General features: G+C 65.9%; 48 protein-coding genes and 1 pseudogene (1 of these 49 running past the window's edge). 28 read left to right on the top strand and 21 right to left on the bottom strand.

All coding sequences use genetic code 11. From position 1 onward, the window contains the following. Window positions 1-2 precede the first annotated feature (2 nt). From guaA to Q8Q80_RS13165, 8 genes are all read left to right on the top strand, one after another. Entirely contained in the window at window positions 3-1,595 is a 1,593-nt protein-coding gene (gene guaA / locus Q8Q80_RS13130) for a glutamine-hydrolyzing GMP synthase (RefSeq protein WP_305633339.1), read from the top strand. 525 nt (window positions 1,596-2,120) lie between these two features. Further along, window positions 2,121-3,218: a hypothetical protein gene (locus Q8Q80_RS13135; protein WP_305633340.1), complete on the top strand. Its 1,098-nt coding sequence runs from the start codon at window positions 2,121-2,123 to the stop codon at window positions 3,216-3,218. Beyond that, complete coding sequence (locus Q8Q80_RS13140) at window positions 3,218-4,114, top strand: antitoxin (RefSeq protein ID WP_305633341.1); 897 nt, start codon at window positions 3,218-3,220, stop codon at window positions 4,112-4,114. The genes Q8Q80_RS13135 and Q8Q80_RS13140 overlap by 1 nt, the downstream gene beginning before the upstream one ends. 185 nt (window positions 4,115-4,299) lie before the next feature. Further along, window positions 4,300-4,749 carry an SIR2 family protein gene (locus tag Q8Q80_RS13145; RefSeq protein ID WP_305633342.1) on the top strand — a complete coding sequence of 150 codons (450 nt, stop codon included), beginning with the start codon at window positions 4,300-4,302 and terminating at the stop codon, window positions 4,747-4,749. Window positions 4,750-4,814: 65 nt separating this feature from the next. Beyond that, entirely contained in the window at window positions 4,815-5,597 is a 783-nt protein-coding gene (locus Q8Q80_RS13150) for a 3-hydroxybutyrate dehydrogenase (protein ID WP_305633343.1), read from the top strand. A 372-nt stretch (window positions 5,598-5,969) separates the two neighbouring features. Beyond that, the gene (locus tag Q8Q80_RS13155) at window positions 5,970-6,302 is read left to right on the top strand and encodes a helix-turn-helix transcriptional regulator (RefSeq protein ID WP_305633344.1); all 333 of its coding nucleotides are present in this window, start codon (window positions 5,970-5,972) and stop codon (window positions 6,300-6,302) included. Continuing rightward, window positions 6,292-7,554, top strand: coding sequence for a type II toxin-antitoxin system HipA family toxin (locus Q8Q80_RS13160; RefSeq protein ID WP_305633345.1), 1,263 nt, complete (start codon window positions 6,292-6,294; stop codon window positions 7,552-7,554). The genes Q8Q80_RS13155 and Q8Q80_RS13160 overlap by 11 nt, the downstream gene beginning before the upstream one ends. A gap of 342 nt (window positions 7,555-7,896) precedes the next feature. Next, the gene (locus Q8Q80_RS13165; RefSeq protein WP_305633346.1) at window positions 7,897-9,063 is read left to right on the top strand and encodes a hypothetical protein; all 1,167 of its coding nucleotides are present in this window, start codon (window positions 7,897-7,899) and stop codon (window positions 9,061-9,063) included. A gap of 138 nt (window positions 9,064-9,201) precedes the next feature. Here Q8Q80_RS13165 and Q8Q80_RS13170 read toward each other — a convergent pair whose 3' ends face one another. Further along, window positions 9,202-10,212, bottom strand: a complete 1,011-nt coding sequence (locus Q8Q80_RS13170) for a PEP-CTERM sorting domain-containing protein (RefSeq protein WP_305633347.1) — start codon at window positions 10,210-10,212, stop codon at window positions 9,202-9,204. Window positions 10,213-10,597: 385 nt separating this feature from the next. Between Q8Q80_RS13170 and Q8Q80_RS13175 the strand changes: the two genes are divergently transcribed. The 6 genes from Q8Q80_RS13175 (at window position 10,598) to Q8Q80_RS13200 (ending at window position 22,867) form a co-directional block, all read left to right on the top strand. Next, a complete protein-coding gene (locus Q8Q80_RS13175) occupies window positions 10,598-11,695 on the top strand; it encodes a two-component system response regulator (RefSeq protein WP_305633348.1) in 1,098 nt (365 codons plus the stop codon). Next, entirely contained in the window at window positions 11,679-14,975 is a 3,297-nt protein-coding gene (locus Q8Q80_RS13180; RefSeq protein WP_305633349.1) for a PAS domain S-box protein, read from the top strand. Before Q8Q80_RS13175 ends, Q8Q80_RS13180 begins: the two co-directional genes overlap by 17 nt. Before the next feature lie 98 nt (window positions 14,976-15,073). Continuing rightward, complete coding sequence (locus tag Q8Q80_RS13185) at window positions 15,074-16,057, top strand: ABC transporter substrate-binding protein (RefSeq protein ID WP_305633350.1); 984 nt, start codon at window positions 15,074-15,076, stop codon at window positions 16,055-16,057. Then, entirely contained in the window at window positions 16,054-19,086 is a 3,033-nt protein-coding gene (locus tag Q8Q80_RS13190) for a PAS domain S-box protein (RefSeq protein WP_305633351.1), read from the top strand. The genes Q8Q80_RS13185 and Q8Q80_RS13190 overlap by 4 nt, the downstream gene beginning before the upstream one ends. Continuing rightward, on the top strand, window positions 19,083-19,526 hold the full coding sequence (locus tag Q8Q80_RS13195; RefSeq protein ID WP_305633352.1) for a response regulator: 444 nt from the start codon (window positions 19,083-19,085) through the stop codon (window positions 19,524-19,526). The genes Q8Q80_RS13190 and Q8Q80_RS13195 overlap by 4 nt, the downstream gene beginning before the upstream one ends. Continuing rightward, window positions 19,526-22,867: an EAL domain-containing protein gene (locus Q8Q80_RS13200; RefSeq protein ID WP_305633353.1), complete on the top strand. Its 3,342-nt coding sequence runs from the start codon at window positions 19,526-19,528 to the stop codon at window positions 22,865-22,867. The genes Q8Q80_RS13195 and Q8Q80_RS13200 overlap by 1 nt, the downstream gene beginning before the upstream one ends. A gap of 793 nt (window positions 22,868-23,660) precedes the next feature. On the opposite strand, the gene nth is transcribed toward Q8Q80_RS13200, so the two are convergent. The 13 genes and pseudogenes from nth to Q8Q80_RS19835 all read right to left on the bottom strand — a co-directional run. Then, complete coding sequence (gene nth / locus Q8Q80_RS13205; RefSeq protein ID WP_305633354.1) at window positions 23,661-24,320, bottom strand: endonuclease III; 660 nt, start codon at window positions 24,318-24,320, stop codon at window positions 23,661-23,663. Beyond that, the gene (rsxE, locus tag Q8Q80_RS13210) at window positions 24,320-25,012 is read right to left on the bottom strand and encodes an electron transport complex subunit RsxE (RefSeq protein ID WP_305633355.1); all 693 of its coding nucleotides are present in this window, start codon (window positions 25,010-25,012) and stop codon (window positions 24,320-24,322) included. Before rsxE ends, nth begins: the two co-directional genes overlap by 1 nt. Before the next feature lie 207 nt (window positions 25,013-25,219). Then, the gene (gene rsxG / locus Q8Q80_RS13215; protein ID WP_305633356.1) at window positions 25,220-25,981 is read right to left on the bottom strand and encodes an electron transport complex subunit RsxG; all 762 of its coding nucleotides are present in this window, start codon (window positions 25,979-25,981) and stop codon (window positions 25,220-25,222) included. After that, window positions 25,978-26,994, bottom strand: coding sequence for an RnfABCDGE type electron transport complex subunit D (locus Q8Q80_RS13220; protein WP_305633357.1), 1,017 nt, complete (start codon window positions 26,992-26,994; stop codon window positions 25,978-25,980). The genes rsxG and Q8Q80_RS13220 overlap by 4 nt, the downstream gene beginning before the upstream one ends. A gap of 97 nt (window positions 26,995-27,091) precedes the next feature. After that, window positions 27,092-28,765, bottom strand: a complete 1,674-nt coding sequence (gene rsxC / locus Q8Q80_RS13225; RefSeq protein WP_305633358.1) for an electron transport complex subunit RsxC — start codon at window positions 28,763-28,765, stop codon at window positions 27,092-27,094. A gap of 1 nt (window position 28,766) precedes the next feature. Further along, window positions 28,767-29,345: an electron transport complex subunit RsxB gene (gene rsxB / locus Q8Q80_RS13230; protein ID WP_305633359.1), complete on the bottom strand. Its 579-nt coding sequence runs from the start codon at window positions 29,343-29,345 to the stop codon at window positions 28,767-28,769. Further along, window positions 29,342-29,920, bottom strand: coding sequence for an electron transport complex subunit RsxA (gene rsxA / locus Q8Q80_RS13235; protein ID WP_069040029.1), 579 nt, complete (start codon window positions 29,918-29,920; stop codon window positions 29,342-29,344). The genes rsxB and rsxA overlap by 4 nt, the downstream gene beginning before the upstream one ends. A gap of 150 nt (window positions 29,921-30,070) precedes the next feature. Next, on the bottom strand, window positions 30,071-30,253 hold the full coding sequence (locus tag Q8Q80_RS13240; RefSeq protein ID WP_305633360.1) for a hypothetical protein: 183 nt from the start codon (window positions 30,251-30,253) through the stop codon (window positions 30,071-30,073). Between the two features lie 14 nt (window positions 30,254-30,267). Further along, complete coding sequence (locus Q8Q80_RS13245) at window positions 30,268-30,681, bottom strand: YidB family protein (RefSeq protein ID WP_305633361.1); 414 nt, start codon at window positions 30,679-30,681, stop codon at window positions 30,268-30,270. A 91-nt stretch (window positions 30,682-30,772) separates the two neighbouring features. Next, window positions 30,773-31,159 (bottom strand): DUF488 domain-containing protein, encoded by a 387-nt coding sequence (locus Q8Q80_RS13250; protein ID WP_305633362.1) that lies wholly within the window; start codon window positions 31,157-31,159, stop codon window positions 30,773-30,775. Window positions 31,160-31,166: 7 nt separating this feature from the next. Beyond that, window positions 31,167-32,006, bottom strand: a complete 840-nt coding sequence (locus tag Q8Q80_RS13255) for an enoyl-CoA hydratase/isomerase family protein (RefSeq protein ID WP_305633363.1) — start codon at window positions 32,004-32,006, stop codon at window positions 31,167-31,169. A 96-nt stretch (window positions 32,007-32,102) separates the two neighbouring features. Then, the gene (locus tag Q8Q80_RS13260) at window positions 32,103-32,864 is read right to left on the bottom strand and encodes an ATP-binding protein (RefSeq protein ID WP_305633364.1); all 762 of its coding nucleotides are present in this window, start codon (window positions 32,862-32,864) and stop codon (window positions 32,103-32,105) included. A gap of 58 nt (window positions 32,865-32,922) precedes the next feature. Next, a pseudogene (locus tag Q8Q80_RS19835) lies at window positions 32,923-33,294 on the bottom strand (transporter substrate-binding domain-containing protein); the annotation flags it as partial. A gap of 325 nt (window positions 33,295-33,619) precedes the next feature. Between Q8Q80_RS19835 and Q8Q80_RS13265 the strand changes: the two are divergent. Continuing rightward, window positions 33,620-35,797, top strand: a complete 2,178-nt coding sequence (locus Q8Q80_RS13265) for a bifunctional diguanylate cyclase/phosphodiesterase (RefSeq protein ID WP_305633365.1) — start codon at window positions 33,620-33,622, stop codon at window positions 35,795-35,797. A 58-nt stretch (window positions 35,798-35,855) separates the two neighbouring features. Here the strand turns inward: Q8Q80_RS13265 and Q8Q80_RS13270 are convergent, their stop codons facing one another. Then, on the bottom strand, window positions 35,856-36,113 hold the full coding sequence (locus Q8Q80_RS13270; protein WP_305633366.1) for a hypothetical protein: 258 nt from the start codon (window positions 36,111-36,113) through the stop codon (window positions 35,856-35,858). Window positions 36,114-36,299: 186 nt separating this feature from the next. Between Q8Q80_RS13270 and Q8Q80_RS13275 the strand changes: the two genes are divergently transcribed. The 3 genes from Q8Q80_RS13275 (at window position 36,300) to cfa (ending at window position 40,423) form a co-directional block, all read left to right on the top strand. Next, window positions 36,300-36,830 (top strand): hypothetical protein, encoded by a 531-nt coding sequence (locus Q8Q80_RS13275; protein ID WP_305633367.1) that lies wholly within the window; start codon window positions 36,300-36,302, stop codon window positions 36,828-36,830. A gap of 387 nt (window positions 36,831-37,217) precedes the next feature. Further along, a complete protein-coding gene (locus tag Q8Q80_RS13280; protein ID WP_305633368.1) occupies window positions 37,218-39,149 on the top strand; it encodes an ATP-dependent DNA helicase in 1,932 nt (643 codons plus the stop codon). Between the two features lie 116 nt (window positions 39,150-39,265). Then, window positions 39,266-40,423: a cyclopropane fatty acyl phospholipid synthase gene (gene cfa, locus Q8Q80_RS13285; protein WP_305633369.1), complete on the top strand. Its 1,158-nt coding sequence runs from the start codon at window positions 39,266-39,268 to the stop codon at window positions 40,421-40,423. Between the two features lie 9 nt (window positions 40,424-40,432). Here the strand turns inward: cfa and Q8Q80_RS13290 are convergent, their stop codons facing one another. Then, a complete protein-coding gene (locus Q8Q80_RS13290) occupies window positions 40,433-40,840 on the bottom strand; it encodes a hypothetical protein (RefSeq protein ID WP_305633370.1) in 408 nt (135 codons plus the stop codon). A 295-nt stretch (window positions 40,841-41,135) separates the two neighbouring features. Here Q8Q80_RS13290 and Q8Q80_RS13295 point away from each other — a divergent pair, with 295 nt between their 5' ends. The 5 genes from Q8Q80_RS13295 to Q8Q80_RS13315 all read left to right on the top strand — a co-directional run bounded on the left by Q8Q80_RS13295 (window position 41,136) and on the right by Q8Q80_RS13315 (window position 46,282). Then, entirely contained in the window at window positions 41,136-41,345 is a 210-nt protein-coding gene (locus tag Q8Q80_RS13295; protein WP_305633371.1) for a hypothetical protein, read from the top strand. 24 nt (window positions 41,346-41,369) lie between these two features. After that, window positions 41,370-42,458 (top strand): hypothetical protein, encoded by a 1,089-nt coding sequence (locus Q8Q80_RS13300; RefSeq protein ID WP_305633372.1) that lies wholly within the window; start codon window positions 41,370-41,372, stop codon window positions 42,456-42,458. A 71-nt stretch (window positions 42,459-42,529) separates the two neighbouring features. Beyond that, window positions 42,530-43,063, top strand: a complete 534-nt coding sequence (locus tag Q8Q80_RS13305; protein ID WP_305633373.1) for a DUF2007 domain-containing protein — start codon at window positions 42,530-42,532, stop codon at window positions 43,061-43,063. Then, window positions 43,064-45,436 (top strand): penicillin-binding protein 1C, encoded by a 2,373-nt coding sequence (gene pbpC, locus Q8Q80_RS13310; RefSeq protein ID WP_305633374.1) that lies wholly within the window; start codon window positions 43,064-43,066, stop codon window positions 45,434-45,436. 570 nt (window positions 45,437-46,006) lie between these two features. After that, the gene (locus tag Q8Q80_RS13315) at window positions 46,007-46,282 is read left to right on the top strand and encodes a cupin domain-containing protein (RefSeq protein WP_305611320.1); all 276 of its coding nucleotides are present in this window, start codon (window positions 46,007-46,009) and stop codon (window positions 46,280-46,282) included. Between the two features lie 143 nt (window positions 46,283-46,425). Here the strand turns inward: Q8Q80_RS13315 and Q8Q80_RS13320 are convergent, their stop codons facing one another. The 4 genes from Q8Q80_RS13320 to rlmM form a co-directional block, all read right to left on the bottom strand. Then, window positions 46,426-47,262 (bottom strand): ABC transporter substrate-binding protein, encoded by an 837-nt coding sequence (locus Q8Q80_RS13320; protein WP_305633375.1) that lies wholly within the window; start codon window positions 47,260-47,262, stop codon window positions 46,426-46,428. A 257-nt stretch (window positions 47,263-47,519) separates the two neighbouring features. Further along, window positions 47,520-49,277 (bottom strand): PQQ-dependent methanol/ethanol family dehydrogenase, encoded by a 1,758-nt coding sequence (locus Q8Q80_RS13325; protein WP_305633376.1) that lies wholly within the window; start codon window positions 49,275-49,277, stop codon window positions 47,520-47,522. A 560-nt stretch (window positions 49,278-49,837) separates the two neighbouring features. After that, window positions 49,838-51,325: a DEAD/DEAH box helicase gene (locus Q8Q80_RS13330; RefSeq protein ID WP_305633377.1), complete on the bottom strand. Its 1,488-nt coding sequence runs from the start codon at window positions 51,323-51,325 to the stop codon at window positions 49,838-49,840. 386 nt (window positions 51,326-51,711) lie between these two features. Then, window positions 51,712-52,812, bottom strand: coding sequence for a 23S rRNA (cytidine(2498)-2'-O)-methyltransferase RlmM (rlmM, locus tag Q8Q80_RS13335; protein ID WP_305633378.1), 1,101 nt, complete (start codon window positions 52,810-52,812; stop codon window positions 51,712-51,714). Window positions 52,813-52,898: 86 nt separating this feature from the next. Here rlmM and Q8Q80_RS13340 point away from each other — a divergent pair, with 86 nt between their 5' ends. From Q8Q80_RS13340 to ugpQ, 4 genes are read left to right on the top strand one after another with little or no spacing between them, the layout of a single operon-like run. Beyond that, window positions 52,899-53,981, top strand: coding sequence for an aldo/keto reductase (locus tag Q8Q80_RS13340; protein ID WP_305633379.1), 1,083 nt, complete (start codon window positions 52,899-52,901; stop codon window positions 53,979-53,981). 38 nt (window positions 53,982-54,019) lie between these two features. Next, complete coding sequence (locus Q8Q80_RS13345; protein ID WP_305633380.1) at window positions 54,020-55,402, top strand: extracellular solute-binding protein; 1,383 nt, start codon at window positions 54,020-54,022, stop codon at window positions 55,400-55,402. Further along, complete coding sequence (locus tag Q8Q80_RS13350) at window positions 55,372-55,608, top strand: hypothetical protein (protein WP_305633381.1); 237 nt, start codon at window positions 55,372-55,374, stop codon at window positions 55,606-55,608. The genes Q8Q80_RS13345 and Q8Q80_RS13350 overlap by 31 nt, the downstream gene beginning before the upstream one ends. A gap of 10 nt (window positions 55,609-55,618) precedes the next feature. Next, a complete protein-coding gene (gene ugpQ, locus Q8Q80_RS13355; RefSeq protein WP_305633382.1) occupies window positions 55,619-56,365 on the top strand; it encodes a glycerophosphodiester phosphodiesterase in 747 nt (248 codons plus the stop codon). 213 nt (window positions 56,366-56,578) lie between these two features. On the opposite strand, the gene Q8Q80_RS13360 is transcribed toward ugpQ, so the two are convergent. Further along, on the bottom strand, window positions 56,579-57,427 hold the full coding sequence (locus tag Q8Q80_RS13360) for an ABC transporter substrate-binding protein (RefSeq protein WP_305633383.1): 849 nt from the start codon (window positions 57,425-57,427) through the stop codon (window positions 56,579-56,581). Window positions 57,428-57,598: 171 nt separating this feature from the next. Here Q8Q80_RS13360 and Q8Q80_RS13365 point away from each other — a divergent pair, with 171 nt between their 5' ends. Then, on the top strand, window positions 57,599-57,671 hold the 5' end (the start) of the coding sequence (locus Q8Q80_RS13365) for a histidine kinase (protein WP_305633384.1). It continues 1,343 nt past the right edge of the window; 73 of the gene's 1,416 nt are visible here — the first part of the coding sequence; its start codon is at window positions 57,599-57,601; its stop codon lies beyond the right edge, outside the window.

A 57,671-nucleotide genomic window follows, 5' to 3' on the forward strand; every position in this document is an offset into this window, starting at 1 on the left:
AGATCCTCATCCTCGATTTCGGCTCCCAGGTCACCCAGCTCATCGCACGCCGTGTACGCGAAGCGCACGTGTATTGCGAAATCCACCCGGCCGACGTCAGCGACGACTTCGTGCGCGGCTTCGGCGCGCAGGGCGTCATCCAGACCGGCAGCCACATGTCGGCCTGGGAGGAAGAAACCGACCGCGCGCCGCAGGCGGTGGTCGAACTGGGTGTGCCGGTGCTGGGCATCTGCTACGGCATGCAGACCATGGCGCAGCAGCTGGGCGGGCGCGTCGAGGCGGGCACGGTGCGCGAATTCGGCTACGCCGAAGTGCGCGCGCGCGGCCACACGAAGTTGCTCGACAGCATCGAGGATTTCCGCACCGAGCAGGGCCACGGCATGCTCAAGGTGTGGATGAGCCACGGCGACAAGGTGACCGAGCTGCCGCCCGGCTTCAAGCTGATGGCGTCGACCGACAGCTGCCCGATCGCCGGCATGGCCGACGAGGCGCGCCGCTTCTATGGCGTGCAGTTCCACCCCGAAGTGACGCACACCGCGCGCGGCGCCGACATCCTGCGCAAATTCGTCCTTGACGTCTGCGGCTGCGCCGCCGACTGGATCATGGGCGACTACATCGAAGAGGCGGTTGCACGCATCCGTGAACAGGTCGGCGACGAGGAGGTCATCCTCGGTCTGTCCGGCGGCGTCGATTCATCGGTCGCCGCCGCGCTGATCCACCGCGCCATTGGCGACCAGCTCACCTGCGTGTTCGTCGATCACGGCCTGCTGCGCCTGAACGAGGGGCAAATGGTGATGGACATGTTCGTCGGCCGGCTGCATGCGAGGGTGATCCACGTCGATGCGTCCGACCAGTTCCTCGGTCACCTGAAGGGCGTCAGCGATCCGGAAGCCAAGCGCAAGATCATCGGCCGCGAATTCGTCGAGGTGTTCAAGGCCGAGGCGGCGAAACTGAAAGCGGGCGGCGACGGCCACAAGGGCGCGTCCTTCCTCGCCCAGGGCACCATCTACCCGGACGTGATCGAGTCCGGCGGCGCCAAGAGCAAGAAGGCGACGGTGATCAAGTCGCACCACAACGTCGGCGGTCTGCCGGAAAAGCTCGGCCTCAAGCTGCTCGAGCCGCTGCGCGAACTGTTCAAGGACGAAGTGCGCGAACTGGGCGTCGCCCTCGGCCTGCCGCGCGACATGGTGTATCGCCACCCCTTCCCCGGCCCGGGCCTGGGCGTGCGCATCCTCGGCGAAATCCACCGCGAGTACGCCGACCTGCTGCGCCGCGCCGACGCCATCTTCATCGAAGAACTGCGCAACACCATCGACCCGGCCAGCGGCAAGAGCTGGTACGACCTCACCAGCCAGGCTTTCGCCGTGTTCCTGCCGGTGAAGTCGGTCGGCGTCATGGGCGACGGCCGCACCTACGAGTGGGTCGTGGCCTTGCGCGCCGTGCAGACGCAGGACTTCATGACCGCCCATTGGGCCGAACTGCCGCACAGCCTGCTCGGTCGCACCAGCAACCGCATCATCAACGAGGTGCGCGGCATCAATCGGGTGGTGTATGACATATCGGGTAAGCCGCCGGCGACGATCGAGTGGGAGTGACGGGTGCTTGATTTCCTATATTAATCAATAGCTTTTCGATATCCGTCAACGTTGATGCGTGCGACGTCAATGACTTATTCATAATCACTAAGTCGTTGAGCGCTATGCGCTGTCGTACACAAGCCCGGCTCTAAAACGAGAGTTCCGGTGATAGCAGCGAATTCTGTTGAAGGTAGTTTTGACGGCGAAATTCCCCCGGTAGATTGCCGACGATTTTTTACCGACATTGCCGTGAGTGGGACTCGTCTAGCGTAGGGTAGGGCGCGCAGACCTTCACGACTCGGTAGGTAGAAGGGCACAGCAAGCCAGCCCATCCCGCCACGCCCCGTTGCCGGATTGGCAAGCGGAGCGCGCAGCACGACAGCGCGACCCGGCCATGCCGGGTGACGCTTTGGGAAGTCCAAGCGCTCCGACATGGTCTCGTAGAGCGGCAGCGCTATATTCACTGCGCAGTAAATATTGTCGAAACGCCGAATCTTCACTAAGATCGGCTTATTTACTGCACAGTAAAAAACCGCTAGACCCATGATACTCGAGTCTTCTCTGACCGAACGGCAGCTGATCACGCAGTTTCTCGATGCCCTCCGAGAGCTGCCGGAGGTGCATGCAGACCTGGATCATTTGGAGCCTATCGGTTCGACCGCCGATCGCGGGTATGACGCGCAGATCGACCTGCAGGTAGCGGGCAAGTCCTTCATCCTGCTGGTGGAGGCCAAGAAGGCCGTGTATCCGCGAGACGTTCGGCAGGTGATCTGGCAGCTCCGAGAGGCCCGCTACGGCCGGCTCAGGGGGCACGGCAAGGAATCACTGTCACTACTGGTCGCCGAGTCCATCTCCCCCGGCGCCAAGGAACTGCTCAGAGATGAGCACGTCGGGTACTACGACAGCGGCGGCAGCATGTATTTGCCTGCGCCGGGGGCCTACTTCTACATCGACAAGCCTCCGCCCAAGACCCTCGCAAAGTCGGTTCGATCCCTGTTTTCCGGGCGACGCGCGCAAGTGCTTCATGCCGTGCTGGCCCAACATCAGGACTGGTTCGGCGTAAAGGAACTGGCCAAACGGGCAATGGTGTCACCTGCCACAGCCTCCCAGGTGCTGACGGAGCTTGAGCGTTTCGACTGGCTGGTGTCGCGCGGGCAAGGGCCGAGCAAGGAACGCCATCTTCGCGAGCCCGCAGCTCTGCTGGATGCTTGGGTGAAGCAACTCGCATCGATCCGCCCCCCGAACCTTCGTCGCTATTACGTGCCGGCCACTAAAGCAGACCAGTTGCTGGATCGGGTCGGCGAAGTCTTCGACGCCCATGAAGCCGGATACGCGATCAGTCACGAAGCCGCGGCACAGCGCTATTCCCCATTCCTCTCCGGCGTTTCCCAGGTGCGCGCCCGGCTGCTGAGCGGCTCCAACGCCGATGCGGCCATCGGTGAACTGGGCGCACGTGTGGTCGACGAAGGCGCCAACCTCGCCATCATCGAAGCTAAGTCGCCCGGCGACTTGCTCTTTCGCGAACGAGTCGGCGGCATGTGGCTGGCCAGCCCGGTACAGGTCTATCTCGATCTGCTGCGCGGTGAAGGCCGCTCCAAGGAAATGGCCGAGCATCTACGCAAGGAAAGGATCGGCTTCTGATGGCCAAACCCGCAACGCTCGACGGCTACAGCGACCAGTACACGCTCGATTGCGAACGCGTCCTCGTGACGTTGCTGCGCGGACTGGGGCCGTGGAAGGACTCGGTCTACCTGGTCGGTGGCCTCACCCCGAGGTACCTGGTCGCCGCTCGACCGCCCGCGGTCCCAGCGCATGCGGGCACCCTCGATGTCGACATCGTGATCGACCTGCAGATCCTCGCTGACACTGAGGCGTATCACACGCTGGAGGACAACCTCAAGAAGATGGGCTTCGAGCGTGCCGAAAATGACGCCGGTAAGAAGCTCTCCTGGCGTTGGCAAGCCCGCACCGAACACGGTGCACTTATGGTGTTGGAGTTGCTCGCAGATGCACCTGATATCGCCGGCGGCAAGGTGCAGCCGCTGCTGACCGAAGGCACGATCTCGGCGTTGAACATCCCGCATTCGTCGATTGTCTTTGACCTCCATCAGGTCACCGAGATCCATGCCGAACTGCTGGGCGGCAACGGCGTGGCAACCGAGAAGGTCAAGCACGCCAACCTGGTCAGTTTTACGTGCTTGAAGTCGTTTGCGTTCGATCAGCGCTTCGAGCGCAAGGATGCGCATGACCTGATCTATTGCATCGAGCACGCACCCGAAGGGTTGGACGCGGCGGCCGCAGCTTTTCGTCAGGAGGTTGCAGGCAAACACAGTGCCGTGGTCGAAGCCTCGCTGGCGACCCTGCGCAGCCGCTTCGCGGGCGACGAAAAGACCGAGGGCTATCGAAAGGACGGCCCAGTATCGGTAGCCAAGTTCGAGCTGGGTGAGGGCGATGAGCCGGAGCAGCGTGAGGCGAGGGCGTTGCGGCAGCGGCAGGCGAGCGATGTGATTGAGCAACTCCTTGCTCGAATCGGATAAACGATCAAGTAGAAGAACGCATAAGAGGGGTAGCTCATGACAGTCAGCATCCACAATTCCGATCAATACATGGCCAGTCTGCGGCAGATCATTGCCCAGGGGCGGAAACGGATTGGCTTGCTGGTCGGAGCGGGGCACCAGCCGACATCTTCCCGCCCGGCAGCGACAAGCCCTTGATTCCTGCAGTGGCGGGCCTCACCGATATGGTGGTGCAGGCGCTGACACCCGCCTACGGCAAGACCTTGGATGCCGTGCGGGCTGAGTTTGATACTCCGAATATCGAAACGATCCTGTCGCGGGTGCGTAGTTTGGCCAGCGTCATCGGAAAGACGAAGGTTCATGACCTAGATGGGGAGGGGTATAAGAAGCTGAGCGAGGCGGTCTGCGAACAGATCGGTGCCATCGTCAACAAGCCGCTCCATGAGGGGCCTTCTCCGTACACAGAGTTTGTGACTTGGATCAGCGGTATAGGTCGCGAACACCCGGTTGAAATTTTCACCACCAACTACGACCTGTTGTTTGAGCAAGCGTTGGAACGCACGCGTGTCCCATTCTTTGATGGTTTCCGCGGTGCAAGTGAGCCTTTCTTCGACCCGTCTTCGGTTGCCTGTTGCCGCACACCGAAATGCACGTGACAGCGTAGTCTTGGGTGTCGTCTGACCGGCGCACGTTTCTTTCACCCCACCGGGACCCCGCCACCATGCTGAAGGACAAGACCGCACTCGTCACCGGCTCCACCTCGGGCATCGGCCTGGGCATCGCTCACGGCCTCGCCGCGCAGGGCGCCAACGTGATCCTCCATGGTTTCGGCGATCCGGCCGCCACTGCGCGGCTGACGGCGGAATTCGCCGAGCGCTACGGCGTCCGGGTCCGCTACGACGGTGCGGACATGCGCCGGCCCGAAGCGATCGAGGCCATGATGGCCGGGGCGCTGGCGGAGTTCGGCTGCGTCGACCTGCTGATCAACAATGCGGGCATCCAGCATGTGGCGCCGGTGGACGAGTTTCCGGTCGAACAGTGGGATGCCATCCTCGCGATCAACCTGACGGCCGTCTTCCACACCACGCGACTCGCCCTGCCGGCCATGAAGGGCCGGGGCTTCGGCCGCATCGTCAATATCGCCTCCGCCCATGCGCTGGTGGCCAGCCCCTACAAGTCGGCCTATGTCGCTTCCAAGCACGGCGTGGCCGGGCTCACCAAGTCGGTGGCGCTCGAAGTGGCCGAAGCGGGCATCACGGTCAACGCAGTTGCCCCGGGCTACGTGCGGACGCCACTGATCGACGCGCATATCCCGGACACCGCCAGGGCACGCGGCATCACGGTCGAGGCCGTCGTCCGCGACGTGCTGCTGGCCGCACAGCCGACCAGGAAGTTCGTGACGGTCGAGCAGGTGGCTGCGCTGACGTGCTTCCTGTGCAGCGACGATGCCGCCTCGATCACTGGCGCTGTGTTGCCGGTGGATGGCGGCTGGACGGCGCACTGAGCGCTCGGCCCGGGCGCTGATCCGCGGAAACGGGCCCTGAGCGAATCAGACTTCAGCCACGACTGAAAGAATCGCTTCAGGCAGGGGCGGCGCCTGGCGTGGGATGTAAGGGGTCAGCGATGCCGGATCGGCCTCGATTGCGTCGCATGTCGATCGTGCTCCTCTTCGGTGTTCTTCAAGGGAGGGACCTACCGGGCGACGCTCCCTTCCCAGCGAAAGGAAGCGCGAAAATCTGATCATTAAATGCCCAGAATATTGGGCGTTATCGGATTATTTGCCTGGTTTGGTGATTTTATCGCTCATGCTCGACTTGTGCTCGGTGTCGTAAAAGCCCAATATATTGGGCGTTGAGTGCATGGAGTGCCTGGTTTAATGAGCAAATTTGTCATGCCCCAACAAGCCACCGAGCAGGTTGTCCAGCTGGGTCAGCGCATCCGGGTGGCGCGGATCCGGCGCGGCTGGTCGGTCGCCGATCTCGCCAGCAAGGCGGGAATCAACCGGAACACGCTCACGGCGCTGGAACTCGGCAAGCCCGGTACGGCGGTCGGCGTGTGCTTCACGGTACTGTGGGCACTCGGCCTGGACAAGTCTCTGGACGCTGTTGCGGATCCCGACAGCGATCTCCACGGCAAGGCGCTCGAAGCGTCGCGCCGCCCTACGCGGGCGGGCAAGGCCCGCAAGGCGATCGACGACTATGACTTCTGAGCGCGAAGCCTATGTCTACATTCAGCTACCCGGCACGTTGGAAACGGTGCCGGCAGCGCTGCTCAGGGTGCAGACGCTGCCCGACGGCATGCAAATAGGGCGGTTTCGCTACGGCGACCGCTACCTTCAGCGCCAAGAGGCGGTTGCACTCGATCCGTTCCAGCTGCCTCTTGCCAGGGAAGTCTTCGAGTTCACCCAGCTCAAGGGGATTCCCGGTGCGGTTCGGGACGCCGGCCCCGACGCCTGGGGACGGCGCGTGATCGAACACAAGCTCGAGCGCAGCGCGGCTGACCTCCACGAAATCGACTATCTGCTACAGGGTCCGCAAGACGGGGCAGGGTACTTGAGCTTCGGGCTGAAAGCCGAACCGCCCGCGCCCAGGCGCCAGTACAACCGCACGCACCAGTTGGCCGAGCTGATCGCCGCTACACAGGCGATCGAAGAGGGCCGCCCGGTGGCCGCCCATCTGCTCGAACAGCTCGATCCTGGCACCAGCATGGGTGGTGCGCGGCCGAAGGCCACGATCGAGGACGCGCAAAGTCTCTGGCTCGGCAAGTTTCCCGCCAGACATGACCGCTTCAATCTGCAGCGGGTCGAATTTGCGACGCTCGACCTGGCTCGGAGATGCGGCCTGAATGTCGCACAGGCGCGGCTCGAGCCCGTTGGCGAGAGCGACGTGCTGATGCTGCAGCGGTTCGATCGCGACTACACCGACAAGGGTTACCTGCGCTTCGGTCTCGTCAGTGGCCTGACCGTGCTCGACTGCGGTGATAGCCACCTGGACCGGGAACGTTGGTCCTACCCGTTGATGGCCGATAACTTGCGCCGCTGGTCCGACAAGCCGGAAGCCGACTGTGCCGAACTCTTCAGGCGTATGGTCTTCAATGCCGCCGTGACCAACAACGATGATCATCCGCGCAACCACGCTCTGCTACGCAGGCAGAAGGGATGGCGGCTGTCTCCGGCCTACGACCTCGTGCCCGCACCCGTGGTCAGCCTGGAGAGGCGCGACCTGGCCTTGACCGTCGGCGACTACGGTCGCACGGCCAGCCTCTACAACCTCCTGTCGCAGGCGGGGCGTTTCGGCTTGTCGGCGGAAGAGGCGCGCGGGCAAATCGATAGACTCGTCGATATCGTCCGGCATTGGCGCGACAGCTTCTTCGCCTGCGGCGTGTCAGCCAGGGACATCGACTACATCGCCCCGGCCATCCTGCCTGATTGCTTCTTCTTCGACAGGCGTCCCGATGCGTGAGGCGCATACCGACTTGCACCTGTGACCAGGCCAGCGCGCCATCCTGCAACCGATCCGAAAAACATATGCAATCGTGGGCGCCGCGGGAGGCGATCTCTGCGGTCATCCGGTCGGTGCTGCGGTATTGGAGGCGGACCAAGCGGGCGTCTTCACGCTGGCAGTGACGGTAAAGTAGGATGTCCAGATCCCATAAAGCTGCATTCATGCGGGTTTCCAGCCCTCGGAAGCCATCGAGTGGGAGTGAGGGGGCGCCGGAGCATTCCGGGCTCGTGCTGTGACCTACAGACCGATCGCGGCAGCGCGTCCATACTTGTTTACGCTGCCGTCGAGGTGCCAGCATGGATGTCGGTTGACCTCAAGCGGACCGATTCACCCACGTTGCATGGATCGAAGACTCCGGTGGTTAACTTTTCTCGAAGGCAGTTTGTCTCGTCGACACCGGCTCTCCTGGGCGGTGCGTCGCTGTTGTCGGCTTGCACGCGGGAGCCTGACCCCCAGGGCTACGAGGCGGTCGCGGCGCAAACTTGGCGCGTCGGCGCCGTGGCCGGCACCGAAGGCGCCGCGCTCAGCGAGGAACTCGTTCGCTGCGCGACGCTTGCACCATCGAGTCACAACACGCAATGCTGGAAGTTCGCCCTCGAAGAGGGGGCGATCACGATCCTTCCCGACCTGTCGCGTCGGTGCCCCGCCGTCGATCCAGACGACCACCATGTTTTTGTTTCGCTTGGCTGCGCTGCAGAGAACCTGATCCAGGCCGCATCCGCCCATGGATTCGAGGCCGTCGCCAGCTTCGACGTCATGCGCGACGCCGTCCGGTTGACGCTGGCACCCAAACCCGCCCAGGCCTCGCCCCTGTTCGATGCGATTCATGCGCGGCAGTGCACGCGTGGCGACTATGACGGCAAGCCGCTGTCCAGGGAGGAGTTGGTCCTGCTCGAACGTGCCGGCACTTCGAGCGGTGTGCAGATGCTGCTGTGGGCGGATCGCCCGTCCATGGAACGCGTGCTCGACTATGTCGTTCAGGCCAATACCGCCCAGATGGTGGACCCGGCGTTCGTCAAGGAACTCAAGTCCTGGATCCGGTTCAATGGCCCCGACGCGGTTCGTACCCGGGATGGCCTGTACAGCGCGTCGACAGGAAACCCGTCCATACCCGCGTGGCTGGGTGAGCTTGCCTTCGACTGGTTCTACACACCCAAGAGCGAAAATGACAAGTACGTGCGCCAGATCCGCAGTTCTGCCGGCATCGCCGTGTTCGTCGGCCAGGCCGACGACAAGGCGCACTGGGTGGAGGTGGGTCGTTGCTACGAGCGGTTCGCGCTGCAGGCAACGGCGCTTGGCATCCGCAACGCTTTCCTGAACCAGCCCGTTGAAGTTCGATCGATCCGGCCGCAGTTCGCCGCCGCGATCGGACTGAACGGCCAGCGTCCCGACCTGGTGGTGCGTTTCGGTCGCGGACCGGCGTTGCCATCGTCCCTGCGCCGGCCGGTCAAGGCCGTGCTGGTTTAAGCGTCACTCTCGCTGTCATTCTCGAACGTGCCGGGGATTCCCGGACGCCGGACTGTCGCCATGATGCTGGCGGGCCTCGGGTTGATCGGTTTCGCGGCGCGCCGCTGCAAGGCCGTCTGACCCGGAAGGCGGCCCGCCTCAGCGGAGGCGGTCGGCGTGCTGTCCGCTCGTACGTTGTGACCGTGTGCGCCACGCGCCCGTACCCCACAGCGTCATCAGTCCCGCCAGCAGCATCGCCCAGGTGCCCGGCTCCGGGATCGGCGCCGTGACGGCGGCGTTGGTCAGCAGGCCGGCATCGCCGGACAAGGCATACCCCTGCGGCAGCAGGATGCTCAGTGTGCCGGTATTGAAGCCATCGACCGCGCCCCATGACTGGCTGTAATCGAGGCCTCCGCTGACCGGAATCAGCGGCTCGGGCGACACCTGGGTGAACAGATTGGCGATCAGCTGGAAGTTCTGGCCCGGAAGGAGGCTCATCGTGAGCCGCAGCTCGCCTGCCACGTTGTCCATTTCCTGGCTGCCGATCGTGTAGCTCGCGCCGTCGAAATCCTCGACCACCTGCACGAAGCCGGGCTCGAAGTAGCGCTTGACGGCGCTGCCGGACGCGTTGAGCGCCTCGGCATCGAGCAGGTCGGTGCGGAAATCCATGGCCGCGGCGTATTCGACATTGGTGAATGCCACCGTGGACGAGGGCAGGGCGACGGTCAGCGAAGCGCCCAACAGGTGGAACACATTGCCGCTGTAGGTGTGAAAGGCGCCGTCGAAGTTGAACACGAAGGTCACATCGACTGCACCACCGTCCAACTCGCCGACCACGGCCGCCGTGGCCTGTACCTGGCCGAAGGCATTGCCGATCAGGGCGTCCGGTATGCCCGACACGCCGCGCGAATCGACTTCACTGAATACGCGGATGACACCGTCGCCGTCATTGGCCTGGGACTTCGACACGATGGTGACGCCGCCCGCAGACACGAATGGCGTGCCATCCAGATTGAGCGACTGCAGACCGGTGCCGAGCACCGTCTGGACCGTGCCGGGCGCCGTGTCAGGGCCGCGCTGCACCAGCGTTGCGGCGCCGGCCGAAAGCGGGAGGACTGCCAGCGCGATCAGCAGGCCGGTCGTGTGCAAGGATGGACGTAGGGATGCCACTGGAAAGCTCCTTTTATGTGATCGATGCGTGAGGCGAACCCTGGCTTGTGCGCTCCGGCCGGGTGTCTGCGGGTGATGGCCGCCCTGCAGCAAAATGTGCGCCATGGGCGAGGGCCCGCCTTGGTTTTCAATGCTTTGCACGCAAGGAAATTTGTAATGCGGTCAGGCAGGCCGTCAGTTGTAAAGCACTCCGACACCCTTGCCGCAATCGAACCTGCCCGCGCGGGGACTTCCACGCGAGCCCGGTCGGCAGCCGTTTTCAGTAAAAATCGAAAACTGCCTGCTGCCCGGCGGTTTTCGGGTTGCGTACCGGCGCAGTCGCGGTGCAAGCTAACCAACCAGTCAAATCACTACGTGTCACATGAGCGAAACAGGTGCACCCGACATGACGAGCATCCTGATCGTCGACGACATGCCGGAAAACCTTGAAGTGCTGGATGGCCTTCTGCGTGCGGCGGGGTATCGCGTGAAGGCGGCAAACAACGGACGCTCGGCGCTGCGGCTTGCGCAGGACGCGGATGCGCCGTCACTGATCCTGCTCGACGTCATGATGCCCGGCATGGATGGCTATGCCGTGCTCGATGCGCTGCGGGCCGACCCGGCAACGCGCGACATTCCGGTCATTTTCGTCACGGCACTTGCCGGCGCAGGCGACGAAGAGGCCGGGTTGGCGCGCGGGGCGGTCGACTACATCGCCAAGCCGCTCAAGCCGCTGGTCGTGCTGGCGCGTGTGCGCACCCAGCTCCAGGCGAAGCTGGCGCGCGACGTGCTGCGTGACCAGAACACCTGGCTGGAGCAGGAGGTGGCGCGACGCATGACGGAAAACGACCGCATCCAGGCGGTCAGCATCCGCGCGTTGGCCGAACTGGCCGAAACACGCGACCAGGAGACCGGTGCGCACATCCTGCGCACGCAGATCTACGTGCGCGTGCTGGCCGAACAGCTCGCCACGCATCCGCGCTTCGCCCCCACGCTGACGCCGGTCTACATCAATCTGCTGGTGCGTTCGGCGCCGCTGCACGACATCGGCAAGGTCGGCATTCCGGACCACATCCTGCACAAGCGCGGCAAGCTTGATCCGGACGAATGGACGGTGATGAAAACCCACGCCCTGCTCGGCGCACAGGCAATCGAGCGGGCCGAATCCGAAAGCACCTCGTCAGGTGGCGACGAACGGGTCGGCTTCCTGTCGCTGGCCAAGGAAATCGCGCACTGGCATCACGAACACTGGGACGGCAGCGGCTACCCGGACGCGCTGGCCGGCGAGGGGATCCCGGTGTCAGCCCGCCTGATGGCGCTGGCCGACGTGTTCGATGCCCTGAGCACCTGTCGCGTGTACAAGGCGTCCTTCCCGGCCGACCAGGTGAAGCGCGAAATCATCGCCGGTCGCGGCGTCCACTTCGACCCGGACGTGGTGGATGCCTTCATCATTCGTTACGACGACTTCATGGACATCGCGCACCGCCATGCCGACAGCCACTGAGCAGCAGGTGCGGCAGGATCTCGCGCTGGCGCGCCAGCGCGGCCGTCGCGGTGTGCTCAACGTCGTGCTCGGCTATCTGATCGTATCGGGGCTGTGGATACTGCTGTCCGACCAGGCGCTCGAAATGGTCACGCCGGAAGGCGCAGCGCGTACCCGTCTGAGCATCTTGAAGGGATGGTTATTCGTCACCGTCACGGCGGTGGCGCTTTATCTGTTGATGCGCCGCCAGGTCAGCCGGACGATGGACGTTCTCGAACGTGAAATGCGTCTGCAGGCCGAGCGCAGGCAGGCTACGGCGCTGCTCGATTCCTTCGTCAGCAGTTCGTCCGATCCGATGTTCGCCAAGGACACCGACGGATGCTATCTGCTGTTCAATCCGGAATCCTGTCGCCTGATGAATACGACCGAAGCCGCTGTGCTCGGTCGCGACGACCGCTCGGTGCATCCGCCGGCCGAAGCGCAACAGGTGATGGACAACGACCGCCGCGTGATGCAGCAGAACCAGGTCATCCGCTTCGAAGAAAGGCTGGTCACCGCCGATGGCGAACGTGTCTTCCTCAGTACCAAAGGTCCGATGCACGATCCATCGGGCCGCGTGATCGGGCTGTATGGCGTGGCACGCGACATCACCGATCGCTTCCGCGCCGAAGCCGCACTGCGCGAGAGCGAGGCGCGTTTCCGCTCGCTGTTCGAACATTCACCGGTGGCCTATCAGTCGCTCGATGAGCGGGGTCGCTTCATCGACGTGAACCCGATGCTGTGCGAACTGATCGGCTACGCCCGTGACGAGCTGATCGGCCGACTCTTCAGTGACGTGTGGATGCCGGAGGCACGGCACAGATTTCCGTCACGCTTTGCCGATTTTCTGCAGAAGGGGCAGATACAGCGCGAAGTCCGGCTGCAGCATCGCGATGGTCAGGAAGTCGTCGTGTGGACGATGGGTCGCATCCAGCGGGATGTGGCGGGGCGCTTCGTCTGCACGCACAGCATCCTGGCTGACATCACGGAACGCACGGCGGTTGCCAGCGCGCTCAAGGAACGTGAAGAGCTGCTGCGCGAAATGGGCGAAATGGCGCATATCGGCGCCTGGTCGCTGGACGTAGCCAGCGGGCGCGTCAGCTCGACCGACGAGGTCATGCGCATCCACGATATCGCCCCCGGCGACGACGCCACGCTGGCGAGCGGGCTTGAGCGTTTCGACGGGGATCATCGCCGCCGCCTCGAATCGGCCATCCGGGCGGCGATCGACACGGCGCAGCCCTACGATCTTGAGCTTGAAATGACCAGCGCCGCCGGTCGCCGCAAGTGGGTACGGGCAGTCGGTTCCCCGGTCAGCGACGGCAGCCGGGTGGTTCGCCTGCGCGGCACGCTGCAGGACGTGACCGACCGCAAGCAGGCCGAACAGTCGATCCACATGCTGTCGCAGGCGGTGGAGCAGAACCCCGCCGGTATCGTCATCACAGATTCGGCCGGACGGATCACCTATGTGAATGACGCCTACCTGAAACTGTCGGGGTTGGGGCGCGGCACGTTGATCGGGTGCGACCTGCGCACGTTGTACCTGCCGTCCTACCAGAACGACGCTCACCAGACCCGCGCCATGTGGGTGGCGCTCGACGAGGGGCGCGCCTGGCAGGGAGAATTCACGGTGCGCCGCGCCGACGGACGGGAAGCGCTCGAATACCTGGGCATGACGCCGATCCGTCAGCCGGACGGGCACATCAGTCACTACGTTGCGGTCACCCAGGACATTTCCGAACGCAAGCGCATGGAGGAAGAGCTGCAGCGCCACCGCAACCGGCTGGAAGAACTGGTGCTCAGCCGCACGTCGGAACTGGCGCTCGCGAAAGAGGTCGCCGAAGCGGCCAACCGCTCGAAGAGCCTGTTTTTCGCGAACATGAGCCACGAAATCCGCACGCCGATGAATGCCATCGTCGGCCTCGCCCATCTGCTGTCGCGCACCGCGCTCGATGCCGTGCAGCGCGAGCGGCTGACCAAGATCGAAGATGCGGCGAGCCATCTGCGCCACATCATCGACGACGTGCTCGACCTGTCGAAGATAGACGCCGACAAGCTCAAGCTCGAAGCGGTGGAATTCCGCATCGATTCGCTGCTCGACCAGATCAGGTCCATGTTGCTCGAACGCGCGCTCGAACGCGGTCTGTACCTGCACGTCAGCAGTGATGGCGTGCCGCCGCTGTTGGTCGGCGACGTCATCCGCCTGCGTCAGGCCCTGCTCAACTACCTCAGCAATGCAGTGAAATTCACCGAGCACGGCGGCATCACGTTGACTGCGCAGCCGGTGGACGAGGGCGCCGAACAGGTCGACGGCACGGTGATGATCCGGTTCGAGGTCAGCGACACCGGTGTCGGCGTTGCACCGGCCGAGCTCGGACGGCTGTTCCGCACTTTCGAGCAGGCCGACGCATCCACTACCCGCCGCTACGGCGGCACCGGCCTCGGTCTTGCGATCACGCGCCAGCTGGCCCGATTGATGGGCGGCGACGCCGGAGCGGCCAGCGAACCGGGCCAGGGCAGCACCTTCTGGTTCACCGCCCGGCTGGCGCTGCATGGCGGCCAGGCGGCAATGCCGGTCGCCGGCGAGGATCCGGACGACGCGGCGGCCCGCTTGCGTACCCGTTATGCCGACGCGCGCATCCTGCTGGTCGAAGACAACCCCATCAATCGCGAGGTGGCGCTCGCCCTGCTGGAGGAAGCCGGGCTCGCCGCGGATATCGCCGAAGATGGCGTTCAGGCTGTGGAGCTAGGGCGCGAGGTGCGCTACGACCTGGTGCTGATGGACATGCAGATGCCGCGCATGGACGGCGTCGAGGCGACCCGCCGCCTGCGCCGGTTGCCCGGGTGGAGCGCTGTGCCCATTCTCGCCATGACCGCCAATGCCTTCGATGAAGACCGGCGCACCTGTGCCGATGCCGGCATGGACGACTTCATTTCCAAGCCGGTCGAACCGGCTTATTTCTACAGCATGTTGCTGCGCTGGCTGGATACGCGCGGGGCGCGCAGTGCGCCAGCCGCAACGGTCGAATCGGTCGAATCGGTCGCTGACCCCGATCCGCAGGCACTGCAGCGCCTGCTCGAAAGTCTGCTGCCCTTGCTCGAAGCCGGCGACACCCATGCCCGCGTGCTGGTGCGGGAGTCGTCGTCGGTGATCGATGCACTGGGCGAGCCCGGACGGCGCCTGCAGCGCGAGCTGTCTGCGTTCGACTATGACGCAGCACTGCTGACCGCGAAGAAGTTGAGCGAGCGCAATTCGCACTGAGTGGCAAGTGTCGGGAAACACGGCACACTGTGACTTGTCCAACGTAAAATTTTGTAAGCAATCTTCCACTTCATCGCCAGCGAACAGCCCGATCCGAAATGCGCCATCGCGTAGTGTCTCGATCCATCATGTTGCTGGCTGTCTGCATGGCGCTCGCGGCATGCGGCAAACCGCCCGAGTTGCCGTTGCGGGTCGGCCTCAATCCATGGCTGGGCTACGATCCGCTCGTTCTGGCGCGTGAGCGCGGCCTGATCGATCCGGCAAACCTGCGCGTCGTCGAACTCGAATCGAGCAGCGAAAGTGCGCGGCAGCTGCGCAACGGGCTGCTTGAAGCGGCCGGCCTGACACTGGCTGAGGCGATCGAGCTGGCAAGTTCGGGCGTGGATATCAAGGTCGTGGCCATCCTCAGCCTGTCGAAAGGGGCCGACGCGGTGGTCGCGCAGCCCGGTTTTGCGGATGCTGCGGCACTGAAAGGCGCGCGCATCGGCATGGAAAACAGCGCGCTGGCCGATGTCATGCTGCAGCGCCTGCTCGAAGCAGGTGCGCTGCAGCGTGATGCGCTGTCGCTGTTACGGCTACCGGTGGTCGAGCACGAGGCGGCGCTGATGCGCGGTCGTGTCGACGCCGTCATCACCTTCGAGCCCGTCCTGTCCAGCCTCGTGTCGGCCGGCTATCGCGTGCTGCTCGACAGCGCCAGCACGCCCGGCGAGGTGGTCGACGTGCTGGTGGTCCGCAGCGAGTCGCTGAGCGCCCGGCCGGCCCAGGTGCGTGCCCTGCTGCGCGCCTTCGAGGACGGCCGGCTGGCGCTGCTGGCGCAGCCGGACGAGGCGGCGCGCACGCTGGCCGCCGGCACCGATCTGGACACCGTGTCCTACCTCCAGGCACTCGAAAATGTGCGCCTGCTGACGCTGGAAGACAGTACGGTGCTGTTACATGCAGTGCCTGACGCCAACATGCTGGCGCTCGGACAACTGGTGAGCGACCTGAAGGCCAGTCAGCGCATCATGGCCGAACCCGACTGGGCCAGGCTGTTCGACGGCAGTGTTGCAGCGGATGTTCTGGCCGCGGAGCGGATACCATGACCCTGCGTCCGGTGCTGCGACTGCCTGCCCGCACGCTGGTGCCGGCGCTGATCACCGTGGTGGCGCTGGTGATGGTCGGCTTCGACCACATGCTGCAGCGGGCCGACCACCGCCTGCGTGTGGAGCAGGAACAGAAGCAGCTGCTGGTCGAGCGGCTGGGCATCGAACAGTCGGCGTTCGATGACCTCATCCTGCAGAACCGGCCATTGCAGTTGCGGCGTGCGGTGGCCGAGCTGGCGTTGCGCCCCCATCTGACGCACGCTTATCTGACCGCGCCCGGCGGCCGCATCGTGGGCTCGCTGGCGCGTGCCGATCTGGGGCAGTCGCTGCCCGACGTCCTCGCCGCCGACACACGCGGCGGCGCGGCGCTGCTGGAGGCGCCGCGCGCGCCCGACAACTCGCTCAGTGTGCAGGTGGATGCCTCGCGCACCGCGCTGACCGGCCTGATGACCCTTGAAGGCGGCCACCAGTTGCTGGTGCGTTCGGACCTGACCCAGCCGTTCAGTCAGCGGCTTCATGCCAGTCGCGTCGAACTGTGGCGGCATGCCGTGCTGATCCTCTGCTGGTCCTTGCTGCTGTCGCTGTTCCTGCACCTGATCTGGTTCCGTCGCGCCGCTCAGCTGACCAACGCTGCACGGGCATTCGGACAGGGCCGGCTCGACACCCGCGTCGATCTCGGCGGACGCGACGAACTCGCAGAAATCGGCTCGGCATTCAACGACATGGCGGTTCGGCTGCAGGCGCAGCACGCTGCGTTGCTGGACAGCGAGCGGCAGTTCCGCGCCATGTTCGAGCAGGCGGGTGTGGGTGTGGCACGCATCGACAGCCGGCTCGGCCACTTCATGTCCGTCAACAAGAAATACAGTGAAATCATGGGCTACGACGACGCCGACATGCGCCGCCTGGATTTCATGCGCCTCACGCATCCGGAGGATCTGCCCGCCAACCTGGCACTGCTCGACTCGCTCAAGCGGGGCGATATCCGCGAGTACTCGATCGAAAAGCGGGTGTACCACAAGGATGGTCACGCCATCTGGGTCGCAGTGAGCGTGTCGCCGCTGTGGGCGCCCGGCGCCGTGCCGGACTACCACCTTGCGGTCATTCAGGACATCACGGCGCGGCGCGAGGCGGAGCAGGCACTCAAGCTCGAGCGCAACCGTCTGAGTGCAGCCGAGCACATCGCTGCGCTGGGCAGTTGGGAGTTTCACAGGGCCACCGGGAGTGGCTGGTGGTCGGAACAGATGTACGCGTTCTTTGGTCTCGATCCGGCCGACGGTGTTCCCGAGCCCGAGCCGTATCTGAAGCTGGTGCACCCGGAGGACCGCACCCGGGTGGCGGGCGTGATGGCCCTGTTTGTCCAGGGCGCGACGGAAGTGCCCGTTCATGTCTATCGCACCTCGCCGGATGCCGGACCGGTGCGTCACCTGAGGCCCAGTGTGCAGACAGTGACCGACGATGACGGAGGCGTGGTCAAGTACGTCGGAACGCTGCTCGACGTCACGTATCAGTTCGAAGCCGAACAAGCCTTGCGCGCGTCCGAGGAGCGGCTGCGCGCCACGCTCGAACAGGCGCCGAACGTGGCGGTGCAATGGTTCGACGCGCAAGGCCGTGTGCTGTACTGGAACGGCGGGTCCACCCGGTTGTACGGCTGGACCCCGGACGAGGCGATCGGGCGCAGTGTCGACAACCTGACGCACACGCGGGAAGAGGCCGACGCGTTCCGCGATTCGTTTGCGCAGATCGCGCGCAGCGGACAGTCCATCGGTCCGTCGGAGTATCTGGTCAGACATCGCGACGGCTCGCCGCGCTGGATCGAAGCGACGCTGTTCAGCATCCCCGGGCTCGACAAGGACCCGATCATGGTCTGCATGGATGTCGACATCACCGCGCGCCACAACGCCGAGCGCGCGGTCGAGCAGGAGCGTACCCATCTGCGGACGCTGTTTGCCACGCTGCCCGACCTGGTGTGGCTCAAATCTCCGGAAGGTGTCTACCTGTCGTGCAACAGGCAGTTCGAACGCCTGTGCGGCAGAGCTGAAGCCGAATTGCTGGGCCGGACCGATTACGAGCTGTTCAGCAAGGAAGAAGCCGATCTGTTCCGCAGCCATGACGAGCTTGCAATGCGTACCGGCCAGAACAGCGTCAACGAAGAATGGGTGACCATGCGGGAAACCGGTGAGCGGATGCGGCTGCAGACGATCAAGACGCCGATGCACGATGCCGACGGCAAGTTGGTCGGCGTGCTTGGCATCGCACGCGACATCACCGAATTCCGTGAAACGCAGGACAGCCTGCGCGAGCTCAATCGTGACCTCGAACAGCGCGTCGCCGACCGCACGCAGGCGCTGTCCGATGCGATGAAGGAGCTGGAATCGTTCTCGTACGCCGTGTCGCATGACCTGAAGGCGCCCTTGCGTGGCATCGACGGCTACAGCAAGATTCTGCTGGAGGATTACGGCGACCGCTTCGACGAACAGGGACAGCGCTTTCTCGCCAACATTCGCAATGGCACACGCCAGATGCATGCCCTGATCGAGGATCTGCTGGCTTATTCGCGCATGGAGCGGCGTTCGCTTGAAGCAAGCCGGGTCGACCTGGGCGAGGTCATGCGCAATGTGCTGCACCGTCGCAGCGAAGAAATCGCAGCGGCGTCGGTGCAGATTGTGGGCGAGGTACCGTCCATTACCGTACGAGCCGATCATCAGGGAGTCGAGATGGTGCTTCGCAACCTGCTGGACAATGCGCTGAAGTTCAGTCGCGATGCCACTCCGGCCGTCGTCACGCTGCACGGGGCCGTGCGGGATGGGCGCGCCCATCTGAGCGTGCGCGACAACGGCATCGGCTTCGACATGAAGTACCACGAACGGATATTCGAAATCTTCCAGCGCCTGCACCGCAACGAAGAATTTTCGGGCACCGGGGTGGGGCTTGCGCTGGTGCGCAAGGCCATGCAGCGCATGGATGGTCGTGTCTGGGCCGAAAGTGTGCCCGGCGAGGGAGCCACCTTCCACCTGGAGTTTCCGGCATGAACCTCGCCACCCGTCTGTCGTCCGGCGCCCCGCCCATCCTGCTGGTCGAAGACAACCCGGTCGATATCGATCTGACCTGCCGCGCCTTCGCCCGCGACCCGCTGGCCGGTCCGGTCAGCGTGGCGCGCGATGGCGAAACGGCGCTCGACTTCATGCACAGCTGGGACAAGGGCGAGCCGCCGCCTGCGCTGATCCTGCTCGACATCAACCTGCCGGGCGTCAATGGCTTCGAGGTACTGCGCCAGTTGAAGCGCCATCCGGTGCATCGCAGCATTCCGGTGGTCATGCTGAGTTCGTCGGCGGAACAGCGTGACCTGCTGGATGCCTATTCGCTCGGCGTCAATTCCTACATCGTCAAGCCGGTGGATTTCGATCGTTTCGTCGAGGCGACGGGCCAGATCGGACGTTACTGGTTCGAACTCAACCAGCCGCCGATCTGATGCGCATCCTCTACGCAGAAGATTCGGAATTTGACGCGGATCTGACGCAGCGTGCGCTGCGCGGCAGCGGGCTGGAGATCGAAATCGCTCCGACGCTCGAGAATGCGCGCCAGGCGCTCGCCGGTGGCGGTTTCGATCTGCTGCTGACCGACCTGAAGCTGCCCGATGGCAGCGGGCTCGAATTGCTGGCGCACGTCAGGGAACACGCCTTGCCGGTCGCGGTGGTGGTGCTGACCGGGTCGGGCGACGGCAGTTCGGCGATTGCCGCGCTGAAGGCGGGTGCCGACGACTACCTCATCAAGTCCGGGCCTTACCTCGAGCGGCTGCCACGTGTGCTCGACGCGGCCTTGCTGCGGCACCGTTCGATGTCGGCGCGGTGCGACCGTCCGATCCGCGTGCTGTGCGCCGAATCGAGCCTCGAAGACGTGGAACTGATGCGCGGTCATCTGCTCAGGCACGCGCCGCAGATACGGCTGGAAAGCACCGGTGGCACCGATGCGGTGATCAACCGGCTGCAAGCCGGCCCGGAAGCCGCAGCGACTTTCGACGTATTGCTGATCGACGCGCTACCCGATGAAACGACCGGGCTCGACCTCGTGAAGCTCATCCGCAGCGAGCGCCAGCTGTCCCTGCCCATCGTCATGCTGGCGGGTCAGGACAGCGAGCAGCTGGCATCCAGCGCCTTGCATCTGGGTGTCGACGACTATCTGGTCAAGCATCCCGGCTATCTGTTCGAACTGCCGGCCACGCTGGAGAAAGTCCATCGCAGGGCCGAGCTGGTGCTCGAAAGCGAACGTCTCAACGCCACCAACCAGCGCATGTCGCAACTGCTCGCGGCCAGTCCGACCATTGTTTACAGTCTGCGCCTGCAGGATGGCGAGTACCAGTCGTCGTGGGTCAGCGAAAACGTGACCCGCATGCTGGGTTATACGGTGGCCGAAGTACTGGCGCCGGGCTGGTGGCAGGCCGGCCTGCATGCGCAGGACCGCGATACCGCGCTGGCGCGATCCGAAGGCCTCTCGCGGGACGGGCATCTCAGCCTCGACTACCGCTTCAAGCGGCGTGACGGCAGCGAAATCTGGGTGCGCGACGAACTGCGCCGGGTCGGTCAGAGCGGTGATTCGGGCGCTGAATTCGTGGGCTCGTGGACCGATATCAGTGCCGACAAGCGCGCCGCACTGATCGGCGAGGCACGTGCCGAAGTGCTCGACCGCATCGTTGCGGCCGAACCGCTGTCCGTCATTCTCGAAGCGATCGCGCTGCGCATGCAGGCGATCGAACCGTCGACACGCGTATCGATCCAGCTGCTGCATGAAGTGAGCGGCCGGCTTGTGAATGGCGCCGCGCCTTCGCTGCCCGAGCGCTATCTGCAGGCGATCGAAGACGTGCTGCCGGGTCCCGACATGGGTTCGTGCGGTAGGTCGGCCTGGGCGGGCGAAACCGTGCTGGTCGAGAATGTGTTCGAGCACCCGAGCTGGGCGTCCCATGTCGAGCTGGCGCGCCTGGGCGGCTTCAGTGCCTGCTGGTCAGTACCCTACAAGGACAAGGACGGGCGCGTGCTCGGCACCTTTGCGCTCTATCACGACACCCCCTGCCTGCCGGACGCCGCGCAGCTTGAGCTGATCAACGACTTCAGCCGCATCACCGGCCTGGCCGTGCAGAAAGTGCGCGCGGCCGCCGCGCTCAGGCAGGCCGGAGCGGTGTTCGAAAGCACGCGTGACGGCATTTTCATCACCGATCTCAATGCGCAAATCGTCGCCGTGAATCGCGCGTTCACCCATATCAGCGGTTACAGCGAATTCGAAGCCATCGGCCAGACACCGCGCATGCTGCAGTCGGGGCGCCATGACGCGCAGTTCTACCATGTCATGTGGTCGGCCGTGCTGAGCAGGGGCACCTGGCAGGGCGAGGTGTGGAACCGGCGCAAGAATGGCGAGCTTTACCAGCAACTGCTCACCATCAGCACGGTGCGCAATGAAGCCGGCGCGCCCAGCCACTACGTTGCGGTCATGACCGACATCAGCCAGCTCAAGCGCTCCGAAGCGAAGCTCGATTACCTCGCCCACCACGATCCGCTGACCGATCTGCCGAACCGCCTGTTGATGCAGTCGCGCATCCAGCACGCCATCGAGCGCGCCGCTCGCAACCGCTGCCATCTCGCGCTGCTGTTCATCGATCTGGACCGCTTCAAGAACGTGAACGACAGTCTGGGGCATCCGGCCGGCGACGAACTGCTGGCCGCGATCGCGAAGCGGCTGCGCAGCCGGTTGCGCGAGGTCGATACGCTGGCCCGGCTCGGCGGCGACGAATTCGTGCTGCTGATCGAGGAAATGACGGTGCCGGAAGACGCCGCCATCGTCGCGCAGATGCTGATCGATCTCCTGACGGCGCCGTTCAGCCTGTCGCAGGGGAGCGAAATCTACATCGGCGCGAGCATCGGCATTTCGGTGTTTCCGGACGACGGCAGCAACGTGACCGAACTGATCCAGCATTCCGATGTGGCGATGTACCAGGCCAAGGAAGCCGGGCGCGGCGCGTTCCGCTTCTACACCGAAGCGATGAGTCGCGCCGCGCAGGACCGGCTGCATCTGGACACACGGCTGCGCCGTGCGCTGGAGCGCGGCGAATTCACACTGCATTTCCAGCCACAGGTCGACATGACCAGCGGCCGGCTGACCGGCGCCGAAGCGCTGGTGCGCTGGATCGATCCGGAAGAGGGCGTCATTTCACCGGCGCGTTTCATTCCGGTGGCGGAAGAAACCGGTCTGATCGTGCCGATCGGCGAGTGGGTATTGCGCACGGCCTGCGCCCAGGTGCGCGCGTGGCGCGACGCCGGCCACGTCCTGACGGTGGCGGTCAACCTGTCGGCGCGCCAGCTGCAGCAGGCCGATCTCGCCCAGCGCGTGGCCGCGTTGATGGCGGAGTTCGGCATCGGCCCGGACTGGCTCGAATTCGAACTGACCGAATCGATGCTGGCCGGCGAACAGGCCTCGACCGAAATGCGGCTGCGCGAACTCAAGGCGCTCGGCATAGCACTGTCGATCGATGATTTCGGCACCGGCTACTCGTCGCTGGCCTATCTGAAGCGTTTTCCGATCGACGTGCTGAAGATCGACCAGAGCTTCGTGCGCGACATCCCGCACGACCGCAATGACATGGAAATCGCCGCCACCATCATCGCCATGGCGCACACGCTGAAAATGCGCGTGGTGGCCGAAGGCGTCGAAACCCCCGACCAGCTCGCATTCCTGAAAGAGCGCGACTGCGATGCCTGGCAAGGTTATCTGTTCAGCAAGCCGCTGCCCGGCGAAGAATTCGCCATGCGCTTCCTGCAGGGCTGATCAGCGCTGTGGTGAAGGCACACCGGCTTTGCCGACGGCGCGTGACGCCCTCAGCCACCCCGACTCCGCATACGCGGAGTCATGCGATCACCGCCTGGATCGCGGACGGGGTCCGCTCTACGAAAAACGTCGCGGAGGGTCGATGATGCGCCGGTTTTCGTAGGAGCCTGCCCCGCAGGCGATCCGGTCTCAAAGCACGCGGCATCACGTGATCGACATGCCTATCGCGGACAGGGTCCGCTCCTACGAAGGGCAACACCGTCGCGGTTTTCGCGGGAGCCGTCCCACGGTCGGCCCTGCATGGCCGGCCGGCTCTGCGGGCGGCGAGCGGTGCTCGCCGAAACCCCCGCGCCGCCACCGCAGGCGATTCCGGTCTCCGAACAAGCGCCGGCGCGTGATCAACCGCCCCATCGCGGACAGGGTCCGCCCCGAAGAACAGTGCTGCTGGTCGCGGAGTCGACGGTTTTCGTAGGAGCCTGCCCTGCAGGCGATTCCGGTCGCTGAACACACGCTGCCGCTTGACCAACGCGCCTATCGCGGACAGGGTCCGCTCCTACGAAGGGCAACACCGTCGCGGTTTTCGCGGGAGCCGTCCCACGGTCGGCCCTGCATGGCCGACCGGCTCCCCGGGCGGCGCGGCGTGCTCGCCGAAACTCCCGCTCCGCCCCCGCAGGCGATTCCGGTCGCTGAACACACGATGCCGCTTGACCAACGCGCCTATCGCGGACAGGGTCCGCTCCTACGAAAGGCGGCACCGTCGCGGTTTCTCTGGGGGGCCGCTACGCTCGCGCGCTCACCCCGCGATGTTCTTGTCCCGGAAGCGGCACAGGTCGGTGATGTTGCACTGGCCGCACAGCGGCTTGCGTGCGGTGCAGGTGTAGCGGCCGTGCAGGATGAGCCAGTGGTGGGCGTGGTCCATGAATTCCTTCGGGACCACCTTGAGCAGCGCCTGTTCGACCGCGACGACGTCCTTGCCGGGCGCCAGGCCGATGCGGTTCGAAATGCGGAAGATGTGCGTATCGACCGCCATGGTCGGTTCGCCGAACACGATGTTCAGCACCACGTTGGCCGTCTTGCGGCCGACCCCGGGCAGCGCTTCGAGCGCGGCGCGGTCGTTCGGCACTTCGCCGCCATGCTTCTCCAGAAGCTGGTGCGACAGTGACACGACGTTCTTGGCCTTGGCGCGGAACAGGCCGATGGTCTTGATGATGTCCTCGACCCCGGCTACGCCCAGGCTGACCATGGCTTCCGGCGTCGGCGCCACGGGAAACAGCCGGCGCGTGGCGACATTCACGCCCTTGTCGGTCGCCTGCGCCGACAGCACCACGGCGACCAGCAGCTGGAATGGCGAGCCGTATTCGAGGTCGCTTTCCGGGTGCGGGTTGGCGGCGCGCCAGCGCTCGAACATCGTCTGGATGTCGGCGCGCGCGAGCTTGCTGACCCGTCCCCCCATCAGGCCGACGCCGTATCCACCGGTGCGTGCGGTGCCGCCGGACGAGCCGCTGCGGCGCGCGCCACCCAGGCGTTGCGCGCGGCGATCAGCAGCCCGAGCAGGATGAAGGCGCCGGGCGGCAGGATCGCGATCAGCAGGCCGGGGTAGTCGTCACCCAGCACCTTGAGCGCCTGCGCGCCCGGAATGATCATGTCGATGCCCGAAAAAAGCGTACCCGCGCCAATCAGTTCGCGTGCGCCGCCCAGCAGCGCCAGCACCCACAGCAGGCCGACGCCCATCGCAGCGCCATCCCACGCGGCGGCCAGCGGCGAATTCTTTGCCGCGAAGGCTTCCACCCGCGCCAGCACGATGCAGTTGGTGACGATCAGCGGAATGAAGATGCCCAGCACCAGATACAGCTCGTGCAGCCACGCGTTGAAGGCCAGGTCAAGGCAGGTGACCAGCGCCGCGATGATCAGGATGAATACGGGGATGCGGATTTCGTACGGAATCAGCGTGCGCAGCGCCGCCACGGCGCCGCTGGCCAGCGCCATCACCAGCACGGTCGCCAGCGCGAGGCTGACCGCATTGACCAGCGTGTTGCTGACGGCCAGCAGCGGACACAGGCCGAGCAGCTGCACCAGCGCGGTGTTGTTTTCCCACAGGCCCTTGCGACCGATGTCGCCGTAGGCCGTGCGTTCTTCAAGATTCATCGTGAGCCCGTCCTGTTATTCACCGCGGATTGTCGCGGAAAGAGCGAATGAAGGTTGATCTGCAATCGGGCAAGCCGTGGCCCTCACCCCCGGCCCCTCTCCCGCTGAGGCGGGAGAGGGGAGTGGCGGCCTGATCCCTCTCCCGCATCAGCGGGAGAGGGTGGCGCGCAGCGCCGGGTGAGGGCAAAGCGGGCGGCGATGCACGCATCACTTGAACACCTCACCCGCCGATGCGCCGGTCGGCAGGCCGAAAAGCGCCTCGCGCGCCGGGGCGATCGCCGCCACGGCGCGCCCGGCAGCACGGACCACGGCGCGTGGTGAAATCGTGGCACCCGTCATGTAGGCGAAGTCGCCGCCGTCCTTGCGCACCGTCCAGTTGTCCGCCTGCGCGGTGTCACGGCCGGCGAACTGGGCGATCCACTTCGGCGCGGCGCGGTCCTTGGCCGGGTCGATGTAGTCGCCCAGACCGGGGGTTTCCTTGTGCGCGACCACGCGCACGCCGCCCAGCGTGCCGTCGGCGCGCAGCGCGATCAGCAGGCGGATCGTGCCGCTGTAGCCGTCGGGCGCCTGCGCCTCGAACACCAGCGCCACCGGATCGGCGCCGCGTCGCGCGCGGTGCAGCGTGACCGGTCCGGCGATGCCCAGCGCCGGCAGCGTCGGCAGCTGCACGATGTCGGTCAGCAGCGCATTGTCGTAGTCGCCCTGCGGCAGCACCTGGGCGATCAGCTCCAGCCGGCGCGCTTCGACCGATGCGCGGATCGGCTCGCGCGTGGCCTCGAAGGTGAGCGCCATCAGCGCGGTGAAGATGAGTGTGAAGGTGCCGAGCAGCAGGGCCGATCGAGCGGCGGTGCCCGCCGCGCTGGCCGGCGGTGTCAGTTCGTGCGGCGCCAGCCCGTTCGGTACCGCCTCGGCGGGTGCCTGGTCGGCCGCCGGTGGCGTCGCCGGGGTATCGCGCTCCGCGTCGCTCATCGTGCGCCTCCGTCCGGCGGTTCGACCTTGTGGCCGAACACCGGCGGCTGGGTCTTGATGTCGATCAGCGGTACGCAGATGTTCAGCAGCAGCACCGCGAACGCGATGCCGTCCGGGTAGGCGCCGAAGGCGCGGATCAGCCACGCGATGAGCGCGATGCCCGCCGCGAAGATCAGTTTTCCGCGCGGCGTCGTGGCGCCCGACACCGGATCGGTGGCAATGAAGAAGGCACCCAGCATGGTGCCGCCGGCCAGCAGGTGGAAGGCCGGGCTGGCGTAGTGCGATGGGTCGATCAGCCAGGCCACGCCGGACACCAGCGCCATGGCGCCGAGGAAGGCGGCCGGAATGTGCCAGGTGATGATGCGCAGCGCGAGCAGCAGCAGGCCGCCCGCGCCCCAGGCCAGCGCGACCCATTCCCAGCCGGCGCCGGCCACGTGACCGAAAGCCGGTGACTGCATCACGGCGGAGACATCGGCGTTGCCGAGCAGCCCGGTGCGCAGTGCGTCCAGCGGCGTGGCGCCGGTCACCGCGTCGAGCGCGCGCTCGCCGCCGAGCACCCAGTTGAGCTGTGTGGCGGCGTCGCTGCCCTGCAGTCCGGGCCACTGCGACATCAGCGCCGGAAAGCTGATGATCAGCACGCAATAGGCCAGCATGGCCGGGTTGAACGGGTTCTGGCCGAGGCCGCCATACAGGTGCTTGCCGATGATGATCGCGAACGACGTGCCGATGACGATCATCCACCAGGGCAGCAGCGGCGGCAGGCAGACGGCGATCAGCCAGGCGGTGACCAGCGCGCTGCCGTCGCCGAGTGCGCGTGCCACCGGGCGGCGGCGCAGTGACAGCATGGCCGCCTCGCAGGCCAGCGCGGTGGCGCTGGCGATCGCGATCTGCAGCAGCAGACCGATGCCGAACAGCCACACCTGCATCGCGATGGCCGGCAGCATGGCGACGAGCACGGTCACCATGACGCGGCGTACGCTGGTGTTCTGGCGGAGATAGGGCGAGTTGTACATCGGAGTCCGTGGTGGTCGGCGGGGCAGCCGGGTCGCTAATGCCCGGGGCAGTAGCGGGTCAGTTCAGGGTTGTATGGGTTTGAGCTCAATTCCGGGCTCACTTGACGGGCGCGTCGCTCCCGCTCAGTTCCGATGCGCGCTTGCGGCGTTCCTCTGCCGCGTCGATCTGCGCCTGCTGGGCCGGCGTCAGCGCATCGGTGTTCTTCGCCGCGACCGCCTCCTTCTGCGCCCTGGCGCGCGCCATGGCCGCTTCGATCAGCGCTTTCTTCGGGTCTTCGCCCGCGCTCGGCGCAACGTCGGCCGCCGGCGCTGCGCCGTCGGCCGGCTTGACTGCCGGCTTGGCGGCATTGCGGGCCGCCAGCTTGGCCGCCTTTTCTTCCTTTTCGCGGTCGGCGCGCCAGTTGCGGAATTCGAAGCGCTCGCGCGCCGAATCGGCGGCGTCCTTGTCGCGCTCGCGTGCCCAGATTTCGCTCTTGGCGTAGCGGTAGTAATCGACCAGCGGGATATGCGACGGGCACACGTAGGCACAGCAGCCGCATTCGATGCAGTCGAACAGTTTGTATTCCTGTGCGCGGCCGAAATTGCGCGCGCGCGAATGCCAGTACAGCTCGAACGGTTGCAGGTCGGCCGGACAGGCGCGCGCGCACTCGCCGCAGCGTATGCAGGGCAGTTCAGGTTCCGGCGGCGCGAACAGCGTCGGCGACGAGGCGAGCAGGCAATTGGTGGCCTTGACCACCGGCGCGTCGATGTTCGGCAGCGGGATGCCCATCATCGGGCCGCCCATGATGAGCTTGTCGGTGTCGGGCTTGAGGCCGGCTGCGGCGAACAGGTGCGAAATCGGCGTGCCGATGGCGACGTCGAAATTGCGTGGGCGCTCGACGTTTCCGGTCACCGTGACGATGCGCCGGGTCAGTGGCTCGCCGTGCTCCAGCGCGCGCCACACGGCCAGCGCGGTGGCGACGTTGAAGCACTGCACGCCGAAGTCGGTCGAGCGGCTGCCGTGCGGTACCTCGATACCGGTCAGCACGCGGATCAGCTGCTTGGCGCCGCCAGCCGGGTAGCGCGTCGGCACCACGACGACTTCGAGCGAGGCGTGGCCCAGCGCCCGTGCGGCGGATTTCAGTGCAGCGGCGGCTTCGGGCTTGTTGTCCTCCAGCGCCACCAGCACCTGCTTAGCCGCCAGCATGCGCTGCATGATCAGCGCGCCGCGCAGGATGTTGCCCGGCTCGGCGCGCATCAGCATGTCGTCGCAGGTGATGAAGGGCTCGCACTCGGCGCCGTTGATCACCAGCGTGTCGGTGTGACCCGACTTGCCGGGGTTGAGCTTCAGGTGGCTCGGAAACACCGCGCCGCCCAGCCCCACCACGCCGGCATCGCGCAGGAAGTCGCGTATTTCGCCCGGCGCGGCGGCATGCCAGTCGAAAAGCTCGCGCTCGATCGCAGTGTCCAGCCCGTCCGGTTCGATCACGACGGCCGGCGACGACAGGCCCGACGCATGCGGCATCGGCCGCGGCTCGATGGCGACCACGCGGCCGGACGTGGGCGCATGCACCGCGCTCGACACATTGCCGTCGGGCGCGCCAATGCGCTGGCCGCCCAGTACCGTGCTACCCACGGTCACCAGCGGTCGCGGCGTGCCGCCGATGTGCTGGTGCAGCGGAATGACCAGCTGTGGCGGCAGCGCCAGCCGGGCGATCGGTTCGCGCGTCGACGCCGACTTGTTCGGATCGGGCTTGACGCCGCCGTTGAACGAAAAGAGCTTGTTCAGCATGTCAGGCCGCTTCCTTCGCCGGCAGCGTTGCCGGCTGCACCTTCAGTTCGAACACCGGGTAGCGCCATTTCCAGCTCTCGACCGTTTCGGTCACCGGCACCATGTCGATGCAGTCGGCCGGGCAGGGCGGCACGCACAGTTCGCAGCCGGTGCACAGGTCGCCGACGATGGTGTGCATCTGCTTGGCGGCGCCGACGATGGCGTCCACCGGGCAGGCCTGTATGCACAGGGTGCAACCGATGCAGGTCGCCTCGTCGATGAGCGCAACCGACTTCGGTTTTTCGACGCCGTGTTCGGCATTGAGCGGCTTGTATTCGCGCCCCAGCAGGTCAGCCAGCTTGCGCACGCCTTCGTCGCCGCCCGGCGGGCACTGGTTGATGTCGGCGTCGCCGCCGGCGATCGCCGTGGCGTAGGGCTTGCAGCCGGGGTAGCCGCACTGGCCGCACTGCGTCTGCGGCAGGATGGCGTCGATCTTGTCGACCAGCGGGTCGCCCTGCGTCTTGAACAGCACCGATGCGGCGCCCAGCGTGGCACCGAGCACCAGCGCCAGACCGGCCATGACGAGCAGCGCCGTGATCACGAATCCAGCCCTGCAAAACCCATGAAGGCGAGGCTCATCAGGCCGGCCGTGATCATGGCGATGGCGTTGCCGCGGAAGGGCGCGGGAATGTCGGCACCGTCGAGCCGCTCGCGGATGCTGGCGAACAGCACCAGCGCCAGCACGAAACCGGCGGCCGACGCGAAGCCGAACAGCAGCGATTCGAGCAGGTCGTGCGCCATCGATGCATTCAGCAGCGGCACGCCGAGCACGGCGCAGTTGGTCGTGATCAGCGGCAGGTAGATGCCCAGCACCTGATGCAGCAGCGGGCTGGTTTTCTGGATCACCAGTTCGGTCAGCTGCACGATGGCGGCGATCACCACGATGAAGCTCAGCGTCGACAGATAGCCGAGGTCGAAGGGCTTCAGCAGGAAGGTGTCGATCAGATAGCTGGTGCCGCACGCCAGCGTCAGCACGAACATCGTTGCCAGACCCATGCCCACCGCGGTTTCAAGCTTCTTCGACACGCCCATGAAGGGGCACAGGCCGAGGATGCGCACGAACACCACGTTGTTCACCAGCGCGGCACCCAGCAGCAGATAGAGATAACTCGTCATGACAGGGCGAAGGTTCGCCAGGGTTTACTGCACGTCGCGGCACACGGTGCGCCGCGAAACCGCTGAATTATCCGTTAGTGCAGCGCAGCACTCAAGCTGCCGGCCCCCTGCGTGGCCGGTTATGGCGGCAAAACCCGGTCCCGACCCGCTTCAGAGAAAGGTCATCAGCCCGACACTCAGCACGCCGTAGATCGCGATCACGGTCAGGAAGTAGTTTTCGTCTTCCGCCCGCGTGACCTTGCGACCCATCACGAAAGAGCGCGCATACACCTCGCCCTTCACGAAGGCATACACGGTGTAGATCGCGAGTGCGACGCCGATCAGCTTGAACATGCGCGCCGCCCGCCCTACTTGAGCAGGCCGCTCAGCATGCCGAGGGCGTTCTGCATCGTGTCGCCTTCCGGCACCTGACCGTTCGGCGTCAGCGTGTCGATCACCTGCGGCAGCAGCGCGCTCAGCCGGCCCGACACTTCCTGCGACGACAGCCCGAGTTGCTGCGCGATCTGGCCGATCTGACCGCTGCCGAGCACCGACTGAAGCTGTTCGGGCGTGATCGGCAGGTTCTGTCCGGTGCCGACCCAGGACGACACCAGATCGCCCAGACCCTTGTCCTGGAAGGCGGCGATCAGCCCCTGCAGGCCGCCGGTCTGCGGGTTGTTGATCAGGCTCATCAAGATTTGCAGCAGCCCCGAACCCTGCGCGCCACTCTGGCCGGACAGCGCGCCGGCCACCTGACCTGCGATCGAATCGAACAGACCCATGGTGTATCTCCAGAAACAATGTTGAGGATGCGGGTCGCAGTGTAACGCCCTGCGTCCGGACCGCCGACCCGGGGCGACCGCTCCGGCCGCCTCACCCCATCAGGGCACCGGCATCGGCCAGCAGCGTGCGCAGCAGCGAGCGGTGGCAGTGCGCCTCATCAGCGCAGTAACAACCGACCGAAAAGTCGGTCCGGTGCGACAGCGCCGCCAGCAGTGCGACTGTGTGCCGCGCTTGCGGCGCCGCCATTTCGGCGAGATATCGTTTCGAAAACGCAGGCCACTGCGCAGGCGATGGATCGGCCTTCCACTGCTTCAGCGTGTCGGCGGAAGGTGCCAGCGCCGGAAACCACAGGTCGTACCAGTCGCGCGCAGCGAGTTCGGCCTTCGGCACGCCGCGTGGCGGCCGCCGCACGGTGCCCAGTCGCAGTCCTTCGCCGGGCAGGCGCGGGCTGCCGAGTTTCACGATGAATACTGTCACGCAGCGGTCATCCGGCCTGTCCGAACTGCGGCCTGCGCCGTGCAACGAAGGCCTGGACGGCTTCGGCGAAGTCGTCACCGGCGGCGCTGCGGCCGAAAGCCGCGGCCTCGGCTGACAGCTGATCGGCCAGTGGCTGACCGGCAGCGCCGTTGCCGGCGTCGTTCAGCAGGCGCTTGATTTCGGCATACGCATGGCGCGGGCCGCGGGCCAGGCGGGTCACTTCGGCGCCCAGTGCCGCTTCGAAGTCAGTCACCGGCACGACACGCTCGACCAGACCAAGCGCTTTCGCCTCGTGCGCATCGAAGCGGCGCGCGCTCCACATCAGTTCGCGCGCCCGGCGCTCGCCCAGCGCGCGGCTCAGGAAGGCCGACTGGCCGCCGGCACCCGGCTGGGCCAGCGCGATGCCGGCAGTGCTGAACAGCGCGTCGTCGGCCGCAAGGGCGAAGTCGGACGCCAGCATCAGCGACAGGCCATAGCCCACGCAGTCGCCGCGCACCGCCGCGATGACCGGCTGGTGCGCCGCGCGCAGCGCAAGGATGACCGGATTGACCTGTTCGGCGATCAGCGCCACGAACGACGCCTGACGCGCTGCCGGATCGAGCGCGAGGCTCTGCGCAAATTCATGCACGTCGCCCCCTGCACTGAAACTGGCGCCGTCGCCGCGCAGCACAAGAATTTCGCAGGCCGGATCGGCCAGCACCGCGCCAACCGCCAGCCGCAACGCGCGCATCATCGCCGTGCTGTAGGCATTGCGTCGTGCCGGACGCGACATGGTCAGCGTGGCAACACCGCCGTCGAAGCGCATCAGGATGCGGCCGTCGCCGTCGGTATCTGTCTGTTCGGTCATGATTCGGCTCCAGGCACGGGTGTATGGCGACCGCTTGAGCCCCGCCGCAGACGCAGGCAGTTCGTATCTGCGGCCCTGCAACGCTGTGCAGGCGGCTCAGTGGGCTGGCGCGGTCGGGTCTCTGGTTGCGACGGAGGGTTGTTCAAGCGTGAATTCGAATACTGCGCCGACGCCTACGCTTGCGCGCGCCCGGATGTCACCGCCATGGTGACGAACGATGCGCTGCACGACGCTCAACCCGACGCCGGAACCGGCGAATTCGCTCGCCAGATGCAGCCGGCGGAAAGGTTCGAACAGGTGCCTGGCATAGGCCATGTCGAATCCGGCGCCGTTGTCGGTCACCCGGTACCACTGCCGGCCGTCCTCGACGAAGGCGTCGATGGCCACGCGCGGATGCTCCACCTTCGCCGAGTATTTGCAGGCGTTGCCCAGCAGGTTCTGCCACACCTGGGCCAGCATCGCTTCATCGCCGGTGGCGCAGGGCAGATCGCCGATGCGCAGCGTGGTGCGGCCGGTTTCGCCCATGTCTGTCAGCAGCGCCCAGGCACGGGCAGCACCGGCCGCCATGTCCATGCGCACCGGTTCGAGCGGCTGCTGGGCAGCGCTGGCGAGCCGGGTCAGTGCCTCGATGATGTCGTCCATGCGGCGCGCCACGTTGTCGATGCGTTCGGCATGCCGCAGCACCTTGTCGAGATTGCCCGCCTGCAGATCGTCGCGCAGCATGCTGGAAAAGCCGCGGATGATGCGCAGCGGCCCGCGCAGGTCGTGCGAGATCGATGCGGTCAGCGTCTGCAGCTCGCTCTGGGTACCAGCCAGCGCAGCCCGCGCCTGAGCCAGCGCTTCGGCCTGCCGGTGCATCGATGTCGCGACGGTGATAGATCGACATGGCCGGTGTGGCGTGCGCAGTGGCGAACGCCGCCCACTGCTCGCGGCTGCGCGTGCGCGACATGGCGATCAGGTCCAGCCTGCCGGCCCGGAAATCGGCTTCGATGGCTGACCAGTCGTCCAGCCGCGGGACGATGTCGAGACCGGTCAGGCGCGCCAGTTCGGCAATCAGTTCGATCTGGAAACCCTGCGGCTGGCCGCTCTCGTCAATGAACTCGAACGGCCGGAAGTCGCGGTCGCCGCCGTAGCGCAGCATCTCGGCGAATGTCGCGCCGCAGGCGCCGGCGCAGAGCATGACGACAAGCAGCGGACGGATTGCAGAATGGAAAAGGCGGGTGCTGCGCAGGCCTGACGCCGGCAGGCAAATCCTCATCGAGTGCTTCGGGTGGAGCCAGTGCGTCATCGCTTGAATCAAGTGGTCTGCAGCGGCTGCGGACTTGTTCCCTTTGTGTGGTCCGGACACCCTGCAGGGCGCAAGATTACAAGAGATTTACCCTGCGGCGTTGTGCTGCGCGCGTCCGTCATCGGGGTTTGAGGTGGCGACGGCGTTTCTATCACGTACAAACTGTGGGGTTGTTCTGCGGGCGCTGGCATGACGACAGACATCACGCATCCTGCGGACCAGGCCGATGGCCTGGCGCCGCGTACTGCTCAAGTGAGCCGGCGTTGTTGCCGATACTCACTCACGTCCCGATCGGTACATGAGGACATAGAGGAGACCACACCCAATGCAGGACACTCCCCGCGACATGGTGGTTCGCGAGCAATCCGCCTCACCCGCGGACGCGGTCCCCCTGCGCGCGCTGATTGTCGAAGACAATCCTGTTGACCTGTGCGTGCTTCTGGTCCGCCTGAGGGCCGGTGGCTACGACGTCACGTCGGTGTGCGTCGAAACCGAAAGGGCACTGGCCGACGCGCTGGCGAGCGCGCGTTGGGACATCGTCATCAGCGACTACCTGCTGCCGACCTTCAATGGCCTGGACGCGCTGGACATCGTCAAGCGATTTGACCCCGATCTGCCGCTGATCATCGTATCGGGCGGCATCGGCGAGGACATTGCGGTCGCGGCAATGCGGGCGGGCGCACAGGACTACCTGCTGAAGAAGAACCTGCAGCGCCTGCCGGCCATCATCGACCGCGAACTGAAGAAGGCGGCGGCGCGGCACAAACAGATGGCGGCGAATGCCGTGCTGCGCGAGAGCGAACTGCGCCTGCAGAGCATCCTCGCCACCCTCGAAGACATCATCTGGTCGATCGATCTCAGGACGCAGCGACTGGTCTATCTCAACCCGGCTGCGGTCAATATCTACGGCGTACCGGCGGAGGCATTCCTCGACGGCCGCGTCGACTGGCTCGACATGGTGCACCCGGACGACCGCGAGCGCATGCGCCATTCACTCAAGGATGTGTCGAAGGTCGGCAGTCTGGCGAGCGAGTACCGCATCGTGCGCCCCGATGGCGAGGTACGCTGGATACACGACCGCGCGCGCGTGGTGTGCAACGAATCGGGCGCGCGCGCGCGCGTCGACGGCATCGCCCGCGACGTGACCGAGCACAAGTTCAGCGAAGCCAAGCTTTTCCAGGCGGCGAACTTCGACGCCCTGACCGGCCTGCCCAACCGCGCCATGCTGAGTGATCGTCTCAATCGAGCGCTGATCCGCCAGGCCGACGGAAAGACCATGCTGGCCGTGCTGTTCGTCGACATCGACCGCTTCAAGGTCATCAACGACAGCATGGGCCACGACGCCGGCGACGAACTGCTGCGCCAGATCACCGAGCGCCTGTCGCACGCCCTGCGGGCGAGCGACACGCTGGCCCGCCAGGGCGGCGACGAATTCGTCATCGTGCTGCCCGACCTGCAGCGCGCGGCCGACGCCGAAACGGTGTGCCGCAACCTGATGCGCGCCATCGAGCCGCCGGTCGAACTGCTCGGCCATCCGATCTACTGCACCGCCAGCATGGGCGTGGCCCTGTTCCCGACCGACGGTGCGGACGCCGGCACGCTGCTCAAGCACGCCGACCTCGCGATGTACCGGGCGAAGAAGGAAGGGCGCAACACGCTGCGCTTCTACAACCCGGAAGAAGGCGGCGCGGCCAACAACCGGCTCGAGCTGGAACGCGAACTGCGTGCCGCGCTGGCCAACGATGAATTCGAGCTGCACTATCAGCCGAAGGTCGACCTGACGCGCGACGGGCGCATCGCCGGCTTCGAGGCGCTGGTGCGCTGGCGCCACCCGCACCGCGGCCTGCTGTCGCCGCTGGAATTCATACCGCTGGCCGAAGAGACCGGCCTGATCGTGCCGATCGGCACCTGGGTACTGCGCCAGGCCTGCGCCCAGGCGCGCATCTGGGTGAACGAATTCGGCCCGCACCTGCGCATGGCGGTGAATCTGTCGGCGCGCCAGTTCGCCGGCAGTGATCTGGTTGAAACCGTCACCAGCGCGCTGCGCGACAGCGGTCTCGACGCCGGCAATCTGGAAGTCGAAATCACCGAATCGCTGCTCATGCAGGACGCCGGGAAATCGGTACGCGTGCTGCGCCAGATCAAGGACATGGGTGTGTCGATCGCGGTGGACGACTTCGGTACCGGCTATTCCAGCCTTGCCTACCTGAAGCGCTTTCCGCTGGACGTGATCAAGATCGACAGTTCTTTCGTACGCGACATTTCCGACGACCCGGATGACGCCGCGATCTGCGCCTCCATTCTCGCCATGGCCCACGCGCTGCGCATGGAAGTCGTCGCCGAAGGCGTCGAAACGATGCCCCAGCTTGCCTTCCTGCAGGAACACCGCTGCCAGGTCATGCAGGGCTACCTGTTCAGCCGCCCGCTGCCGGCGGCCGACGCAACCGTGCTGCTCGCCAGCAAGCGCCGCCAGCCGCTCAGCAGCTCAGTCGCTACACAATAGCCATCGGCTGCCCGGGTGACCCCATCGCCCGATCCACCACGAACGCCACACCGGAACGTCAGGGCAGGTCGTCGTCGTCCAGCGGCGTCCACGAGGCCAAGAGGCGGTTTTGCTCCGCTTCAAGCTCCGCGATCTGTGCGACCGCGTGCGCCGGAGCAGGATCATTGTTGTGGTCCGGGGCGGTAGCGCCGGTCAGGCAGCACGGCAAACCAGCGGCTTCGGCTGCGTGGCTCGATAAGTGCTTTGTCCAAGCTGAGGGAGTGCCGCACATGGCGACGGCAGGTCCGGGCAATCCTGCCCGCACCACGTCGATCAACCGCTGATTCCATCGCGTCTTGCGCAACGCAAGGCCGGCCGCGCGCCTTTGCTTGAAGACCTGCTAACGACTCTGCCCGAGCGACATTTTCGCGCCAGGCTCTGTTGTCCTTCCACCGCTTTCGCCCCCGAAAGAACTCCCCCGCGATGGCACTTCAGCCAGCTGACGGGATCAACAGGACACGCCATGACTGCCACCACCGAATCCCCCGCGTTTCAGCGCCTTGAAGCTGAAGGTCGTCTGCAGAAGCCCGCACTCAAAGGGTCCACGCACCTGCCCGGCCGTTTCGGCTTCCGCGGTGAAATCACCCTGACGACCGAACCGCCCGTGGTGCTCAAGGAGACCATTGCCGTGGCGGACAACGGCGAAGCGACCCTTTCGTTTCTCGCAGGTTCGCTGCCGTCCTTCAAAGCGCTGCCCGCATTGATTGCGGCCCTGGGCCCCAATATCAAGGCGGGCGGCAAATACTTCATCTATGTGTCCGACCTCGATCGCGCATCGCGCTACCAGATCGAATTCGACGGCGTGTCGGTCTATGTGCTGCCGATCGATGACACCTCGGTGTACAACGAACTGATCGACTTCCTGTACCTCGACAAGACGAAGATGAAGAAGATGGATACGGCCGAAAAGGTCGATACCATCGCCGACGGAGCGCTCAAGTACGCCCAGGTCTACGAAGTCATCACCTACGAAGAAGGGCTGAAGCGGCTCTGAACAGGCCGCCGCCCTGTCGGGTTGGCGACGCACGCATTGTCGCCAATCACGACAATCCAGCGTGAAGACCAGGCGGGATCGACGCCGCGGGCAGAGCGCCGCACATACAGTGGCCGCTGATCAGGCTTTGCCCGGGAATGCCGATCTCTGCTGCAAGTGATTTGAATCGTATCCTCGTCAAACCCGATCGTGGTCCGCTTCTTGAGTTGTGCAGCCGGGGTTCTTCGCCGCTTTCGAGAAGTCGTATTCGGGGCGCGAGGTCAACAATGATCCGTGCCGCACCCGAATATACCAAAGAGATTTTTCGGTCGAGAAATCCGCGTTGCCTTGCAGGTCAGCACCGAGGCGTGCTGTACACTTCGGCCAACCTCCTTCCGATCACACTTCGTGTCAGACATTCCCACCACCTTTGCCGTCGACGGCCCGCTTGCCCGGGCGATCGAAGGCTTCACGCCGCGTGCGCAGCAGACGGAAATGGCCGAGCGGGTGGCGGCGGCGATCGAACAGCGCGGGGTGCTGGTGGTCGAGGCGGGCACCGGGACGGGCAAGACCTACGCTTATCTCGTGCCGGCGCTGCTGTCCGGCACCAAGGTGATCGTGTCGACCGGCACCAAGACGCTGCAGGACCAGTTGTTCCAGCGCGACCTGCCGACGGTGCGCGGCGCGCTCGGCGTGCCGGTGACCATCGCGCTGCTGAAGGGGCGCGCCAACTATCTGTGCCACTACCACCTCGAACGGTCCCTGCACGACGGCCGGCTCGGCTCGCGCGAAGAGGCCGGGCATCTGCAGTCCATCGCGCGCTGGGCCAAGGTGACGAGCAGCGGCGACAAGGCGCAATGCACCGAGGTGCCGGAAGAGTCGGGCGCCTGGCAGCTGGCCACGTCGACGCGCGACAACTGTCTGGGCCAGGATTGCCCGAACGCGAAGGAATGTTTCGTGACCGCGGCGCGGCGCGAGGCGATGGAGGCGGACGTGGTGGTGGTCAATCACCATCTGTTCTTCGCCGACCTGATGCTGCGTGACGAGGGCGTGGCCGAACTGCTGCCGGCCTGCAATGCGGTGGTGTTCGACGAAGCGCATCAGCTGGCGGAAACCGCCAGCCTGTTCTTCGGCGAGTCGGTATCGACTTCGCAGCTGCTGGAACTGGCGCGCGACACGCGTGCCGAGGCGGTCATCAACGCCAAGGATTTCAAGCAGTTGCCCGAAGCCGCCGAGCGCATGGCCAAGGCGGCGCGCGACCTGCGGCTGGTGTTCCGCGAAGAGAATGTGCGGCTGTCGGCGGTGCAGATCGACGAACGCGCCGCGTTCGCGCCGGCGCTGGCCACCGTGCTGGACGCCTTGCGCGAGCTGGCCGGCGTGCTCGAAACCCAGGCCGGGCGCAGCGAGGGGCTGGAAAAGTGCTGGCAGCGCTCGCTCGATCTGGTGGCGCGCATCGAACGCTGGCAGAAGCCTGACCAGCCCGACCGCGTGCGCTGGGCCGAGGTGTATACGCAGGCGCTGGCGCTGAACGCCACGCCGCTGTCGGTGGCCGACATTTTCCGGCGCCAGATGGAAGACAACCCGCGGGCGTGGATATTCACGTCGGCTACGCTGGCGGTCGGCGGCGACTTCGGCCATTACTGCGGCGAACTGGGCCTGGCCGGCGCCGAGACCGCGCAGTGGGGCAGCCCGTTCAACTACGGCGAACAGGCGCTGCTGTATGCGCCCGAAAACATGCCCGAGCCGTCCGCGCCCACCTACGCCGAAGCGGTGGCGCGCACTGCCTGGCCGCTGATCAAGGCCTGCCGCGGTGGCGTGTTCGTGCTGTGCACCTCGCTGCGCGCGATGAAGCGCATCCATGAACTGATCGAGGACAAGCTGTCGGCCTACGATCCTGACCGCCCGCTGCTGATGCAGGGCCAGGCCACGCGCAGCGAGCTGCTCGAGCGGCACCGCGCCGCCGGCAACGCGGTGCTGGTCGCCAGCCAGAGTTTCTGGGAAGGCGTGGATGTGCGTGGCGACGCGCTGCAGCTGGTCATCATCGACAAGCTGCCGTTCGCACCGCCGGACGACCCGGTATTGTCGGCGCGCATCGAACACATGAAGCGCGAAGGCCGCAACGCCTTCATGGATTACCAGCTGCCGCATGCCGTGATCAGCATGAAGCAGGGCGCCGGCCGGTTGATCCGCGACGAGCGCGACCACGGTGTGCTCGTCGTGTGCGACCCGCGCCTGATCGACAAGCACTACGGCAAGACCATCTGGCGCAGCCTGCCGCCGATGCGCCGCACGCGCAGCGAAGACGTGGCGGTGCAGTTTCTGGAAAGCCTGGGCGGCTGAGCGCTTCGCGATTTTCCTGAGTCGCGGTTGCGCGGATTTCCCGATCCGCGCCGCGCCCCGCGCGCTGGTCTGGACTTGGTCTAAACTCGTGGTTCCGAAGTCCGGGAGGTGTCGCCATGTTGCGCGAAGCACTTTTCAGGGCGCCGCCGCAGGACGTCGCCCGTTCGTCGAAATTCCGCGTGCTGTCAGGGCTGCTGGCGCAGGCCGGCATCGAAGCGGACGGACCGGAACCGTGGGACATGCGCATCCATTCGCCGGACCTGCCGGCGCGCCTGCTCGCGCAGGGCAGCCTCGGGTTGGGCGAAAGCTATATGGATGGTGAATGGGACGCCGACCGTCTCGACGAATTCTTCGCCCGGCTGCTGCGGGCACGTCTGGGCGAGCGCGTGCAGCCGGCGCGCATCGTCATGCACGCGCTCAGCGCTCACCTGTTCAACCGCCAGACGCGGCGGCGCGCCTGGCAGGTCGGCCAGCGTCACTACGATCTGGGCAACGATTTTTACGCGGCCATGCTCGATCCGCGCATGACCTATACCTGCGCCTACTGGAAGGACGCCGATAACCTCGCATCTGCGCAGGATGCCAAACTCGATCTGGTGTGCCGCAAGCTCAAGCTCGAACCCGGCATGCGTCTGCTCGACATCGGCTGCGGCTGGGGCAGCCTGATCGGCTACGCGGCCGAGCACTACGGTGTGGAATGTGTCGGCGTGACCGTGTCGCGCGAACAGATGGAGTGGGCGCGCGCACGCTACGCAGGGCTGCCGGTGGCGTTCCGGCTGCAGGACTATCGCGAGGTCGACGAGGCCTTCGACCGGGTGGCCAGCATCGGCATGTTCGAGCATGTCGGGCGCAAGAACTTCCGTACCTTCATGCAGGTGGCGCGGCGCTGTCTGCATCCGGACGGCCTGCTGCTGTTGCACACGATAGGCAAGAACACGCGGCGTGGCGCGACCGACCCCTGGATAGACCGCTACATCTTCCCCAACGGCGACCTGCCGGCGGTCGACCAGATCGGCCACTCGCTCGAGGATCTGTTCGTGGTCGAAGACCTGCACAACTTCGGCGCCGACTACGACCGCACGCTGATGGCCTGGCATGGCAATTTCGACGCTGCCTGGCCACAGTTTGCCGACCGGCTCGGCGAGCGCTTTCGCCGCATGTGGCGCTATTACCTGCTGTCGTGCGCCGGTGCGTTCCGCGCACGCGACATCCAGCTCTGGCAGTGGGTGTTGTCGCCGGCCGGCGTGCCCGGCGGCTATCGCCGCATCAGCTGAAGCTGCGCATCAACCGGCATTGAAGTACTGGCGGATCGCCTCGTCGGAGGTGTGGGTGTTCAGTTCGCTGACGTTGATCGACAGGCTGCCGGTGGCCCACAGGCAGTGCTTGCGGAACCACGCATAGAGCTCGTCCGAAGCCTTGTCGATCGCGCCCAGGCGGCCCGACTCGATCAGGTATTGCAGCGCGCGGTCGGCGCCGGGGGGGTGCTCGGTCACGGCGCGATGCTTTTCGAGCGGCTGGAACAGGCGGCCCACATCGAGTGCGGTGACCGATTGCGGGCGCTCGGCCAGACGGCGCTCCAGCCTGTCGATTGCGGCCGTCCACGACGGGCTGAGTTTGAAGCGCTTGCGCAGACTTGCGATCCAGTTTTGCAGAAGCGCAACATAGGTTTGTTCGGTGGCCTTGTCGCTCATCGTGTTGGCGTTATCCTTATGTCCGGTCGCCGGTGACGCGGGCTTTCAGCCGACGCCATCCAGTCCGCTTTTACGGTCGAGCTTCTATCTGGCTTGAGCAACGGGTGAGCAGGTTGGCACGGCGAATCGAATATCTGCTCGCGCGATGTGCTCCGCCGCGCTTCATCACGGTAGCGGCCCGGTTCATCGTGAATGATGGCGCCACGAAAGCCGTTTTTCGGTCTTCGGACAGGCATCCGGTACGTCCCAGGCGGGGTATCCGGATTTTGTGGTCTCAATCTACCGGTTACGCACCATGGTGTTCGAAGTCTACGGCCGGTTCGAGGTCGAGGTTTGCGAAGAGTCGGGGGCGTGGGTCGCCTACCGGCTGGGGCCCGGCATGCGTCATCGCGACTATGACGTGTCCTTCCCGCGCGGGCTCGCCGAAGACCGGTTGGCCGAGGTGCTGACCCACAGCTTCCAGGACCTCGCTTCGCCGGGGCTGAACGTGCGGCGCGTCCGCTGAAAGCTGTCGTCCTTCGCACCTGCCATGTTCGCCTCCCTCGCGCGCACCCCGGATTCGCTCGGTACATTCGGCCTGGTCTTCTGGGGCGGCGTGCTGCTGGCGCTGCTGATCGCCGTCGGCGTACTGATCGTGATCGAACAGCGCATGTTCCGGGCGCGCGGCAAGGGCGGCGGTGCGCTGTTCGTGCGCCTGTGTTCCTTGCCCATCCTCGCCCTGACCGTGGTCGCCGTACTGTTCGCCGCGCGCGCAGTGTCGGGCATGGAAGGCCTGGCGGTGTTCTATGCCGCACTGCTCACGCTGGCGCCACTGCTGTGGTTCGGTCTGCACGGGCTGGCCGGGTGGCTCGCCTCACCGCGGCTGGGTCGGGGTGAAAGTGCATGGCTGGCGGTCAGCGGTCTGCTGATGCTGTTGTCGCCGGTCGGCATCATCAGCGCGCTGCAGATGCCTTACTTCCATCTGGTTCGCCTGATCGACGGCGCACGCGTGGCAGCAACCGATCAGCGGCCGCTGCCGCATGACGTGCGGCCGGTGCTGCGTTTCCGGCTGGCCGCCGTCGGCGGCGGCACCGGCGACCTCCTTGTTCAGTCGCTGCGTGCGCCGGCGGGTGTGACGGTCGAGCGCGTCGAAGCGATGTCGGGCGGTCACTGGGCGGACACCGCGACACAGATGCATGCGTACATGTGCCGCAACGGCGCAGACCTGCATTTCGCATGGCGGCCCGGCACCGCGCTGCCACGGCTCAGGCTGTTCTGGCGTGACGCCTCCGGTACCGCACTGACCGAGTTCCAGCCCGCCGATCCGGTCGTGCTGCCGCCGGCGGCGGACTTCGTGCCGCGCTGGCGCGGCAATGGCGTCGATCTGCCGGCGCCATTGCCGCGCGACCTCGTGACCGTCAGCGATCAGAAGGACGCAGGCGGCTATTTCCGTGCGCTGCCGGTCAGCCTCGATCGCGCACATGACTGCTTGCTCAGCGGTGACCGCCTTGCTGTGGCGCCTTCAGGTGATGCAGCAAGCGCGCTGCGGATTTCGGTCGACCTCGCGGCGACCGACCGCGGATTGCGTGCGGAGTATGCAAAGCCCGATCCCCGTGACCGTAATGCGAGGGCGCTGTGAGCGCTGCAACATGATCTGCCCGCGGCGGTGGTGTACTCTTCATTGCATTCATCCTCTGTGCACCGATCACGATGAAAACCCTCTACGAAGCGGCCAGCCTCGTCGAAGCCTATCTGCTGAAGGACCTGCTGGCACAGGAAGGCGTGCCCGCCGTGATTCACGGTGAGTTCCTGCAGGGCGGCATGGGCGAATTGCCGGCTGCCGGCCTGGTCCGGCTGATGGTGGATGATCACCACTATGACGCGGGGCGTGCCGTCATCGAGCGCTGGGAAACCAGCACGATCAGCGGCATTGCCGACGCGCCGCGGCAGTCGACCCGGGACGACGCGTCGCCAGTTGGCGAGCAGTCCGAGCATCGGCAGCCACACCATCCCCCGCAGCGGCGGCGCGATGGCCGCAACCCCTACGGCATGTGGATCGCCGTGGCCGTGGTGGCGACGGCTTGCTGGCTGTATGCGCGCGCGGTCGAGGCGGTCGAGGTGGTCCACGTTGTCGACGTTGTCGATATCGACGGTCGCATCGACGGCCGTGCTACGAACGCCGGCGTGCACCACCCGGTGCCGCCGTCCGCGCCTGGAAACGGCGCCGCGCTGCGCTTGCGCTGAGTGTCCTTACCGGCTGTCATCGATCCGGCGGCGCCGGGCGCCGGGCGCCTGTTCAGCCGCGTTCTCTTCGCTGCACTGGTGTTTCTCGGCGCGCTGTGGCTGCTTGATCGCCTGTTTCCGCCGCCGCTGCCCGGCCGGGACGACGGTTTCATCGTGCTGGCGCGCGACGGCAGCCCGCTGCGTGCCTGGCCGGGTGCGGATGGCGCATGGCGCTATCCGGTCACGCTGGCCGACGTGTCGCCGCGCTATGTCGAGGCACTGCTGGGTTATGAAGACCGCTGGTTCCGCTGGCATCCGGGCGTCAATCCGGCTGCGCTGGCGCGTGCTGCGTGGCAGTGGGCGGGCAGCGGTCGCATCGTGTCCGGCGGCTCCACGCTCACCATGCAGGTCGCACGCATCCTCGAACCGGTGCCGCGCACGCCGCGCGGCAAGCTGCGCCAGATGGCGCGCGCGCTGCAACTCGAATGGCGGCTGTCGAAGGACGACATCCTCACGCTTTACCTGAATCACGCGCCGATGGGTGGCATTGTCGAAGGCGTCGAAATGGCCAGTCGCGCCTACCTGGGCAAGCCGTCGCGCGACCTGAGTCACGCCGAAGCGGCGCTGCTCGCCACGCTGCCGCGCGCGCCCAGTCGCCTGCGGCCGGACCGCGCGCCCCAGGCCGCTCAGGTCGCGCGCGACCGCGTGCTGACACGGCTGGCCACCTTCGGCATCTGGTCGCCAGAGGTGGTGGCCGACGCGCGTATCGAACCGGTCATCGCACAGCGTCTGCAGGGTGGCTGGCTGGCACCGCTGGCGGCCGAACGACTGCGCGGCCAGGTGCGCCGATCGGACCGGCGCGGCCTGACTCGCGTCGCCAGCACGCTGGACCGCGAACTGCAGAGCACGGTCGAGCACCTGCTGGCCGACCGCGCCTCGGTACTGCCGCCGAAAGTGTCGATCGCCGCGCTGGTGATGGATGTCGACACACTTGAGGTGCGCGCCTATGCCGGCTCGGCCGACTTCAGCGATGCAGCGCGCAGCGCCCATGTCGACATGGTGCGCGGCGTGCGCTCGCCCGGCTCCACACTCAAGCCCTTCCTGTATGCGATGGCGCTGGACGACGGCCTCATCCATTCCGAAAGCCTGCTGATCGACGCGCCGCAGACCTTCGGCGGCTATCAGCCGGGCAATTTCCAGGCCGATTTTTCGGGGCCGGTCAGCGCTGCCGAAGCGCTGCAGCGCTCGCTCAACGTGCCGGCCGTCGACCTGCTGGACCAGATCACGCCGCCGCGCTTCGCCGCCCGGCTCGCCACGGGCGGCCTCAAGCTGCGCATCGCTACGGGTGAGCAGCCCAACCTGAGCCTCATCCTGGGCGGCGCCGGTGTCACGCTCGAAGAACTGGTCGGCGCCTACCGCGCACTGGCTGCCGGCGGCCTGGCCGGCACGCCGCGCCTCACGCCGGACGCGCCACGCGTCGAAGCGCGTTTGATGAGCGAAGGTGCGGCGTGGATCGTGCGGGATATTCTGGAAGGTGGCGGCCACCCTGACCGTCCCTTCATCGAAGGCGGTGGCAGCGCGCCGCTGGCCTGGAAGACCGGCACCAGCTTCGGCTTTCGTGATGCCTGGGCGGTCGGTGTGGCCGGCCGCCATGCGCTCGGTGTATGGATAGGACGGCCCGACGGCACGCCCAATCCCGGCTTCTTCGGCGCCAACGCGGCAGCGCCGTTGCTGAAGGACATCGCTGCGGCGCTGCCGCGCACAGCGCCTGCACCGCGTGACCGGCCGGCGTCGGTGCAGCCGGTCGACATCTGCTGGCCACTCGGCACGGCGACGGCCGGGATGCCCGCGCCACTATGCCATCGCCGTCGCAGCGCCTGGTCGCTCGCCGGCGCCGTGCCACCGACCCGTCCGGACCGCATCGACGGCAGCAGCCTGCGGCAAACCATGTGGATCGCTCCGGCCAGCGGCTTGCGCACCGTTTCCGGCTGCGGCAATGGGCAAGCGCAGGATTTCGCACGTTGGCCCGTGTTGCTGCAACCCTGGCTTGCCGACTGGCTGCCGGCGGACCAGCGCCTGCCCGACTGGCAACCCGGTTGCGCACCGATTGATACCGCCCCGGCCGCGACGCTGCGCATCGTCGGCCTCACCGACGGCCTGCGCCTGCGCCCCGCGCCGCATCAGCGCCATGTGTCGCTGCAGCTCGCGGCGCGTGGCGCGCAGGGCACGGTGTACTGGCTGCTCGATGGCCGACGGGTGACGCCGGACGCCGGCGGCAAGGTGCTGCTCGACGACCCCGGCGAACACCGGCTGACCGCGCTGGACGGGGAGGGGCGCCACCACAGCATTAGGTTCGTGCTCGATCCGGCACCGGATGCCCGGGTCCTGCGATAAGCCCCGCGGCTCTGGCGGCGGGCGCTATTGGAGCAGCCTGTGGATGCTGCGTGTGGAACGGGCAGTGGAAGGGACTGTGGAAGCGCTGTGGGAAAGACTGTGCGGCTGCGGGAGCGGCGTCCCCGCCGCGATTGCGCCGCGAGAATCGCTGCTCGAAGCGCGTATCGCGGCGGGGGCGGAGCGGGGGTTTCGGCGAGCACTGCTCGCCGCCCGCAGAGCCGGCCGGCCATGCAGGGCCGGCAGTGGATCGCCGCTCCCACAGGGACAGCTCCAGGCCGATTGTCGTTGCGCTGCGCTCCGGCGGAATGAAGTCCCGACCTGTTCCGTTCGCGGGAATTCGTCCACGGGAAGCTGGCCCGCGCCGGAGCGATGTGGTTCGTTTCTGCGATCAGGGGTGAGGCCGCCTTGACACGTACGGCGGCGATGGTGACGATGCGTCGCGCGTGCCGATGACGCAGGATCCGGCCGCATCCTTGATTGCAGGCCGCGATCGTCCGGAATATTCAAGCTGCCTGAATTTTGCTCGGGCAGTTTTTTGCAGCAATTTCAGTCACCAACCCGGGAATGACCATGTCTCAAATCATCGTTGAACACAATCCGTCGGAAGACAAGCTCAAACAACTGGGCGTGTCGAGCTGGGAAATCTGGGAGAAGGAAGTGTCGAAGTTTCCGCTCGATTTCGGCATGACAGAAAGCGCCTATCTGCTGGAGGGCGAGATCCATGTCACGCCGCAAGGCGGCGACAAGGTCGTGATCAAGGCCGGCGACTTCGTGGTGTTCCCGAAGGGCATGAAGTCGATGTGGGAAGTGGTGAAGCCCTTGCGCAAGCACTACAAGCACAGCTGAACCACAGTGATGACCCGATAGCGGGTTAAAAAAACAAAAGCCCCGGCGATCCGGGGCTTTTGTTTTTGATTCAACGCCTGGTCGCCTCAGCGGGCGAGCGCATCGTGCACGCCGACCGGGTCGACATGCCGTTCTTCCGTGCGTCAGGGGGCGCGATACTCGACTCCATGGCGCTTGAAGATGTCCTTCAGTTCGCCCTTTTCCGCAATGCTGTTCATCGCGGCCTGCAGCGACTGGGCCAGTTTTTCGTTTCCTGACTTCACGGCGAGGCCGATGACCCACTGACGGCGATTGACCAGCGGCAGCGGCACGTCCGAAATGACGTAGCCGCTGGACCCTGCCAGACCGGCTTCCAGTTCGCTCTGCATGGCCATGACGGCACTGACTTCGCCGTTTTTCATCGCGGTCAGGGCCTCGCCGGCCGATTTGTAATGGCCGACGTTGTTGCGGTAGGCGCCGCCATCTGCGGACAGCAGCACCGTGGCGGGGTAGGTTTCCACTTCGACGCCGACGCGCTGGGTGCGGAAGGCATCGAGCGATTCGAGCTTGTCGATCTTCTCGACATTGCGGGCGATGGCGAACTTCTCGCGGTAATACGGTGCGAAGAACATGGCCTTGTCGTTACGTGCCGTGTAGGTCGCGTCGATGGGTACGTGCAGCATGACGTCGGCCGGGCCGTAGCCGAGTACGGTGCCGCGCCACACCATGTTGCGCAGGTCATCGTCCATGTTCTCGTCAGCGGAGAACCACAGGATTTCGAGCTTCACGCCGAGCCGTTCGGCCAGCAGTCTGGCGAGGTCAACGTCGATGCCGCTCGTGGCGACGTCGGAGAACGGGGCGAATTCCTTGTACAGCGCGACCTTGATCTGGCCGCTCTTGATGACTTCGTCGAGGTCGCGGCCCTGCGCCCATGCGCTGCCGGCGAAGGCGCCTAGCCACATGACGGCGCACAGCATGAGCGCGGTGAATCTGTTCTTCATTCCTGGTCTCCAGAGGTATTGTGTGTGCGGGGATGTATTCCTGCGAGGCCGCATTTTTGCACGGCAAACAGAAATCGGTTGCAATACCGGTACGCCACCCCGAGGCATCAACCTGCGTTGCCGGGTGCACTGACAGGCAGAACGGTCAGTGAGCCTGCTGACCAACCAGACAGGAAGGAAAAAAACCGGCGCCAACAGGCGCCGGTTACGGTCGCCCCAACAGCGGGGCGCAAGGAGGAGTCTTCAGATCTTCCGGATCAATCTTTCAGCAGCTTGAACACCCACATCGAGCCGCCCTGGTTCAGGTAAGCAACCTTCTTGGCCACGTCACCGCCCCACAGCGGGACTGCGCCGCCCCAGCCGGCCGTCACGGCGACGTACTGCTCACCGTCCTGGTCCCAGGTGATCGGGGGCGCCACGATGCCGGTGCCGACCTGGAAGGACCACACTTCCTTGCCGGTCTTGGCATCAGCCGCCTTCAGGTAGCCCTCGGGCGTGCCCCAGAACACGAGGCCACCGCGGGTGACCATCGCGCCACCCCACAGCGGGGCGTTGTTGCGCACTTCCCATACGATCTTGCCGGTCTTCGGATCCACGGCACGCAGCGCGCCGATGTAGTCGCCGCCGATGTCCTTGGCGTCCAGCGTCTTGATCGTGAAGCCGGCACCCAGGTAGGCCGCACCCTTCTTGTAGGTGATCGGTTCGTTCCAGATTTCCATGCCCCACTCGTTCGACGGCACGTAGAACAGGCCGGTGTCCGGGCTGTACGCCATCGGCATCTGGTTCTTGCCGCCGAGGAAGGAAGGCGTCGCGAATACGGCGTTGCCCTTCTTGCCATCGGCACTGGCAGTCGGGTCACCCGGACGGTTTGCCGGGTCATAGATCGGGCGACCGTTCTCGTCCAGGCCCTTGGCCCAGTTCAGCGCCTTGACGAACGGGAAGCCGCGCTCGAACTTGCCGGTGTTGGCGTCGAGCACATAGAAGAAGCCGTTGCGGTCGGCCTTGCCGCCCATGCGCTTGCCGTTCATGTCGAAGGTGACGAATTCATTCACACCGTCGTAGTCCCAGCCATCATTCGGCGTGCCCTGGAAGTGCCACTTGATTTCGCCGGTCTTGACGTCGATCGCGACGGTCGAGCACGAGTACAGGTTGTCGCCCGGGCGCAGGTGGCTGTTCCACGGCGCCGGGTTGCCGGTACCGAAGTAGGCGAGGCCGGTTCGTGCGTCATAGGTGCCGCCCAGCCAGGTGGCTGCACCGCCGACCTTCCACAGGTCGCCCGGCCAGGTTGCATTGGTGGTGCCGCTGATGCCGGCTTCGGTCTTGTTGCCGTCGGCGTCGTAGCGGTAGCCCATGTGACCTTCGATGGTCGGGCGCATCCACACCATCTTGCCGGTCTTCGGGTCACGCGCCTCGACGCGGCCGATGATGCCGAATTCGCCGCCCGACACGCCGGTCAGCAGCAGGCCGTTGGCGATGATGGGCGCTGCCGACGACGAGTAGCCAGCCTGGTAGTCGTCGATCTTTTCCTTCCACACGACCTTGCCGGTGGTCTGGTCGAGCGCGATGATCTGTGCGTCGAGCGTGGCGTAGATGATCAGGTTGTCGAAGGCGGCTGCGCCGCGGTTGATCACGTCACAGCAGGGCATGATGCCTTCGGGCAGGCGGTGTTCGTAGGTCCACAGGCGCTTGCCGGTCTTGGCATCGAGCGCAAACACGCGCGAGTACGAGGCGGTGACGAACATCTTGCCGTCGATGACCAGCGGCTGCGCTTCCTGACCGCGCTGTTTCTCGCCGCCGTACGAATACGACCAGGCGGGCACCAGACGCTTCACATTTTTCGGGGTGATCTGCTTGAGCGGGCTGAAACGCTGGCCTTCGGTTCCCATGCCCCACGAAAGAACGTTACCGGTGGTTTTGGCGTCGTTCACGATGTCGGCGTCCGTCACACCGGCGTACGCGATGGTGCTGTGCGCGCATGCGGTGAGGACGAGCGCTGCAAGAGCAGTTCTTTTCATGGATGGTCTCCTCGAATTTGGATCAGTCGTCTGACTGTCGGATTTTCGTCGCAACGAGCGACGCCCGGGTTTTGCAAAATGCATGCCATTTATCGGGTTCTCGCCAAAAAATCCGGCTCGGACTCACCTGGCGGGCGGCTGCTCAGGCACGCGTGGCAGGGCCCTGGAGAAGGGATATCTTCCCTGAGCCGCGCGGATAAAGGCCCTGCGGCGGGTAGGTATTCTGTCGGGGCGCAGATGCGGCGTGGGTAACGCAGCGGGGCGGGCGGTCGCGTTCGCGCCGGACAAACTGGGCGACCGGTTGCACGAGCGGCTGATCCGTCCGGATTTCAACCGATTCTTACAAATCGTTCGTACTATTATCGAACGTCCGCCAGAGGGTATGTCCCGGAGTGGGCAGGGTAACGCCCCGATTGATCGGGGATTCCTTCACCGCCGCCACCGACGCGTCAGCGCGCTCGTGCCGTGCGTGGCGCGAGCGCTATCCCGACGAAGTATTCGTCGGATTGTCGTCGGGTTCGCGTGTTCGTTCGTTTGCCGGGGCAAGGCTGCCCCGGTGGTCAGCGCTTGCCGTTGCCGCCCAGCAATGCGGCGACCTGTCGCTTGCCGCGCCGGGCGCTGCCTGCGGTGCCGTCGGCCGTCGCGGCCGGGCCATCGCCGGAGGGCAGTGATTCGTACGGCTTGCTGAAGTCGAAGCCGTCCGCTGCAACCTGGCTCGCCGATGAACGCGGACTGCGCGGCGCACGCACGGCGTCGCCGGGCGATGACCGGCCGCGACGGGCTGCGCTTTCGGGGCGTTCCGGCCGCTCACCGCTGCTGGCGGCGGCGCGTTCCCGCGGACGTTCGCCACCACGCGCTTCGCGCGGACTCGATTCGCGCGCTTCGCGTTGCCGGGCGCGGCCCGGGTCGAAGCCTTCCGGTGTTGCCGGCTCGATTTCCTTGCGGATCAGCTTTTCGATGTCGGCCACGCGACCGCGCTCTTCCGGCGCCATCAGCGAAATCGCTTCGCCGCTGCGCCCGGCGCGGCCGGTGCGGCCTATCCGGTGTACATAATCTTCCGCGTTGTGCGGCAGCTCGAAATTGATGACGAAGGGCAGGTCCTCAATGTCGAGCCCGCGCGCCGCGACGTCGGTCGCGACCAGCACGCGCACGGCACCGCTCTTGAACGCTTCCAGCGCCTCGGTGCGCTGCTGCTGGCTCTTGTCGCCGTGGATGGCGTCGGCCGCCACACCCTGACGGATCAGGTGCACCGCCAGCCGGCTGGCGCCGAACTTGGTATTGACGAACACCAGCGCCTGACGCGACACGTAGTCCGGCTGCGTCAGCAGGTGCGTCAGCAGCGCACGCTTGTCGTCGGTCGCGCAGGCGTGCACCTTGTGCGTGACGGTTTCGGCCGTGGCATTGCGGCGTGCGACCTCGATCAGCTGCGGGTCGCGCAGCATGGCCTGCGCCAGTTTCTTGATTTCTTCCGAGAAGGTGGCCGAAAACAGCAGGCTCTGCCGCTGTGCGGGCAGCAGCGCGAGGATGCGCTTGATGTCCGGGATGAAACCCATGTCCAGCATGCGGTCGGCTTCGTCCAGCACCAGCATCTGCACCTGGCCGAGCGCGATGCTCTTGCCTTCGACGTGATCGAGCAGACGACCCGGCGTGGCGACGACGATTTCGCGGCCTTCGCGCAACTCCTTCACCTGCGCCTTCATGTCCACGCCGCCGTAGATGCAGACCGAACGCAGCGGCAGGTGTTTGGAATAGGTGCGCACGCTCTCATGCACCTGCATCGCCAGTTCGCGCGTCGGGCAGACGATCAGCGCGCGCACCGGGTGACGGGCCGGCGATGGCGAACTGCTGGAATGCGGTGCGAGGCGCTGCAGCAGCGGCAGCGTGAAGCCGGCGGTCTTGCCGGTGCCGGTCTGGGCGCCGCCCATGACGTCGCGGCCGGCCAGAATGATGGGAATGGCCTGTGCCTGGATCGGCGTCGGCGTGGTGTAGCCGGTGTCTGCGACAGCGCGCAGCAATTCGGGGATGAGCCCGAGTTCTTCAAACGACATGTATGCGAAGCTCTTTGTGTAAGGACTTCCGCCTGGCATGCCGGTTCAGGCTGGGGAAATCGGTTCCGGAAAACCCGGCGCGAGTGCGCGCCAGCGTGAGCCTGGCGCGGTTATCGAGCCCGGGGCGCAGGCGCCTGGGCGGGGGAAGTGGAGGATCGGGCCGGGCAATCCGGCCGGATCGGAAACTCCGGGCCCCGCCATGACCGGCGAGGCGACTGCGCGTGCATTATCGCACAGTGCAGGATCGCGTCTCCGTGTGGCGCGGATTCGACGTTCAGGAACCCGGGCGCGAGCTTGTGTGGGCTTCCTGTGAGCGACCCCTGTGGTAGCCGCTCCCACAACAGGAGCTCCCACTCAGCAGGCCCCCCCCACAGCAGGCGCTCAGCTCAGCCGTGCCGGCGGCGGGCGGAAGCGGACTTGCCGGGCACACCCAGGTAGCCGGTGACTTCCTCGCGGTCGTGGTAGAGCTGGCGGAAACGCAGTTCGTGCTTCTTGTCGACCGACTCCAGCGCTTCGGCGATCAGGTCGGAACACAGCTGCAGTTCTTCATAGCGGCGCTTCATCGGCAGCTTCAGGTTGAAGATGGCGTGCTGGCAGAGGCCCTGCGCCACCCAGCGCGCCACCAGAGCCGCGACCCGGCGCGGCTGTTCGACCATGTCGCACACCAGCCAGTCGACCGGCTTGCGCGGCACGAAGCGGAAACCATCTTCCTTCTTGTGGCGCACCTGGCCGGTTTCGAGCAATTCGGGCTTCATCGGCCCGTTGTCGACCGCAGTCACTTCGAAATGGCGCGACACGAGGTGCCAGGTCCAGCCACCCGGTGCGGCGCCGAGGTCGACCGCACTCATGCCGGGCTTGATCAGCCTTTCCTGTTCGTCTTCGGTCAGCAGGCTGTGAAACGCTTCGGCCAGCTTGAGCGTGGAGCGCGACGGCGCCTCGCGCGGCATGCGCAGGCGCGGGATGCCGCCCGGCCACTCGCTGCGACGGCCGGGCCACGAAAGCGCCACCGTGGCGCGGTCGGCCGCGGTGAAGAAGATGTGCAGGCGCGGTGCATCGCGGTCGTCGCTGAAGGCGTTGGCCGCTTCGAGCGCCTGACTGACGAAGCCTTCCAGCTTGCGGCTGAGGCCGGACAACGCCTTCACGGTGTCGGTGTCCGGCGTTTCGATCAGGAAGTCGCTGAACCCCGGCGCCAGTTCAAGCGCGGCTTCGACCACCGGCGTGACGCGGTCGCGCGGCGTCATGCCTTCTACGGTACGGCCCGCCCACACCAGCTGGCGGGCAAACGTGAGGTCCTGCCAGCTCAGCTTGCGCATCAGTGCGCTCAACGCGCGTGCATCGGCAAATGCTTCGACATAGCCACTGCCGGCCTGGGCCTGCGGTTCGATCATCTGGCCGGCGTCGCCGCAGCGGTCCATGATCTCCTGCGCGCATTCGCGCTCGAAGCCGGCACGGCAATACAGCAGCAGGCCGAGGGGATTTGTTTTCAAGGTGTTTCCGATCTGGGTGAATCCGCGCCGGGCCGACCGGTCTGTGTTACATGTCGCGTCCTTGGGGACGCAATCCGGTTTGCCGCATGAATCTTACGAAAGTTACCGGAATGAAGCCTGTCGGCACGAAGGATATCGCGCGCCGCCGTCTCGGACGCTCGACGCTTGAGGTCCCGGCCATCGGGCTGGGCACGATGACCTTCGGTCAGCAGGTCGACGAGCGCACGGCCCACGCCATCATGGACGAGGCCTTCGAGGCCGGCATCGACTTTCTCGACGCGGCCGAAATGTACCCGGTCCCGGCGCGCGCGGAAACCTTCGGCGACACCGAACGCATCGTCGGCAGCTGGCTTGCGCATCGCCCGCGTGAATCGGTCATCGTGGCGACCAAGGTGGCCGGACCGGCGCGCGGCATCGAATGGATACGCGGCGGGCCGCTGGCGCTCGATGAAAGCAATATCCGTCAGGCCGTCGAAGGATCGCTCGCGCGGCTGCGCACCGACTACATCGACCTGTACCAGATCCACTGGCCGGCGCGCAATGTGCCGATGTTCGGCCAGTACGAATACGACCCGGGGGGCGAGCGCGAGGCGGAGTCGCTGCGCAGCCAGCTCGAGGCGCTCGGCCGGCTGATCGATGCGGGCAAGATCCGCCACATCGGGGTGTCGAACGAAACGCCATGGGGGCTGATGACCTGCCTGCGGCTGGCCGACGAAGGTCTGCCGCGCGTGGTGAGCATCCAGAACGCCTACCACCTGATGAACCGAACCTTCGATGTCGGCCTGTCCGAGGTGTGTACGCGCGAGCAGGTGTCGCTGCTGGCGTACTCGCCGCTGGGCTTCGGCCACCTGACCGGCAAATACGCCGAACGCGCCGACGCGGCCGGTCGCATCACCGAATTTCCGCAGTTCGGTCAGCGTTACTTCAAGGAGAACGTGGCGCCGGCTTCGCGCGCCTACGCCCAGCTGGCGCACGAACACGGACTTACGGCTACCCAGTTGGCGCTCGCGTTCTGCTATCGGCGCCATGCGGTGGCGAGTACCCTGATCGGTGTGACCACGCGCAGCCAGTTGCGGGAGAACATCGATGCGTGGGCCGTAACGCTGTCGAACGCGCTGAACGAAGCCATCGACGCGCTGCACCTGCGCTATACCAATCCGGCGCCGTGACGGGGCGCCCAGCCATGTTGTACAGAGGAGATTTCCGGATGTTCATCAAGCCGTTAGCCGCGTTGATCGCGGCCAGCGTCATGCTCGCGCCAATGTCGGCGACAGCCAACCCAGCAACCGCGAAGCCGGCGGCCAGCGCCAAGGCGGGCAAACCCGCCGCCAAGGCCAGTGCGAAAGCCGGCACCAAGGCCGCCGCGCCGAAAGAAGCCACCGAGATCGAACTGGCGCACGGCCTGGACGAGGCCACGGCAATTGCCCTGCAGGCGCTGGTGGATGACTTCAACGCCGGCGGCAAGGCCAGACAGAAGATCGTGCTCAGCACGCGCAACTGGGAAGAAACGGACGCTGCGGCGCCTGCACTCCCGGCCATGCTGGTGCTCGACGACGGCGCGCGCCAGCGCTTCCTCGATGGCAAGCCGCGCTACACCCCGCTGCATCAGGTGATGACGACCGCGAAGGAAAAATTCACCCACGCAGCGATTCCTGCGCCGATGCCGCCCTATCTGAATGGTGCGAAAGGCCGCCTGAACGCGCTGCCGATCGGGCTCACGACACCGGTCATGTTCTACAACCGCGACGCCTTCAGCCGTGTCGGACTTGACCCGAACGTGCCGCCGACGCACTGGTTCTCGCTGCAGGAAGCGCTCGGCACATTGCGCGATGGCGGCTACGCCTGCCCCTACACCAGCGCGCGTCCGACGCAGATCCACGTGGACAACATCAGCGCCTGGCACAACGAGCCGTTCGCGCGCAAGCAGGGCAAGACCGGCGAAGCGCTCGCCATCAACGGCCTGGTGCAGGTGAAGCATCTGGCCATGATGTCTTCCTGGTACAAGAGCCGCTACCTGCACATTTTCGGTCGCGCTGACGAGGCGGTGCCGATGTTTGCCGGCGGCCAGTGTCAGGTGCTGACGGCACGCTCCTCGGCCTGGCCGCAGATCAAGCGCGATGCCAGGTTCGATGTCGGCGTCGCAGCGCTGCCCTTTCACGAAGACATCCGCAACGCGCCGCGCCATACGCTGGCCGATGGTGCCAGCCTGTGGGTGAGCGCCGGTCGCGGCGCCGAGGAAACGCGCACCATCGCGCGCTTTGTCACCTTCCTGCTCGATCCGGACCGCCAGGCCCGGTGGTCGCTGGCCACCGGCTTCATCCCGCTTAACCGCGCCGGCATGGTGGCCATCAGCCCGGTCGATGCGCCGACCGCGGACAGCGTCGCCCGGGTGGCACTGCGCCAGCTGGCCGGTCGCGCCGGTGCGAAGGACGAGCAGACCAGCATCGCCGCCAGCAACCCGCGCGTGCGTGCGGTGCTCGACGAAGAACTGGAAGAATTGTGGGCCGACCGCAAGCCGGCCAAGGCTGTGCTCGACACGGCGGTGCTGAGGGCAGGTCCATGTGTGAAGTCGATCAACTCGTCCTGCTGATCCGCTCGGCGCGTGAAGACGCGTCGGTCGGAGAACCGCTGCGCCGGCTGCTCGCGCTCGACGACGCGGCGCGCGTCAAGGCGATCGAGAAGTGGGTGCGCGAAGGCGTCGCCGCCGGCACGTCGGTGGGAATGCTGAGCGCCATCGCGTGGCTGACCGACGACGACGTCGCGCGTCAGGCGCGCGAGTTGCTCGATCCCGCCTGAAGCCGACCCGATGACGTCCAGGCTGTCGCCCTGGCGCTATCCGCTATGGATCGCCCATCGCGGCGGTGGCTCGGCGGCGCCGGAGAATACGCTCGCCGCGATCCGCATCGGTGCGGCAGCCGGCTTCGGCATGGTCGAGTTCGACGTCATGCTGAGCCGCGATGGTGTGCCGCTGCTGATCCACGACGAAACCCTGGAACGCACGACCGACGGCGTGGGCGCGGTCAGCGCGCTCGACGCCGAGGCGCTGCTGCGCCTGGACGCCGGGCGCTGGCACGGCCCGGCTTTTGCCGGTGAGCGCATTCCGACGCTGGATCAGGCGCTCGATTGCCTGCTCGAGCTGGACATCACCGCCAACATCGAAATCAAGCCGGCCATCGGCTTTGAACGGCGCACCGGCGAAGTCGTCGCGCTCGCGGTCGCCGCGCGCTGGCCTGCCGGCCTGCGGCCGCCGCTGCTGTCCTCGTTCTCGATGGACGCCCTCGAGGCGGCGCGCGAGGCGGCGCCCGATCTGCCGCGCGGTCTGCTGTTCGACGACATTCCCGATGACTGGCCGGCCCGCTTGCGCCAACACGCCGCGGTGTCCATCCATTGCAACGAGGCGGCTCTCGACGATGACGTCTTGCGCCAGGTGTGCGACGCGGGTGTGCCACTGCTCTGCTACACGGTCAACGACATGGCGCGCGCGCGCGACCTGATCGCGGCCGGTGTGCGCGGGCTGTTCACCGACTGCATGGCGTTCGGCCGGCCGGGCTGAGCAGCACCGGCATGTGGACGATGTTGGGCATCGTTGCGCTCACCCCAACCTACGGAACGCGATTTGGCGGCGGCTTGCCGGAGTAGGTTGGGGTGAGCGCAGCGATGCCCAACGACAGCCCCAACCCCATGAACACCCGCCGCCCCATCTGCGGCGGCGGATTCGCGCTCGTGTTCGCTGTCGCGCGGGGCAGGCGGGCGAAGTGCCGGGGCGCTACAGGGGCGCCATCCGCGTCACCGCGTATTTGCCGAAGATGCGGTCCAGCGTGCCGTCGCGCGCCATGTCCGCGATGGCGTCCTGTAGCGCTTGCGCCAGTTCCACGTTATCTGCCTCGACCGCGAGGCCGAGCGCCCAGCCGGCCTGCGGCAGGCCGGGCAGCGGCGGTGGCGTGCTGATGACGAATTTAGCGCCGGTCGCGGCCTTGATCGGTTCGACCTGACTGCGCATGCCGAAGAACCCGGCGATACGGCCTTCTTCCAGCGCGCGCTGCGCCTCGTACGGCGAATGGAAATGATGGATCTGCTCGCGCAGGCGGCCCGCGTCCGACGACAGCAGCGCGAACGACATGATGGATTCCGTTTCGACCCCCAGTGACTGGTCGGTCACGTCGGTGATGGCGTCGAGCTTGGGCAGCAGTTCCGTGGTGCGGATCACTGCCATGGTTTCGCGGTGGTAGGGCGCGAATATCTTCACCTGCGGGTTGCGGAAGCTCATTCCCGGGTCGACCGGCACATGCACCATCACGTCGGACGGGCCCGGCCCGAGACCGAGGAAATTGCCTTTCCAGACGATGTTGCGCAAATCGTCGTCCATGTTTTCGCCCGCGTCGTATGCGCGTACGTCGACCGCGACGCCGAGCCTTTCGGCCAGCGCGCGCCCGAGCTCGACGTCGATGCCGGTGCCCTGATCGGAATAGGGCGGGAAGTCCTTGTAGACGCCGACGCGCAGCGTACCGCTGCTGCGGATCTGCGCCAGATCGCGCGCCTGGGCGCCGCTGTAGGCAATGGTGCACACGGCGGCGATCGCGGCCGTGACGAGGCAGGTGAACGAGACCGGACGCATGAAGTTTCTCCTTTGGATACGCCGGTGCAGCTTACGGACCGCAACCACGCAGGGCGCCGGCAATATGCCGATCTTCAGGCGGTCAATTTGCCTGCCGCCCGTCCGAGGCGTCCGTCCTATCATGGCGGCCCACGTTGACATCGTCCGGCAGCAATATCCTGGAACGCCTTCATGAAACGTGTCGATCTCAAGCGCAGCCTGCTGTTGCGCATAACCCTTTTCGCATTCGTGCTGCTGCTGAGCG

The sequence above is a fragment of the Methyloversatilis sp. genome, from assembly GCF_030698125.1.
GTDB lineage: Bacteria > Pseudomonadota > Gammaproteobacteria > Burkholderiales > Rhodocyclaceae > Methyloversatilis.

Excerpts from the sequence above, each read along its gene's own strand:
- Q8Q80_RS13135 (WP_305633340.1), top strand. The coding sequence starts at position 2,121 with ATGATACTCGAGTCTTCTCTGACCGAACGGCAGCTGATCACGCAGTTT.
- Q8Q80_RS13140 (WP_305633341.1), top strand. The coding sequence starts at position 3,218 with ATGGCCAAACCCGCAACGCTCGACGGCTACAGCGACCAGTACACGCTC.
- Q8Q80_RS13150 (WP_305633343.1), top strand. The coding sequence starts at position 4,815 with ATGCTGAAGGACAAGACCGCACTCGTCACCGGCTCCACCTCGGGCATC.
- Q8Q80_RS13155 (WP_305633344.1), top strand. The coding sequence starts at position 5,970 with ATGAGCAAATTTGTCATGCCCCAACAAGCCACCGAGCAGGTTGTCCAG.
- Q8Q80_RS13160 (WP_305633345.1), top strand. The coding sequence starts at position 6,292 with ATGACTTCTGAGCGCGAAGCCTATGTCTACATTCAGCTACCCGGCACG.
- Q8Q80_RS13165 (WP_305633346.1), top strand. The coding sequence starts at position 7,897 with ATGTCGGTTGACCTCAAGCGGACCGATTCACCCACGTTGCATGGATCG.
- Q8Q80_RS13175 (WP_305633348.1), top strand. The coding sequence starts at position 10,598 with ATGACGAGCATCCTGATCGTCGACGACATGCCGGAAAACCTTGAAGTG.
- Q8Q80_RS13180 (WP_305633349.1), top strand. The coding sequence starts at position 11,679 with ATGCCGACAGCCACTGAGCAGCAGGTGCGGCAGGATCTCGCGCTGGCG.
- Q8Q80_RS13185 (WP_305633350.1), top strand. The coding sequence starts at position 15,074 with ATGCGCCATCGCGTAGTGTCTCGATCCATCATGTTGCTGGCTGTCTGC.
- Q8Q80_RS13190 (WP_305633351.1), top strand. The coding sequence starts at position 16,054 with ATGACCCTGCGTCCGGTGCTGCGACTGCCTGCCCGCACGCTGGTGCCG.
- Q8Q80_RS13195 (WP_305633352.1), top strand. The coding sequence starts at position 19,083 with ATGAACCTCGCCACCCGTCTGTCGTCCGGCGCCCCGCCCATCCTGCTG.
- Q8Q80_RS13200 (WP_305633353.1), top strand. The coding sequence starts at position 19,526 with ATGCGCATCCTCTACGCAGAAGATTCGGAATTTGACGCGGATCTGACG.
- nth (WP_305633354.1), bottom strand. The coding sequence starts at position 24,320 with ATGGGGGGACGGGTCAGCAAGCTCGCGCGCGCCGACATCCAGACGATG.
- rsxE (WP_305633355.1), bottom strand. The coding sequence starts at position 25,012 with ATGAATCTTGAAGAACGCACGGCCTACGGCGACATCGGTCGCAAGGGC.
- rsxG (WP_305633356.1), bottom strand. The coding sequence starts at position 25,981 with ATGAGCGACGCGGAGCGCGATACCCCGGCGACGCCACCGGCGGCCGAC.
- Q8Q80_RS13220 (WP_305633357.1), bottom strand. The coding sequence starts at position 26,994 with ATGTACAACTCGCCCTATCTCCGCCAGAACACCAGCGTACGCCGCGTC.
- rsxC (WP_305633358.1), bottom strand. The coding sequence starts at position 28,765 with ATGCTGAACAAGCTCTTTTCGTTCAACGGCGGCGTCAAGCCCGATCCG.
- rsxA (WP_069040029.1), bottom strand. The coding sequence starts at position 29,920 with ATGACGAGTTATCTCTATCTGCTGCTGGGTGCCGCGCTGGTGAACAAC.
- Q8Q80_RS13240 (WP_305633360.1), bottom strand. The coding sequence starts at position 30,253 with ATGTTCAAGCTGATCGGCGTCGCACTCGCGATCTACACCGTGTATGCC.
- Q8Q80_RS13245 (WP_305633361.1), bottom strand. The coding sequence starts at position 30,681 with ATGGGTCTGTTCGATTCGATCGCAGGTCAGGTGGCCGGCGCGCTGTCC.
- Q8Q80_RS13255 (WP_305633363.1), bottom strand. The coding sequence starts at position 32,006 with ATGACCGAACAGACAGATACCGACGGCGACGGCCGCATCCTGATGCGC.
- Q8Q80_RS13260 (WP_305633364.1), bottom strand. The coding sequence starts at position 32,864 with ATGCACCGGCAGGCCGAAGCGCTGGCTCAGGCGCGGGCTGCGCTGGCT.
- Q8Q80_RS13265 (WP_305633365.1), top strand. The coding sequence starts at position 33,620 with ATGCAGGACACTCCCCGCGACATGGTGGTTCGCGAGCAATCCGCCTCA.
- Q8Q80_RS13275 (WP_305633367.1), top strand. The coding sequence starts at position 36,300 with ATGACTGCCACCACCGAATCCCCCGCGTTTCAGCGCCTTGAAGCTGAA.
- cfa (WP_305633369.1), top strand. The coding sequence starts at position 39,266 with ATGTTGCGCGAAGCACTTTTCAGGGCGCCGCCGCAGGACGTCGCCCGT.
- Q8Q80_RS13290 (WP_305633370.1), bottom strand. The coding sequence starts at position 40,840 with ATGAGCGACAAGGCCACCGAACAAACCTATGTTGCGCTTCTGCAAAAC.
- Q8Q80_RS13295 (WP_305633371.1), top strand. The coding sequence starts at position 41,136 with ATGGTGTTCGAAGTCTACGGCCGGTTCGAGGTCGAGGTTTGCGAAGAG.
- Q8Q80_RS13300 (WP_305633372.1), top strand. The coding sequence starts at position 41,370 with ATGTTCGCCTCCCTCGCGCGCACCCCGGATTCGCTCGGTACATTCGGC.
- Q8Q80_RS13305 (WP_305633373.1), top strand. The coding sequence starts at position 42,530 with ATGAAAACCCTCTACGAAGCGGCCAGCCTCGTCGAAGCCTATCTGCTG.
- Q8Q80_RS13315 (WP_305611320.1), top strand. The coding sequence starts at position 46,007 with ATGTCTCAAATCATCGTTGAACACAATCCGTCGGAAGACAAGCTCAAA.
- Q8Q80_RS13320 (WP_305633375.1), bottom strand. The coding sequence starts at position 47,262 with ATGAAGAACAGATTCACCGCGCTCATGCTGTGCGCCGTCATGTGGCTA.
- Q8Q80_RS13325 (WP_305633376.1), bottom strand. The coding sequence starts at position 49,277 with ATGAAAAGAACTGCTCTTGCAGCGCTCGTCCTCACCGCATGCGCGCAC.
- Q8Q80_RS13330 (WP_305633377.1), bottom strand. The coding sequence starts at position 51,325 with ATGTCGTTTGAAGAACTCGGGCTCATCCCCGAATTGCTGCGCGCTGTC.
- Q8Q80_RS13340 (WP_305633379.1), top strand. The coding sequence starts at position 52,899 with ATGAATCTTACGAAAGTTACCGGAATGAAGCCTGTCGGCACGAAGGAT.
- Q8Q80_RS13345 (WP_305633380.1), top strand. The coding sequence starts at position 54,020 with ATGTTCATCAAGCCGTTAGCCGCGTTGATCGCGGCCAGCGTCATGCTC.
- Q8Q80_RS13350 (WP_305633381.1), top strand. The coding sequence starts at position 55,372 with ATGTGTGAAGTCGATCAACTCGTCCTGCTGATCCGCTCGGCGCGTGAA.
- ugpQ (WP_305633382.1), top strand. The coding sequence starts at position 55,619 with ATGACGTCCAGGCTGTCGCCCTGGCGCTATCCGCTATGGATCGCCCAT.
- Q8Q80_RS13360 (WP_305633383.1), bottom strand. The coding sequence starts at position 57,427 with ATGCGTCCGGTCTCGTTCACCTGCCTCGTCACGGCCGCGATCGCCGCC.